This is a genomic window from Methylobacterium sp. A49B (assembly GCF_053346215.1).
Window position 1 is genome coordinate 1 of sequence record NZ_JBKFBO010000071.1, and the last position, 57,671, is coordinate 57,671.

The window sequence follows — 57,671 nt, forward strand, 5'->3', positions numbered from 1 at the left end:
GATGATCCGGTCGAGTTCGCGCGCGACCCGCTGTCCAGACAGCGACGTGTCGACCACCAGGGCCAGACACTCCCGCGTGCAGTCATCGACCACGACGAGGATGCGGAAGCGGCGCCCGTCGTCGAGCGTGTCGGAGACGAAGTCGAGGCTCCAGCGCTGGTTCGGCTCCTGCGGCACCGCGGCCGGCGCTCGCGTGCCCAGTGCTCGCTTGCGACCCCCGCGCTTGCGCACCGACAGCCGTTCCTCTCGGTAGAGCCGGAAGAGCTTCTTGTGGTTGAGCGTGAGGCCCTCCCGCCGCAGCAGAATGAGCAGGCGTCGGTAGCCGAACCGGCGGCGCTCGCCGGCCAGGCCGCGCAGGCGTACCCGCACGGCCGCGTCGTCGTCACGGGTCGAGGCGTAGCGGTACGTCTTCGGCTCCAGGCCGATCAGCCTGCAGGCGCGACGCTGCGAATAGCCCTTCTCCTCGATGGCCCAGCTCACGGCTATTCTCCGTGCGCCGGGCGTCAGAAGTTTTCTCCCAGCGCCTCACGCAGCGTCGCTACGTCGAGCATCGCCTCGGCCAGCAGCTTCTTGAGCTTGCGGTTCTCTTCGTCGAGCGCCTTGAGGCGGCGCGCGTCCGAGACCTCCATGCCGCCGAAGCGCGAACGTCACGTGTCGAACGTCGCATCGCTGATGCCGTGGCGGCGGCAGATCTCAGTGACCGGCAGCCCAGCCTGCTGCTCCTTCAGGATGCCGATGATCTGCTCATCGCTGAACCGGCTCTTCTTCATCGTCCGTCTCCTGATTGACGGACCCTAGCTTCAGAACGAGGGCAGACCAGGGGGCAAGGTCACGAGAGACTCCTTCACTTCGCTCCTTCGAAGGAGCGGCTTCAGGTTCTTCGGAACGCGACGCCTATACCAGTAGACGCCCGACTTCGGGTGCCGCCAGCGGCGGGACAGCGGGAGAACCATGGTGTAGCACCCATGTGTATCACCCGGCACTCCGCAACTATCTCAGACAAATAAGCTTTTTGGGTTCAAGCCACTTCGGGGCGAGTGGCGGAGACGGAGGGATTAGACGACTAAGTGCCGTTAACCCATTCTCGCGTCAGCAAGCCCAGAGAATCGCGCCCGAATCCGGGTCGTGTTACGGTTCAAACCGGTTCATATCACCCCTTTAGGAGTCCCCACCGGTGCCTCGCAAGGCAGACGACAAGGACGGTTATCTGACCTGGCACGACGGGACGTACCGCGTCTCGATGGGCGTGCCCAAGGAGTTGCGCGCCCAGCTTGGATCCCGCTTGGTGAGAAGCACGGGTACGGCCAGCAAGGTCGAGGCGCGGGCCATCCGTGACATGATCGTGCCGCGGTTCAGGAAGCAGATCGAGGAGGCCTGGAAGGCCAGGGGCGGGAAGAAGAACAGTTTGCTGGCGATCGCCCTGGAGACGCGCAAGGCGATGGAGACGGCCGACGAGAACCTGTTCGACTTCCTCGACCAGGGCACGCGCGAGTGGTTCGAAAAGATCCTGCGCGACGGGGCGAAGATCGAGGACGTCATGACGCCGGACGGCCCCGACGAGCGTGTGATCCCGACGCTCGAGGCGGCGGCGACGGTGAAGGAGCTGAAGCGGGTGATCCACCGCGGCGAGACCCCGATCGCGTACCTGCACGACTCGTTCATGAGGACGCTGAAGACGTCGGCGCGCTCGCAGCTCGACGAGCCTCGCGCCCTCGGGATCCTGCTCGACTGGCTGGAGGCCCATGACATCGAGCCGTTCATCGAGAACGTCAGCAAGCCCGTCGCCGTGCGTTTCATGGATTTCATGGACCAGCGTAGCGACCTATCGTGGGCGTCAAAGGCCAAATACTTCGGGCGGATCAAGTTCTACTGGGCGTGGCTAGCCAAGCGTGACCACGCGAAGGAGAACCCTTTCCGCGACCTGACGCTCGATCGGCCGGAGACGAAGAGGTCCGACGACGAGCGGCCCTACACCGACGAAGAGGTCCAAAGGCTCCTCATGGGCAAGCCGATGGAGGGGAACAGGATGCGCGACGTCATGCTGGTCGCGGCCCTCACCGGGGCCAGGCTCGACGCCGTCGTGGACCTGAAGGTCGGCGGCCTGCCCGACCATTTCACGTTCAAGCCGCAGAAGAAGGAGCGGGACCACAGACATGTCCCGGTCCATCCCGATCTCCTAGAAATCGTGGAGCGCAGGATTAAGAACAAGGGCCGCGAAGACGACCTGTTCCCGGAATGGCCCGCGTCTCCGGAAACGTCTACGCGCCCTCGAAGCGCCTATTTCTCAAAGCGATATACGAAGTATACGTCGGACATCAAGGTTAGAGACGAGGAGGAAGGTCGCAGACGCTCGAAGGTCAACTTCCACTCGTGGCGTAGGTGGTTCATCACGAAGCTGGAGCGGGCCCGGGTGAGGGAGCCACTCATCGCCGCGATAGTCGGCCACAAGCGCCCCGGGATGACGCTGGGTCTCTACTCGGGCGGCCCCGAGTTCGAGGAAGCCCGGGAGGCGATCGCCCTGGTCAAGCTGCCCCCCCTCGACGGCTCGCCTGTGCCCGAGGAGCGGTCCCTGTCGCCAAGGATGCGCGCGTGAAACCGGTTGCCCGTTCGAATCCCGAACCCTCCGCCAAACCCTAGTTGACCCCGCCGGCGCGGCCGCGGGGCGAGCAACCCCGCCATGACCCCCTCCTCACCGCCGACACGCAGTTCGGCGACGAGAGCATCATGCGTGCGTGCCGCCGACCGTTCGAGTCTGCGACAGACATGAACCGGACGATGGTCGAGATCTTGAACGCACGCGTGAGGCCGACCGACACGGTCTGGCACCTCGGCGTCTTCTCGATGCGCGCCAAGGCCTCCGAGGTCGCCGGGATCTTCGCAGCGCTCAACGGGCGCAAGTTCCTATGCCGGGGCAACCACGACCGCAGGCGATTCCTCGACCTGCCCTGGGCCGCCCCGCCGGTAGACATCGCCGACGTGTCCGTGGACGGCGCCCGGCTGATCCTCTGTCACTACAACTTCCGGAGCTGGAGGGGCGCGTTCCGGGGGGGCGCTCAAGCTCTACGGGGACACGCACGACCTGCTGCCCCCTAGCCGGCAGTCCTGCGACGTGGGGGCCGACAGCTGGGCCTACGCCCCGGTGGCGCTGGGCGAGATCCGCTACAAGCTGGCCGGCGTCGCGGAGGAACCCGAGGAGATCCGGCTGGGGAGGGCCCAGGCGGCCGAGCGCGGCGAGAGCTAGTGGTCCAAATCCGACGCTTGGTATCCGCCGCCAAGGGCTGCTCCCGACCCACAGCCGCCGCCGGGATAGCGTTCGGCGCATCCCGAAAGCGGCCATTCGTCAGCAATCCGGCAATTTCGGCTCGAGGTGGCGAGCTGCAGTTCGCTAATTGTCAAAAAGCCGGCGTTTATTCGTGAGCTTGCTTCGGGAGTGAAAGTCTCGGGCGGGCCACTTGAAACTTTAATATAGAACACGGAAAGAGGCGATCTGCTGTTTGTCTCCATCTTTTCATATTTTTCTAATCAATTTTTGGGCCTAGTTCCCGTGCTTTGCGCTTCGCAACATCCCTCACGTTTGTGTTTTTGTCAGTGACGGCTTCACGTAGAAACGCCTCATCTAACGACCCGGCCGCTCCGAGCAAATTCAGGAGTTCGGCGCGTACTTCTGTAACAGGAAAACCAAATTTAGCGGCCTCCTCCCTCAAGCGAGAATTGCGGTATGCTGACTTTGCGGAGGCTGTATCTATATGTCCGCCGGTCGCGAGCCAACGGGCGCCGAGCTTTGCAGCGGCTTCCACGACCCGATCATCTTCAGACCGCAATGCCGCGGTGATTGTCTGATCAACGGAACTCACAAGTTCTACGTCGCTTTCGGCCAAAGCAGCTAGGATGTACTCGCTCCCACTGTCTGGCCCACCCTGCAGCCGGCCGAGCAGAAGATCACGCCAAACTAACTTATTGGTATGTAGGCCGGCGATCTGCACGGCATAGAACAAGGCAACCCCGCGTGCCTTCTCTAGCAGACGGGCGCAATCCGCTTCTGTGGAGGGTATCACCGCGAGCAGATTCGCCGCGATAGCCGCCAGCCAGATTGATCCGTGGCTAAACGCACCCTCAAGGTGATCCCGATTGAGTTGCGCCGTGGCCGCATTCCGCCAGTCAGGAGCAGGGATGTCCGGGTGAGTCAACTCTAGGGAGGAAAGGCTTTGGGGTGGCTCGAACTCTGACCTCGTCAGAATCTCACGTGCCTCAATCGCAAGCTGGGAGACATTGATCCGAGACGCAGTCACGAGCCCTGTGATAGCCTCGGCGACGGCCGCCTCATCGTAAGCCTGCTCCCACTTTAAGATATCGGAAGCAACAGTGGAATTGACGTTTGAAAGCTCAACGAGCGCGCTGAACTCAGGATAACCAGCCTTCGCCGAAAGGGTGGCGTCGCTCCTTGGCGCATCTCTAGCGACGGCGATGGCGAGCGCCCGCATCATGCGATTGAAGGATCGACTCCAGCGTCTATCGGGATCAATCACGACTTGCGCTGTTGGTGTCAGATCTCCCCTGAGCGGAAAGTCCAACGGAGATGCAGGCGGTTCTATGCCATTGGCAATCAGTACCACTCGTACACTGGCGAAAAATCCAACGCTCGTGAATGGTCGGTCTGAAAGATTATTTGCGACAAAATTGGCCATTTCGTCTACCGGCTTCGCCTTGAGCGTGGCGAGAGCAACTAATTGTATCAAATCGATGCGTCGGCCAAGCAAATTTGGGCGTATACCCGTGGTCACTGCCGGCTTGTAACCAAGGATTTGCGCGATAAACTCGTTGAGTGCCTGCTCGAGTCTTGAGCCATCGTAATAAATCTCACCCGCTTCGATAGCCGCTGCCCAGGCGACAAGCTTCACATCTTGATTGGGATCGTCAAGACGGTCGCGTGCAAGCGGTCCAACTACAGTAGGGCGTGACTTGGCGAGTGCAGTTAGGTGCTTGCCGATGGAGAAGCGATCGTCAGAGTTCGTTGCTGCAATGTCCAAAGCAATCTGGGCGATTTCGGCGGTTTTGGTGTCGTCGACGTGCGCGTCAAAGTCAGCAGCAAGCGAGAGGGCACGTTCGAGCTGTCCTTCAGCTCCGCGGCCTCGGCGGTCGACGTAGAGCTGCGCGAGTTGGTTGCCCAAGCCGAGAGCCCCCGCAAACGCGACTACTTCCCCGAACGCAGCTAGGTCGACCAGCCGCTCTAATTCGAGCTGCTGGCCCTCGCCTATTTGGCAGAGGAAGCGGGCAGCCGCGAACTCTCCGAAGGTTTTGTGCACGAAGGTGACTAGTTGAGTGCCCGCATGATGCACTCTCTCCACTATCCCGGCCCGCTCCCAGTGCGCGAAGCCGCGAGCGAAGAGTGGCGCGATTGCCAGCGCCGACTGTCGGAGGTCGATGGCGAGGCGCTCACATCCGGCTCTTTCAAGCTGCTGCGATGTGAGCAGCGGGTTGTGAGTTAGTTCCCAGCCGATGATGTCGAGAATGCGCGCACTCTCAGAGGAGGTGAGTTGTGCGGCAGCGGCATCGTAATCGCGACCCTCGAAAAGCGCGATCATCGCCTCATAAAGTTCGGGCTTTGTAGCAGGCAGCCGTTCGCTCTGGATAATGAGTGTCGTCGACATACCAAGTAGCAGCGGGCTACCCACGATCGCATCGCGGACCGGCGTCGCTGCCAGCTCGCGCTTTGCTTCCTCAAGACAACCGGAGTCAGCCAGATCAAGGCTGCGAGTTGCTGCGAGCAGGCGTCCAAGGTTTTTGTGACCCTCTTTCGCGACAGGCGGTTCGAGGCGGTAATGCCGCCACTCGATCAGCCTTGCGGTTTCATACCCGATCGGCCTCGTGGTGACGATGATCGTTGCCTGCGGATGACCGGCGGCGTAGGCGACCAAGCCTTGGGCTACTTGGTCATGGAGCCGTCCGGCCTCGTCAAGGCCATCGGCGACAACCACATGACGCGCGAACTGCGCATAGCGGATCTCTGCTGGTTGGACCCCCGACCCGTCTAACCCGTGTTGCTCAAGTGCCAGCTCAAACGGTGCGCCTGCGTCCATAGCGCCAGCGACGCGTTTCAAGCGGACGGCGAGAACTGGAATACCGTCGCGTGCGAATTCCCACGCGAGTCGGTTGGCGAGGGTCGATTTGCCCATGCCGGGACCGGCGATGATGACATTGTATTGTCTGTACCGACCCGTCCACTGGCCATCGAATACGTTGTCGCTGAGCACCTCTCCTGCTCGGCCGTGATAGCGATCGAGAGCCGCGGATGCACCCGGAGCCTGCGGACCCACTCGCGGGATCGCTACTAATCTTGCCGGTAGCATGACCTCGATCGGTAACGTTGTCGAACCAGCCGGCAGGCTAAACGATCCGCGCGTAGCTTCGGTCCACTTGGTAAGCCTTGTTGCAATCCCTGCGGGTGCATTGTCCTCTCGCAGCCTAATCCCCTGCGAGCGCAGCAACGTTACGAGCGAGGGGAGCGTCCACCGCCCGCGCGCCCGCATAAGCGCGATTGCATCACGGTACATGAGGTTGAGCGCATCCTCGGCCCGCTCAGCATCCGCGCAGATCGTACGGAGCGTATCGATGACGTTCCGGCGGTCACCACCTTGCGACTCAAGAAGGTCAAGCGTTTGAATTCGCAGGTTGGCGCAATGACTCGACGACCGGCCCGTTTCTTTCAGGCGTTTGATCCACTCCGCGCCGATATCCGAAAGAGAATCCTCTGCCCCCTGCCCGATCTTGATGATGTCGGCAGCAAGAAAATTTCTGATCGTGCCACTGCTGTCGGGCGTAATGGCGAGTACGCCGTAGTCGATCGCGCGCTTAGCGATCCCGTCAACCAGCGCGTCTAACGCCTCCCACAGCTCGGCACCTCGTTGCAGGCCTTTTTTGCACTGGATCTCCGCCGAGCCTCTGTCCACTAGATCAAGGGCGATGTCGTCCCCTGGACCGCCGGTTTCGGCGCGTATCGACATAGGGACGTCGCTCACGACCTTCTCAAGCCAGCCAATCCTAGTGCCTCGCATCAGATGGACCGCGGCCGCTACCATCGCCATCGCGTGGAAATCAGTTCCGCCCGCGTTGCCGGTCCCTCCGCCGCGCCGGTCTGGTCCCCCAGCGTCGCTGCCCGGCGTTGTACTGAGGTCAGCTTCATCCCTAGACATACAAACCCAGAAGTTGAATTTTAGCGTTGCCTTGGATCCTCATTCTGGCAGACCGCGCGATGCGACGCCAAGGCTTTGACCGGGGCACACAATAGCAAGTTCTGCCGAGTCTTGCCCATGAGCCGGGAAGTTCCTCTCGACCGAGACGGATCTTGAGCGGCGTCGGTTTTCCTAAAACCGAGCCTATCGAATTCCCGTGTTGGTGCATGATCGGTCCCCCAGCTATGTCCGCTTCGATTCATCCGCCATCTGGAAGCGGATGGGCGAGAAACCACCCAGGGCGGCCATTCAGAGAACCATGCCAGCCGGGCTGGACTTGGCCGTAAGCGGAATGACCGCTTCGGAGAAGTGCGGCCGGAAAAGCGGACGACCTCCTATCGACCCATGTCGGCCGTTCTTAGCGCTCTCGCCAATTCTTGATAGCGGTCAATTATCGGCCTTCAGGTAACTTTGGCTTGGGCCGCGCACTGGCGTACAAACACGCTCGCGTGCCGAACAGTCGCAAATTCGCAGTTAAGAGCTATCGCTCTGCAATGTACACCGGGAGCCAATCAGTTGGTCCAACATTGTCTTCGTTTGGACGTGCACCTTCTTCCCGCATTTTGATGATAGAAGGTTTAATCTGGGTCCATATTAGTTCAATTATTTCCATGAATGCGTCTCTCATAATTTGCGCGGGCCTGCTAACTTCTTCAGGCATATAACGCGTCGAGGCCACTGATATAACGTCGATACGTTCGCGAAACGGAGGATGGCGCTTGCGTGGTGGCGATTGATCAAGACCGGTGCGCAGTAGATTCTTTGCCCTAGCTACAAGATCGATCAAACCCAACATGAGCACAGCGCCCACACCCGTGACCGCGAATGGATTGACTTTTTGAGGATTGCTCCAGATCTTGTAGCTAATCATATGGCCGAAAACATCGGCCTCATGCTCGTCCTGCAGATGGTCCGCCTTATCTTCAGTGCTTTCCGATTGACCATGCCGTAGAACATGGTGGCCATACTCGTGGGCAATAGCGAAAGTCTCCATTGATTTCAGCAAAAGCAGCCTTGTTAGAGCTTGATTGGCATTCGCGAAGCCAAATACGTGATGCTGTGGCGGAAATCCATTCACCGCATAAGACAAAATAAGACTGCTCCAGTCTCCTACCAGGTCCGGCTTACTAGGAAGCCTATCTTTCAGAGATAAAGGGACCTGGCTCCACGCCTCTCCTTCGCTCTCAGCCAGTGTGAGCGTCATCATTCTCGAAACGAGATTGCAGAACGGAAGGAATGGGATGCTGACCTCGACAATGCTGGCCGCTCCACCTGTGAAAGAGACAGAGCGTTGTGAGGCCATTAGACCCGATGTGGGATTGCCGCCGTATACAACGCCTGCTTGCACCTCCAAACCCAGATCCTTGCAAGCATGCTCGATTTCCTCGATCGAATGCGCGAGTATTAATCGCGCATTCGGGTCGTCCTCCAAGGTTTCTGTCGACGCCGAGGATACAGCTTTGCGGTATGCTTCGATTAGTTCCGAAGTATCAACCATACCTTGGCTGTTTGCTTGCGCGATGTCAAGCAAGAGGTCGCTATTTTGATCGAGCCATTCCTGTAAATCATCACCAGATAAAACTTTTAAGCCAGATTTATCCGCTACACCGCGCAAAAGTTGCTGCCTATATTCCTCGGCGATTTGCCTTAATTCGGGAATGCTGTCTGTGCTCATTTAAATATGTCTATCTAGCGTATCTAGATACCGATAATATCAATCGAGCTTAAATTTGCAAACTCGTGCAAGACAAAGCGGTAAGTGGTGCACGCAGGAACGATGGCAAGACGGCGTTCCCCCTCTGCTTCGCTGTCTTCCCAGCCAGGAGCGGACCAGCCGCATCGCACCCTTTGCAGACCCCGCGACTGGGTACCAAGCGTCAGATTTTGACCACTAGGGTGTGAACCGAACCAAGGCGTTGCAGGGTTTGTCGTTTTGTGATTCCAGGCGGCCGTTTTGCGGCCTGGAGGTAGCGATAGCGGACCTGTTCTGGCTTTTGGATGAGCAGTGGGCGGTGATCGAACCGTTCATGCCCAAGGATCAGCCCGGACCCGAGCGGAAGGACGACCGGCAGATCATCTCGGGCATCCTGCACGTGCTGACATCGGGCTGTCGCTGGCGCGATTGCCCGGCCGCCTACGGCCCGCGTACCTCGGTCTACAACCGCTTCAACCGCTGGTCGCGGCGCGGCTTCTGGAAAGCCATGCTCGCCGCGCTGGCCACGGCCGGATGGGCAGGCGATGCAGCTGCCGTCGACAGCAGCTACGTCCGGGCCCAGCGCTCGGCTCATGGCGGCAAAGGGGGGCGACGGCGCAGGCTATCGGCCCGTCGCGCGGCGGCCAAACGACCAAGATCCATGCGCTCACCGATGTCCTCGGTCGCCCTGGCGTCCTGCTACTGACGCCCGGCAACACCAGCGATGTGACCACCGCTCCGGCGATCTTGGCCGAAGCGCCTGGTCGGATTTAGCGTCTGGCCGCCGACAAGGGCTACGATGCCGACTGGCTGCGCGCTGACCTGCGCAAGAGCGGCATCACGCCGGTCATCCCGGGCAAGCGCGGCCGCAAGCGGAAGATCCGCCATGACAGGCCCCGCTATCGGGAGCGCTGGCGGATCGAGGCGACCTTCAACCGCCTCAAAGACTTCCGCCGCATTGCCACCCGCTACGACAAACTCGCCCGCAACTACGCCTCGGCCCTCGCTCTGGCCGCCGTCATCGCCGTCTGGTGCTGATCGAGTCCACACCCTAGCAGCGGACCGGCTGGCGATGCCAGCTGCTGTGGTTCGACCAGACGGCCATCGTCTCGACAGGCGCCGACTCGGACGGGGCGTCCTCACACTCGATCGACCCCGAAAGCCCGGCCTCCATGACACGCTCCACCAAGGCGTCGAGGTCGAAGTCGCCTTCCGGGGCGGCCTCGGCCGCGGGCGGCCCAGATTCCTGCGGCGGCTCGCCCTCCGCCTCGGGCTCGCCTTGGGCCCCGGGCGGGGCCCCTGCGTCATCGGCCACGGCATCGAGGATGTCGGCCCGGGTGCGCAGGTCGGCTGCGGCCGCCCGGGCGATCACCGGCAGCGCGTCGACGACCCACAGCGGGACGGGCTTCGCCGTCTCTGTCTCCAGGAGCCACTGTGCCACCCGCGCCCGGCCGATCTCCCGGCCTGTCGCCTTGCCGATCGCCCGGGCGAAATCGGCGTGCCACGTCCCGCGGGGCTGATCTTTGTCCGCTTCTCCGCCCTGCTCCTGCTTGTGGCCGATCTTGGCGCCGAAGGCCGCGTCCCCGATCCGGCGGACGAGGTCCCGGCGACGACGGCGTTCAGCCTCGTCAGTGAACTCACGCGTTCCCATCGGAAGCTCTTTTGATGTGCGAACCCCGGGAGCGGTGCCCCCGGAGTGAACGGATTATATCACTGATTCTCGCGAGTGAACTAGCGCGTTCACCGAGCCCGAGCGGGCTTCAGTCGTCCCACTGCAGCAGCTCCCGCATGCCGGTGCGGATCTCTGTGACGCTGTCGCGCTTGCCGCGGCTGTACCCCGCCTCCCAGGACGAAAGCATGACCTTGGCGACGTCCCGGCTTGTGCCGGTGGGCAGCGTGAGGATCGCCGGGCTGAAGTCGGGTGAGTCCTCGGCGCGCCACAGCGAGACCTTCGGCTTCCACTCGCCATACCAGTGCTGCGCGCGCGCCTTGTATCCGGGGAACTCGCCGAGCTCCTCCAGGGCAGTGTTCTCACGGTGCCGTTGCTGCATGGCGGCAAGGCGCTTGCGCAGGTTCTCCAAGGAGAGCCAGGGATCGGTCTGCGTGTACGGATTCGCGTGCAGCTCGACGAAGCGCCGGGCGGCGCTCTGCGTCTCCTCGGCGGCCGTCCACGGCTCATCCTCGCTCCATTCGCGCAGCAGCGGCAGCGCGACGACGTGGGGCGCGAGCACCCGCGCGAGCTCGTCGTGCTGCTCATAGTCGTAGGGCTCGATCGACAGGATGGCGGCCAGCGCGGCGTCGGTCTTGGACATGGTGTGTCTTCCCCTGTTGCGTGGTCCCCTTTCGAGGTCATTGCCGTGGCCGGCCCTCGGCGGGTCCGCCCCTTGAGGCGTCCTGCGAAGGGCCGGGGCGCGGAGCCCCGGCGGGTCAGCGGGCGTGGGCAAGCATGTCCAGCGCGGGGATGTCCTCGGCGAGCTCGCGGGCGGCGCGGGCCTCGTCGCGGATGGCCTTCGCGAGCGCCCGCGCCCGGGACTTCTCGGCGCGCTCGATGATCTGGGCCGCGACCTGAGCGGCCGAGCAATCCTTCGCCCGCTTCCCCTCGGCGGCGGTCATGATGACCATCATTGTGATGCCGCGGGCTCCCTTCGTGCGCTCGACGTAGAGGCCGGCGGACTGGAGGCGGGCGATGAGGGACTCCCGGCTCGCGGCGTAGCTGCCGCCGCTGCGGGCCGCGGCACCTTTGAGGTCAGAGCCGGCCCACGACTTGTGCCCCCAGATTAGGCCTTCCTGGTAGTAGCCTCGGGCACAGGCGAGGGCCGTGTCCCGGGCCTTGGGCGTGAGGAGCGTGTACGACATGTCCCGGTCTCCGGATCAGAGGACGGTGAGGAATGGGATAAGCACGGCCGGCTCGGGCAGCTCGGCGGCGACGATCGCTACGAGGGCGTCGAGCATTGCCTCCAGGGCAGTCTGTTCGGTCTTGGGGGTGCTAGGGATCTGGGTCATCGTGGCCTCCGCAAGAAGCGTTCTGCCCTGACAGTGAACACAATAGTTCACTGAAGTTGAGGCAAGGATATGGTGAACAATTCTGTCCACCATATCGCTCAGGCTCGCCCCCCGCCGCCCTCCGTCTTCTCTCTCGCCAAGCGGTTGCGCCGCCGGGTCTCGGCTCCGCGGAGGGCGGCGTCGCGACGTTTCTCGGTCAGGATAATCCTCCCCGCCTCTTCGACGTCGAGCCGAACGATGGCCTCGCGGGCGTCGCCAGCCGCGAGGGCGAGCTCGGGGTACCGCCGCCAGATCCCGCGGCCGTGGTCGAATCCGAACGGGATCTGCCTATCGCTGTCGAGCCACCAGACGCGTTGGGGGGCTCCTGGCACCAGCGGCTGTGGGATCCAAAGGGCTGCACGGCCGCCATCGAACAGGATGACCTCTGCACGGATCACCCCGTGGTCGTCGTGCTCGGTGGCCGTCACGACGACCACGGGGTGATGCGCCTCCGCCGGCACCCAGGGCACCGCCTGACGGACGAGGAACTTGATGAGGGCCTCCTCGTCGGGGGCGACGCGCTCGACGATGATCAGCTCGTCCAGCTCAGGGATGAGGGATTCCTGCGGCATCGTTATTCCCTCCACCGGATGCCGGTGCGGACGCCGGCGAGCCGGGCGAGGACGCTGAGCGCGACGTACGCCCATCCCCATGTCCCGACCCAAACGACTGCCATCAGCTGCGGATTGTTGGGGCCGAACACCGCGACCGCGGCGGGTGTGAGCGTGCCGGCCGTCAAGAGCCTGTCGATTGGCTCGCCGGCTGCGGCGATGCCTTCCCTCAGGGCGGAACAGATGTCGGCGATCATCGGACCGCCCCCCGCTTCGCGGGCGACATGGCGGGGACGTACCGCCCGGTCATTTCCTCCAGACCCAGCGCGGCGAGCACGCGCGAGCTCGGCGCTTGGTCGCTCCGCAGGACCGAGCGCTCCGGGACTTCGTGCAGCCGGGCGATCGACGCATGCGTCTCCCCGCCTTCCAGGAGCCTGCTCAGCACCGCCTTGGGCGGCCTGTACTCCCCATCAATCGCACACGCCACCTGCGCCTCCACACCTCCGCCTCGTCGGGAAATCCAGCAGAGGTCGGTCGCACAGAGAGTCCCTATTCGGACTGTTGGGTCAATCACCGTTACACAATTTGGTACATATTTTTGTTAGACACCTCACTCCAATCGGCGAACATGCTGAATCTGGCAGTCCGGATTTGGACTCCTGCGGGCGGAGGCAGCGATGACCGAGACGGTGGCGGTAGTGCTGAGTGAATGCCGAGAGCCGGGCATCCCAGACTAGCGCAACGGGATGCCCCAGATGTCGCACATTCCAAAGAGCGCCCAGGCGCGCTCGCGCTCGTAGGCGCTCTCCGCCTCGATCCGCTCGATCGCGGCCCGGGCACGCTCCCCCGCCGCGACGAAGGCATCAATGCGCGGGTCCAGCGTCCGCAGGCGCATGGTGAGCCTTAGCCTGCCAGCGACGGGGAGCGCGCGGAGACGGCCGAGCGCAGCGACTGGACGGACGCCGCGACGTCGCCCACTGCCTCCGTCAGGTCGACCAAGGTCTCGATGAGGTCGTCGAATCCCGACCCCGTCCCCTCCGCCTCCTGCGGGGCGAGCATCGCCACGATCGCGTGTAGAACCCGGTCCTGCGTGTCGAGCCGCCGCATGATCTCTGCAGTGTCCATCCTTCACCTCCCTGAGTTGCAACTTATCGATCCTCGCGCGGACCGTCGCAGCCGCGATCCTCGCCCCCTCGAACCTCTTGCCGGCCGCACCAAGCAGGCGTGTCGCGAGATGCGGCGTTCCGCTGCCGTCGACGACGACGGGTCCGGACCTGCCGGCCGCCAGGCTTAGCCCGTGTCTCGCGAGCGCCGCCTCGAAGCCCGGGCCATCCTCGCTCGAACGCCACGCGTCGAGCGCCGCCCGCCGCACGTCGTCGAGGGCGATCCCGGTCCTCTCCTGGATCAGCCTCTCGACCGGAGACAGCGCCGCTACCGGCCGCTCGGCATCCGTCGAGCCCGAGGCGACGAGCCAGTCCGCCACGTCGGACCTGCCGTCGTCCCGCAGGGTACGCTCGATCGCCCGGGCGTGCTTCGACGGCACGGGGGCCAGCCCATGCTCGAACTCCACGATTCGCGAGACCTTCTCCCGGCGAAGATAGTCCCACCGCAGGTCGACGACCGCGCCGGACGGCCGCACAAGGCTGTAGACGCGATGTTCATGCCGGCGTCCGTGCTTGACGTGGACCACGCCACAGTAGGGCTGATTTGCCAGGCGGAACTCCGTCTCGAACATCGCCCACCAGCGCGTCCGCGCCGCGGCGTCGTCGCCGATCCACCCTTCGGGATCGACGTGCACGTGATAGACTGGCTGGTCCGTCCGACCCGCTGAGGACAGCGCGACGAGCTCCCGTAGTTGCCGGACTAGGTCTTCGGAGCCCAAGCCCCGGGCGGGGATGACCTCGACCGAGTCGTTCTCGGATTTGACGAGATGCAGCGCCAGAGCGTCCCCGCCGCGTCCCCGCATCGCCCCGGAGATCATCGCCCAGGGCCCCGGGCGACGAGGGGTAGGATTGCTTCACGCGCCGCTGCCAAGCTCGCCTTCGCCGACGGTAGGTCCCGGAGCGCCAGGGCGTGCCCGATCGAGACGAGCTCGCGCAGGGCCGCGACGAGCGCCACTGTGTCCGGGGCCGGGCGGTGGACCGGGCGCCCACTTCGGTAGTCGACCCGCGACCGCAGAGACAGCCGCTCCATAATGAGGCGGCGCACCCACGCCCCAGCGGTGAGCCCGTCCGCCTTGGCGGCCTCCGCCACGGCCGCCCCGAGGTCGCGGCTCATCCGCGTCACGAAGCGCAGCTCAAGGCCGCCGGCAGGCTCCGGGGGTACACGGGGCGTAGCCCCTGGCAGCACAGCGCTCGAAGAGGGCTGGTGGAGAAGATCGCCGGGAACACCTGGGATTATCTCCATGGCTGGCTTAATCTCCATTATTCTTTCCTCCTTCTACAGTTGTCATCCTTCGACTTGTCATCTCCTCGGCCCGAGGGGCGGGGATACTTCCTCCTCGGGTACGGGCACCGGCGCTCCCTGCGTCTCCACAGTCCCACGGCGCGCACGCTGGCGGACCCGCTCCATGGCGGCCCGGCGGCGGGCCGCGAGGGCGTTGGCGACGTCGACCGGGTGGTGCAGCGGAGCGGGCGGATCCCATCCGAGCCTCGCGGCGATGTCGACCTGGCTGTCGATCGCCTTGAGCGCCGCCTCCCAGCTGTCGAGGTCAGAGGTCCACGTCCGCCGGGCGTGTGCCAAGGCGGCGGTGGCGGTCATGCTGTCGCCCGGGCGCCAAGGGGGGCGACGGGTGAGGTGCAACACACGCTGCCAGGCTGCCAGGTCGGGGCCCATCGCCGCGAGGATCTGCTCGCGGTCCCTGGGGTGCATGTTGTCCCACGTCCTGGCCTCGACGGCCCTTGCGTATCGCACGCACGCGGTGTGGAGGCCGATGTCGCGACGGGGCGCGGGGCAGGCCGGGACGGGTTCCGGGACGCGAACGGGATCCCGGGGTTCGGGGGGCGGCGTCGTGCACCTGGCCGGGGTGTACCCCCCGAACCTAAGCGCCAGCTGGACGATACGGGTGAGCATGCTGTCCTCCACGGCGGCCGCATGACCGCCATGGCTTTCAGTGTCCCACCCCGCGTGGTTACTTGCCGGGACAAGGGTCGAAATCAGGGCTGAGGATGCCAAATTCGGCGCTGGCACTGCCGTGACAGGCGTCTTTGGACGCCTGCGAGCGCCATTTGGATGTGGAATCCCCCGTCCGCGCGCGAATCGGTCGGGTGATCCCCTCGCCTTCAGGGATCACGCGTCGGCACGCCCTGTCCGGACGTGTAAGACGTGGCCCCGGTCTCCCGGGGCCCAGGGGCTCAAGCTGCCTCGGCCATCCGGGACTGGAGGGCGGTGAGGTATCCCGCCGCCCGGGAGGCCGCGGAAGCCGCGGTGAAGATCGCCTCGGGGTCGCTGCGGAGCAGCTTGATCCAGGATCCGATGTAGCTTGCGTGTGTCGGATGCGGCTCGGCCTCCAGCCCGAGCTCGGCCATCAGGAAGGCGCTTCCGAGTTCGGCCACGAGCTCCTCGGCGGCGTAGGCCTGGCTCTTGAACCGGCCGGTGAGATTTCTGTCGAGGCGTCCCTTGGCCCCGCTCCAGTGCGTGAGCTCGTGCGCCATCGTCGAGGCGTAGCCGTGGGCTGTTGGGAACCAGGTTCTGCTCGGGATCCGGATCAGGTCTTGGGCCGGGAGGTAACAGGCCATGTCACCGCCGGGGATCACTATCGCACCTGTGCGCTCGACGAACCCGTCTAACACCTCGGGCAGGTTCCACTCGCTCGCCGGCAGTGGCTCCCCGGTCTCGGGCGCACCCTCGACCTGCGCGGCGTTGAAGGCGTAGCTGGCCCGGGCCACGAAGCGCTTCCGGTCCTCGCCGTTGGCGTCCTCGTACTCCGTGAAGAAGACGACTAGGGTGCTGCGCTCGCCCTTGCGGACCTGGGCCCCGAGCTCGGCCCATTGCCTGTATGTGGCCCAGCGGTCGTCGGAGTACCCGGAGGCCTGCGCGCCGATCCAGAGGCTCAGGACGTTGATCCCGCGGTAGGGGCGACCCGTCAGGGCGTTGCGGGGGAGTCCTCCGCCGGTGCGGTGCCAGGGGCAGGTCCACTGTCCGGCCTCGCCGGCTTCCATGGTGGCGATGATCTTGCCGGTGACTGCCTGGTGGACGTCGAAGGCCATGTCGCTCTCCCTCGGCCACCCGATGCGGCCTCGATGGGAGGCGATGGAGACAGGCGAGGGCGACCCGCACGCGCAGCGCGGGAACGGAGTGGACGACCCCGCAGGGGTTGAGGGGAACAGCTCCGGCTGCCGTATGACCCCAATTCGAGAGGCCGCACGGTGCGCGCCGGGGATGGCTTGGCCCGTCCCGTCACTCTGGACTGAACGACGGGCATGGCTTGGTGAACGGCAGGGATATTAGGAGCTACCCCATGTAGTGCCAGCACAAGTCCAGGCTCACGATCTCACCGCCCGGCGACGGGCCTTTCACCACCGCGTGGCGCATGCACCCCTCGCATTGATCGAGCGGGTCCATCCGACGGCGGCCGACGATCTCGGGCGACGTGGCATGTGGCCAGGTGGCGTTGAGGCTGAAAGGCGCGAAACGGGCAGAGTGGGGCATGGCTGTATCGTCTCCTTGAGGAGATCTTTCGTGCGAGCACCATAGAGTTCGACCTGCCGACAGGGGATGCCAATAGAGGCGATGTCATCCCTCCCGAAGGTCCAGGGATAACAAGTCCGGGTCACGTCGGCTGAGAATTCGCGTCATCGCTGCGAATCGGACGTAATCCCCCGGGGTAAGGGGGATGACACGTGCGCCCGCTGTACGCCTGACGTGCGCCTACGGGCAATCCTGGAAAGTCTTCCCAACCCCGATATAGCGATAGCGCGTATCGTTGAATCGGATCGATCCGTCTGGGGTCACGGTGAGCTGTTCGTTTAGCGTGACGATGCTCCCGCCGTTGGCGTAGCACCTCGCCGCCCGGACCCGACCCTGCGAGAACCTAACCCCGGAGCAATCCAGGCCATCGATCGCGGCGTGCCCCCCGGCACTGACGGTGATTGGCGCCCCATACCCGGCCGGCGCGCAGTACATGCCGAACCGGGGGTAGGGATCGGCTGCTGCCAGGCCGGCCACCGACAGGCACTGAAGCGTGATGGCGCAAGCCGCGGCGGTCCGGACCTGTCTCATGGCACCATCCTCGGTCCTCGAAGGCGTCTGGCTAGCGTCCTGCCAAGAGCGTCCCCGGGCATGCAATCGGAAGTCTCGGAACTGGTTAGGGTTTCATTGAATGGTGGGAAGCCGACCCGTCCCGCTCGCGGTGGACCAGAGTGGTATCTTCGAACCGGGACGTCGAGAGGCGGGTGATGGCGGGACCTGCCGAAGCGCGGGGGGGCGGCCACGATCATCGGGGAAGTCCTCGCGCAAGGACGCGCCGACTGCCTCGCCGACGCGAAGCTGGCCGACTGAATCCTCTCCGCTCTCGAAGGCAACGGGCTTAGGCTGTGTGACGGCCCGTCGACGTGCGACCCGGCCTTCTGGAAGACGCGCTGGCCGATCCCGCACGCAGAGGCCCGCGAGGCCTCGCGTCGCCTGATCAACTCGCACTTCCGCAACCCGGACCAGCGCGCGTGTCGATCTCCGCCAACCCCGACCGTGACGACGACCTAATGCTGTTAAGCTACATCAAGCAGCGCGAGAGTGCGGAGGCTCGGACCTAATGGGCGACCTAACCGTCCTCGTCTGCTCTGCCGGATCGGCTTTGCTAATGCTAGCAGTCCTCGCGACGGGGATCGCCTCGACGCTGGAGCGAACGGATTTCCGCAGCACGCCGAAGGACATCTTTAAGGAACGGCACCTCACACGGTGATGGGCCCTGACGGTGAGCCCAACGCCTTGGCAGAGCGGAGACTCGGGCAGGTGGAGTGCGCCGCGGGTCCGATTCTGGACCGCGTGGTTGTCCACACGCGTACAAGTCACACTCCATTGTCGCTTGGCCGGGAACTGGCGCTTAAGCAGGATCGCAGACCATTAGGGCTCCATATGCTGGTGCCTGTATCCGATGCCCCTCCTGGTCCCTCGCAACCACGTCCCTATTACGTTCGCAACTGTCTTCCTTATCGCGTGCATCCTCTATTATCAGACTAATAAATCGGATGAGGATCCGAGAGACGAGTATTACGAGCGGTATTTCCTACCAACGGCCGGATACACGAGACCCGAGCCATATGAGGCCAACTGTGGATCGCGCGCGACCGGTGTAAGTCCCATCATTCGGCATGAATTAGTGGCGGTAGCCCTTGAGATTACACCAAGTTCGGAGAAGCCCATAAACCCATATGTTTACGACGCGGTACGCATTGCTTTCAGAGATCTGTACGGCGCCCCCTTCAGCAAGCCCATAGACAATACGTCCTCAAGCGGGCCTGATCCTTTTTATCATCTCATCCTGACGCTTCGACCGCCATATAACACATGCCTTTCACCTGAGAACGTGAACCGGTGCTTGAACGGCGGACTGCTACGTGCAGCCTCGCCCCTGCCGGACGGCTTCAGCATGTCCTTCCCCAGCTTCGAAGACGACGCCAAGACCCGCTATCGGCAGGCCCTCGCCGAGGGGCGCCTCGGCGCCGTTGCGCTTGAGGAGAGCGGACACGTCACGCCTATCCCCGACTACTTTTGGCGCTCGGAAGCCGCAGAGGCTGTTTTCCTCGAAGACGCGGCGATCACCTTCCAGGCTGACGGCCGCCATGTCACCGGGCTCCCTCTGGTGGACATCATGGCGCTGCGGGACGGTTGGCGCTCCGCCCTCACGGGTGCGCCTGCGACCATTGGCATGACGGAACGCAGCTACAGCCCGTACATCGACTTCCTCATAGACGTCGTCCGTGACCTTGGAATGGTCGACGGCTACGATGCTCAGGGCAACCGGATACCGGTCAAAGCTCTGAGTGACCGCATCGTGACCATGTGGAAGAAGCGGCACAACGGAAGGGAGCCGATCCCCTACAGGCTCAATATGATGACCACGATGCTCCGGCACTCCGATCACGCGACAGGTGGTGCTCTGTCGAAGGAGGCGCTAGCAGCAGTCAATGTCCTCCGAGAGAAGCAGGCAGCTGAAAGCCCGAACAAGAGGACCCGCGGACGCGCCAAATAACCGATATGGCGCAATGAGTTAAAGCTTTAAGCGTGCGTTTTTAAAGCTATGACGCAACACTTCGGCCCTGCTCTGAGCGATCCTTCGACCATCGTAGCTCCCAAGGCTACTTGGTTCGGAGGACAGCAATGGCCAAGCAAAAGTCGCTCGATCTGCGGGATGAGCCCGCACTCACTACTGGACCTGCGGCTCGGCACATTGGAGTTGGTCACTCAACTCTTAACAGGTGGCGCCGTGAAGGCCGAGCGCCCGCGCATATCACCCTCAGCTGGAGGAAGTTCCTCTGGCCGAAGCGTGACTTGGACGCCTTCATGGCGGCCCGTCGGGTCGAAGCCGCCGCCCCTGCCTCGAACGAGGAGGGTCGGTCGTGAAGTTTGCCAACCCCACACCTACGACGGTCCGGGCCCTGGTCGATGTGCTAGGCGAGCACGTCAGCCCACTCCTCGCGTTCGCGGCGCAACGCCGATGCGTTCTGGGTCTCCACGATCAGAGTCCCGCATCCTTCGTCGTCCCAACTGCGGCGCCGTGGGTCGTCATCATCGGTGATGACCCGTTCCCACAGGGTCGGGCGCGTGGCCCGGGCGCCTTCCACAGCGTATCCGTCGCCACGCTCCTGAGGAGCGCCTTCATCGCGACGCTCGTCGTCAGCGAGGCTGATGCCGACGGCTACGACGCGATGGCAGCTCTCGCGATCTCAGGTCGCTCGTCGGTGATCATCGAAACCAATGCGGCGCACGCGGTCGCTTGGGTAGCGTTCGCCGAAGCCGTCGCCCCGGGGAAGCTCCACGCCTTCCGTGGCTTCGAGCTGATTGGGCGTACACGGTGAGCGCGCCGACGTCCCAAGATCGACGCTCTGCATCTGGGTGGCGGCGGCCGGTCTACCGGCTGCCCCTCCTCAGGGTCGTGTGCGGGCATGGCGTTGACCTGGTGGTCATTCATCCCGCTCCACGCCCGGCGAGGCTCCCCGGCGCCGGCCCGTTCGTCGCCATCGTAGACGACCGACCTCTGTCCCGGGGGCCGGCCGCCTTCGACCTGGGCCCGCTCCGGACCCTGCTCCGGAGGGCGCGTGGTGCGCTCGTGCTGACGGGCGACTGCGCTCCCTCGTACGGCGTGGCGGCCTCCGTCGCCGCCTGCCGCTCTGTCTCGATGTTCCTCGTCGAGACCACGCCCGACCACGGCGAGCAGTGGTGGGCCTCGAAGAACGCCTTCCGCGAAGTCAACACTCCGAGCGATACGCCGCTTCCCCCTCTTCGACAAGCCTTCATCAACGCCTGCTTCCACCAGCCGTCGGCCACCGAGGCCCTGCTGGCGGAGCTGGCTTTCCCCGCCGTCGCCGACTGGAGGACGCGCTCGTGAGCAGCCGCTACGTCGAAACAAAGGCGGCCCGACAGGCCGTCGCCGGCCGCGAGGCTGAGATCGTCGAGGCACTCGGCGTCGCCTGGACCCCGGGTCGTCGCGGGCACATCGACTGCCCTTACCCGGATCACGGGGGGAAGGACGATTGGCGCCTTACCGAGAGGGGGCGGGCGATCTGCACCTGTACGGGCAGCAAGAGCGACGACGTGTTCGCCATCGCCGGCAAGATCGAGCGCCTCAATTTCACTGATGCCAAGATTCGCTGCGTCGAGATCGTCGGCCGCGCCGACCTAATTCGCGAGCGCTTGAAGGGGGACGCGTTCCAGGCGACCGATCCCGATAGCCTGATGCAGGCTCCGGCGGGACGACGCCGGGATGCCCTGGTGCGCACCTATCTGGCGCATCGCCTCGGGATCGAGCCCGAGGCGGTCCCGATGCCGGCGACCCCGGTCATCGGCCTGCGCGCCCTGACCTACTTCGATGCGCCCGAAGGCAGGGCCAAGCCGATCAAGGTCGGCGCGTACCCGTGCGCCGTATTCATCCAGGTCGACGCCCAAGGTCGGCGGCATGCCCATCGGATCTACCTCGCGCCCGCCGGCGCCGGAAAGGCCGACCTCGGCTTGCGCGCCGACGGCGAGCGGCGCGACCCGAAGAAGTCGGCGCGCAACCTCGGCTCGGAAAGCACCGCCGGCCGGGTGGTCGTGTGGGGTGAGGCCGAGTCCGCACCCTGGTGCATCCTCGCGGAGGGGGTCGAGACGGCGACGGCGGTGGCCTTCGCGTTCCGGCCCGAGATCGAGCGCGGTGAGCTGTACGTGGCCGCCGGCGTCACCGCGAGCGGTGTCGAAGCGTTCCTGCCGTGGGCGGCGACGGAACGCGTCATCGTCGCGGCCGACCGGGATGAGGCGGTCGACGGTGACCGTCCCGGGCCCTCGCGGCGCGGTGAGCGCGCCGCCCGGGTGTTCTGCACTCGCCAGGCGGGACGGCTGGCGCTCGCCATCGCGCTGCCGGGCGAGCCCGACACCAAGGCCGACTGGCTCGACATTCACGGGACCGGGGGACCCGAGGCGGTGCGCACCGGGATCCTCGCGGCCGTGGACTACGTCCCGACCGCCGCGGACGGCGCCGTGGAACGCCGCCGCGGCGAGGACCGCGAGGCGCTGGCGCAGGTCGCCCGCGACTACCCCGTGCCCGACCTCGCCGGTCTCACCCTGGCCTACCAGCGCACACGGGATGGCACAGTCTGGCTGCACCAAGAAATTACGACGCGCGAAGGCGTCGTGATGGTGCCGGTCGCGACACCGTTCGGGGTGCTCGCCCGCCTCAGGTTCGCCGATCAGGGGAACGCCTACGGCCTTCGCGTCGCCGTCCAGGATATGGGCGGTCACCGCCGCGAGATCGACATCGGCCGCGAGACCCTGGGCAAACAGGCCGCCGCCGAGACGCGCGCCCTGCTGTTCGGCGAGGGGCTGCGCACGGACGACGAGGGCGAGACTATCGCCGTGCGCTGTCTCAAGGCGGCCAACCCGGGGACCGAGATCTCCATCGTTGGTTCACCCGGCTGGCACAGCCTAGCTGACGCAGATGCCCGCTTCTTCGTTTGCCCGTCGGGCCGGATCGCGGGGGCCCCGGCGGAGGGCGCACTCGAACTCTCGGCCCAGTCCCGCATCGGCGAAACGGTCGCGACGGGCGGGACGCTGGAGGGCTGGAAGGCCGCCATCACCGTGGCCGCGAGCGTCTCGGGCTGCCCGCATTGGACGATCGGGGCGCTAGCGGGGTTTGCCGGGCCGCTGATCGCGCTCCTCGGACTGGACACATGCGGGCTCAACCTCTCGGGGCGCAACAGCGGCGGCAAGACCACGGCCCTGCGCCTAGCGGTCTCCGCCTGGTCGCGCGCGACCACGCATCGGCGCGACAGTCTGCTCCAGACGGCGCGTGCGACGGCCAACGGCGTCGAGGCGATGGCGTCGCGTGCCAACGCCACCATCCTCGCCCTAGACGAGCTCGGCCATGTCGACGGCACAGAGCTGGGCAAGATCATCTACAGCCTCGCCAGCGGAGTGGGAAAGTCGCGCATGAGCGCCGCCGGGGCCCTGAGGCCGAGCCACACCTGGTCGACCTTCGTGTTCCTGTCGTCCGAGAAATCGCTGGAGGAGAAGATCCGCGGTGATGGCGGCGAGTGGTACGGCGGGATGGCGGCGCGCATCCCCGACGTCGACATCACAGGCGTCGACCGGGCGGTCGATGCGGCCGTGCGCGCCAGGATCCAGGCCGTGGACGAGCACTTCGGCCATGCCGGTCCCACCTTCGTCGCCGCCCTAATCGAACACGGTGGGGTCCGGCAGGTTCAGAAGATCCGCGACGGCATCGACGAGAACGTCGCCGTCCTCGCAGGCCTCGATGCGGACGCGTCCCTGAAGCGGGCGGCGCTGCCTTTCGCCATCCTGACGGCGGCCGGCACTCTGGCCCAGCGGTTCGGGATCCTGCCCGACGGCCTCGACATCCACGGTGCAATCCACTGGGCCTGGGGCCGGTTCCGGGCCTCGACCGACGCCATGGCGCTGGACCCCGAGACCCAGGCGACCGCCCTTCTGCGCAGCTACATAGCGCAGCACTGGGACTCCAGCATCTACTCGACCGAGCCCATGGAAGGGGGCCGTGCGCCCGGGCAGAAGGCCCGCGGCTGGTATGATGCCGAGACCGTCTACATACCTCGCGAGGACCTTGTGGCGGCTGCCGGCGGCACGCTCAAGGAGGTGGAGGTCGCCCGGGCGTTGGACCGGCAGGGGTTCATCGCCAAGCGCAAGAGCGAGCGGCATCTCTGCGTCGCCTACGTACCGAAGCTCGGGAAGGTAGCGGCCTACGCGCTCTGCCGGAAAGAATTTGGGCGCGAGGCGCGTAGGGCGGCGTTCTCTGGCCATGACGGGGCGTGGGGCTGATGGATTTTGCAGCCTTCGCCCGAGACGTCGCCGCCGATCTGGCCGCGGCGCGGGAGGTCGTTCGTCCCACATTTTCCACTCCGGGGCCGAGTGGTGGGAACGACAATCCCTCGCAAGATCAATGCTTTACCCGCACTTCCCACGTTTCCCCCTCCGCAGGGATGGACGGTGCCGTCAATCATGCGCGACGCGCCGCGCCCACGCCTGGGGCTGCGAGCGAGCGCGCGCGCGACGGTGCCGCTCTCTCTGAAATGGTGGGAAACGTGGGAAGTGTGGGAAGTGCTAGCAGAAGCAGAGACTTAGTTTGTCCATCCCGCGACGTTGAGGTGGGAAAGACCAGGGTGAGTGGGAAACCTGCGCCAGTGCGGGCTCCTCCTACGTCGACCAAGTCAGGTATCGACGCCCCCACCTTCGACGAGCGTGCCGCCTTCCTTGAGTACGAATGTGGGCTGACACGGGACCGGGCCGAATCCCAGGCCCGTGCCGAACAAGCGGCCGGCGTGCTCAGCGCCGATGAAGCGCCGTCGGAAGGTGTCGGCCTGTGGCGGGCGGGCCTTGTGGGTCTCAGTCCGCATCGGCCCCCCTGCCCGGACTACCGACCCGGGGAATGGGCGGTCGTCCATGCACGTGCCCTCGCCTTCCTCGACGCGTTCGGAGCTCAGGCCGAGGCGCTCGAATGGACTGCATCGCGCCTGTTCGGTGTCCACCCCGAGATCGGCACCGCCCGCGTCGATTGCTGCGGCGGCCTGGCGCTGGGCATAGGGGGGCCGGTGCTGGCGATCACCAGGACCGAGATCCGCTTCCGGTTCCTGACTCACCGCATCAAGCCGGGGCAGCCCACAGGCGTGTCGATCTGGAACTTCGGACGGTAGACAGTTTTGCGCGCTTGGGCTGTCGATGCCAGCCTTCGCGGACAGCTGGATACGATGGCTCAGGTGGGCTTGCTTTGGGATCAAGAGCTACTCGACCAACGCTGTTTGAGCCCCCCTGCCTGCACGAGCTGCCTTGCCATCTCGCAACCCTCGTTTTCGGACCTGTTGGGACGAGCAGCCGAATGACCGAGTTGGGAGGATTGCCGCTATTCCGCTTTCGAGTAAGATTCGCTGAAATGGGACACCATCGTTGCGCCCGCCGTCAACTCGCGACTGGTATTGGGGTTTCTGCCTAAAGTCCGATTAGTGAGAATTAAATTTCATATATATCTCCCAATATAAATGTATCATATGAAGTTACTGCCACCTCATGTCATCGATGATAATGCAAGGAGGTTATTTTGCTTGACCAAGAGTCCACCAGCAATTTATTGAAAAAAATTGAAAGAGTCGCCGCAGACAGATCAATAGTTATTCCAAAGCTCACAACCTATCCTAACCAGCAGATAATCTATGAGCGTTATTTGAAAAGCGTCGGCCGAAGCGCCAAAGATGTAGATAAAATGATCGATTTTAGCAAATACCCAGATGATGAAAAAGATTTATATATTAGCAGTCTTCAACAGGTTTTAGATAATCATGAAAAAGTAAGCGACGAAGACCTTGCACTGATACTGCAAAAATTTCGGTCTGTGTTCTCAGAGGAAAGTTCGTCTCTACTCCTAAGACTAATTTGTAAGCCTTTTATTGAAGATCCACACAATAACCTTATCGGCATGAAAGACAATTTGGCAATTGGCGTCTTTCCATTTCGATGGTTTAATGGGCAATCTACCCGAATTGATAACTCAGCTATATGTCTCGCAGCTACTGGTGCAATAGACTTAATTGAAATATTTTGTATCTTATTTTTTACATCACAGACCGATATGAAATACGCCTTAGAAAATATGAGGAGAGCAATCAAATTCTATGTAGAGAATGAAGCGGTAGACCCGGTGAGGCATGATCTTGCAAAAGGAAAATATGATTTTTCTAAAAAGCCACGCCTCGATATACCCCTAACCACTGCAGGCGAGCAATTCTTATTAGCACACGAACTTGGTCATGCCGCCTTGGGGCATATCAAATCATCTAAAATGCACGCGCTTCCTACACTGAAAAATTCTGGAAACGGTGCGCACGATGAGAGTAATACATTTGTTATCTCACCTTCGCATTATATGGAATATGCTGCCGATATGTGGGCGCTTGATGCGATGCTGCGTGTTGGCAAGCAGGCGAAAAATTACGAACTAGGCCCGTTTTACTGTGCTGGAGCATCGGTTTTTCTCGGCCTAGCTTTGTTAATTGAATCGGCCGCTCGGTCCGTTGGTGCCGAGTTTGACGATTCACACCCTCCGGCTTTGAACAGGTTGTACATAATCGAACGGGGGCTCGAACTAACAGGGAACCACAAGGACGCATTTTTGGCGAGACGCGTCCTTGAGTTTATCGAGAAGGTCGGTGCCGGCTTCGATAAATTTTTCATGCCCCCGCTAATGTCTGGCTCACTTAATTCTATTGCTTTAGAGGTAGTCGAAAATTTAAAAATTGACTGCTCAAGAGCGCCCTATGACTTAAGGAAATATCTTTTCTGAGCGAAAATCATCCCCATTCATTTTTGCAAATACGCCTGAACCCAATTCTCGAAATCAAGATTGCTATTATAGATGAAGCGGCAGTCGTGGGCGAAAAACTAAGCAGCGGAGTAATTGCAGCTAAAAAGGCCGTAGTGTCTTCGCTTGTTGATAGGTCTTCAAGTAGCGAATTTCCACACATTATCTTTTTTAATTCTGACAAATGACCTTTGAGCCAGCTTTTACCCAATTCACTTTTCTGTTTTTTCGAGACTTTTCTACCCATCTTTGTCTCAGAAAGTATCTCGCCGCCAAGCGCGGCAAATAACTCTTCTTCTTCAGTTAGATGCAAATCATAAGTCATTTTTGGTTCCATAGAACGGCAGGTGGATTCTTAAATCATTTTGCAATAAATCATACCATGAAGACAAGCACTCTAATGTCCGTATGGACAACTGCTCACCTGCCGTGATCGAAGCCAAAGGCGCACCCCTAACCCGCGGCCTGAACGATAAAGTGGGATCTAAGTTCACGACTTTGAGCCATGAATCTGACGTAGGATCAAGCCCCCGTCATCAATGCGCGGTCGGCTCTCCAAGTCGCATGCCCTCTAGATGACGATACTAAAAGTAGACAGAAAAAGAATTGACTCGTCGCGAGCGCTCAATTCTCTGGAAGCAAGCCGCACTCTGATTGCTACTCCAAGCTTAAATTGTCGACTGACGGGTGGGACGCGTCGCGCTTATCACGACGCCGGCCTCCCCCAATCACGGGGGAACGTCTGAGGTCGTCGGTCAAACACTCTCCGTGCTGTACGTGCCGCCAGCGAGATACACACTCCGACGTATCGCGCCCATCCTGCCATCGACCGTTGGCAGACAGTGCGTAAAACCCTACATGGGCCATCCCGAAGCAGGTGCATGCGGAACGACGTGAGGCTCCCGCCCGACCCGACGTTAGGAGCTGCCAGGATCAAGAGCCTGGCGCCTGACGAGATCTACCTCGATCACCATGCGACGACGCCTATCGACGCGCGCGTTCTCGCCAGGATGCTTCCGTTCTTTGGCGAGAGCTTCGGCAACCCGCATTCCGTCGTTTACGGACGCGCCGAGGCCGCGCGCGCCGCGGTGGCAGAGGCCCGCTCGCACGTCGCCGCACTCATCAAGGCAAAACCGGAAGAGATCGTTTTCACCTCCGGCGCTACCGAAGCGACCAACATCGCTCTGAGGGGACTGGCACCGCGCAAGGCCGGCCACCTAGTCGTTAGCGCGATCGAACATGCCTGCGTTCGGGAGACGGCGCACGCGTTGAGGGAAGCCGGTTGGGCGCTCACGACAGTCTCGGTCGACGGCGACGGGCTCGTGGATCCCGACGAGGTCGCGAATGCGCTACGTGACGATACCGCGGTCGTGTCGGTCATGATGGCAAACAACGAGATCGGGACGCTGCAGCCGATCGCCGAGATCGGGGCGGCCTGTCGGATGGGAGAGGTCCCGTTACATGTCGACGCGGCGCAAGCAGTCGGGAAAGTAACGGTCGACGTGGAGCAGATGGCCATCAGTGCAATGAGCATCTCCTCGCACAAGCTCTATGGTCCTCAAGGCGTCGGAGCTCTCTTCTGCCGAGCTGCGTTGCGGGACCGGCTACGGCCGATCCAGAGCGGAGGCGGACAGGAGCACGGCCTGCGCCCAGGGACATTGCCGCTTCCGCTCGTGGTCGGCTTTGGGGAGGCCTGCCGGATTGCCGCCGAGGAAATGGCGGCGGAGGCGGAGAGGCTGACCCGGTTGAGAAGCCGCCTTCTCGCCCGCCTGCGCGAGAAGGCTCCGCCATTCGTGCTCAACGGTAGCCTGGAACGCCGTCTCCCCGGCAATCTCAACGTGTCCTTCGCCGGGGTCGAGGGCGATGCGATCGTCGGGGCTGTCCGGGGAGTGGCGCTGTCCACCGGATCGGCCTGCTCGTCCGGAGCCATCGAACCGTCTCACGTCCTTCTCGCGATGGACCTAGCCCGTGACGTCGTGGACGGAGCGGTGCGCATCGGCCTCGGCCGCGGCACTAGCGAAGAGGATGTGGATCTCGCCGCCGACCGCATATCGGCGGCGGCCAATGCGCTCATCGAATCCTGAGACGGCCAGTTTGCGGGGGAAATTCGCGCCCTGTGGTCCCGCGGCGCTTGCGCCTTTCCCGCCGGTGACGATCATGATTTCATGGCTCCATCCAATCTACCGCCAGTCGACGTGCCCCGTGAGGTCTACTCGGGTCACGAGTCGTTTCCGTTCCGCTACGGATGGCTGCCCAAGCTGTACGATGCGGTGACCGAGGACGCGGCGCTGTTCTCGGACGACGATGCTGCGATTGCGCGCTTGGGCATCGGGAAAAACATGGTCCGGTCTCTGCGGTTCTGGGGTGACGCCCTCGGCTTACTAGAGGCGGACGGCCGTATCGTGCGTCTTACGCCGTTCGCACATTCGATCTTCGACCCGACTCAGGGACGGGACCGCTATCTTGAGAGGACCGACACGCTGTGGCGGCTCCATTGGCGCCTGACCACGCACACCCGCCTCGGAGCTTGGCAAGTAGCCTTCGCCGAGTTGTCCGAATCGGAGGTGACACGCCGCCATCTCCTCACCATGGTGCGTCAGCGCGCGGCGCGGACGCGCGGCGAGGTCAGCACGAACACGCTGCAGACCCACGTTTCCGTTCTCCTGCAGACCTACGCCGGGCCGGAAGAGGGCGAGACCGTCCTCGAAGATACTTTGGGCTGTCCGCTTCAGGAATTGCGGCTCCTCCGCGTAGGGGACGCCGGCGGCGAACCGACTGTTCGGATCGAACGTGGAGCCAAGGCCGGCCTGGAGGTCGGCGCCTTCGCCGAGGCGCTGGCCGACCGCTGGCGGCGCGCCGCGCCCGGAAGCCAAGTTGTCAGCCTGCGTTCGCTGTTGTTGGACCGGGGCGGGCCAGGTCGCGTGTTCAAGCTCGACGAGGCGGCGCTCCACGAGCGCGTCCTCACCGTCTGCCGGTCGGTGTCGGGGTTGGAAATCCGCGAGGACGGCGTCGGCCGGCTTGACCTCGTGGCCACGCGCAAGAGTGCCTTGCGTGAGTTGGAGCAGGTGGCGGCATGACCTCTCAAACCGCCGTCATCGCCGACCGGGTCAGCCTCACCCGGCGCTACGTGCGTTCAATCGAACTGGAACGTGATCTCTCCGATCCCGCCGCCCTTGTGGGTTACGTCGCCACGCCGACCGTTCTCGACACCTTACAGCGCATCCTTCAGGGCTTGGCCGAGGGATCGACGCACCGAGCGTTCCGCATCACTGGGCCGTACGGTTCCGGCAAATCCGCTTTCCTTCTCCTGCTCGCCCGCCTCTTCGCCGAGCAGGCCGGGCAACCGAGTTCCGCGAGAGACCTGCTCGCCCGACGGAGCCCGGACCAGCTCGCTCTCGTCCGCCAGGCTCGGTGCTACGAGCCACTCGTGGTGGTGGGCAGGAGGGAAAGCCTCGGCGAGCTTCTCCTTTCGGCGGTCGAGAAGAAGTTCTCGCGCCTGCGCGGCCGCGGGCGGCGCACGGCGGTGGAGCAACAGGCCGCACGACTCCGCGAGCAGCGTATGGCCGGGCGCGTCGACGACGATGCGGTGCTTGAGCTCGTGAGAGACTACGCCCGCTCGCTCGACAAGGCGCAGGGCGGCCGTGGCGGTGTCCTGATCCTGATGGACGAGATGGGTCTTTGCCTGGAGCATGCCACCCTAAACCGCGGGTCGGTCGATCCATCTCTCTTCCAGCGCTTGGGCGAGATGGCCGCCGGATCCGGGGACGCTCCGATCGCCGTTGTTGGCGTCCTTCATCAACGCTTCGCGGAATATGCGTCGTCGCTTGGCGACCGGGCCCAGGAAGAATGGACGCGCTCCGCTGAACGGTTCGAGGACCTACCGTTCCAGGAAGGCGTGGAACAGACCGCCTTTCTCCTCGCCGAGGCGCTCAAGCCCGTAAAGCACGACCCGGAGGTGGCCCGGGTGGGTCGGACGCTCTACGCCGAGGCGTCGCGCCGCGGCATCCTCCCGGGGAAGAGCGACGGCATCGCTGACCTCGGCGTGCGGCTCTACCCACTCCATCCCGCCTCCGTGGCCGCGCTCGCTGCAGTCGCACGCCGTCTCGGGCAGAACGAGCGTTCCGCATTCGGTTTTCTCCAGGGCAACGAGCCCTACGGTTTCAGGAACTTCGTCGAGACGGCGCCCTACGGCGCCGGGCGCTGGTACCGCCTACCGGATCTCCTTGACCACCTGCTCTCCCGAGGGGTCGCCGGACCGCGCGACGGCGTCCTGGCCCGGCGCTGGGCGCTCCTGTCTGACTCCCTGATCGGCCACCCCGACCTGCCGCCGTCCGAGACCCGCGTCTTGAAGTGCGTCGGCCTGCTCAATATTCTGGAACCGCTTCCCGGGCTAGGCCCCGACGAGGAGACGGTCGCGTACTGCCTTTCCGGATCTGACGACCGGGAGACCGTCTCAAAGGCGCTCGCAGCTCTCGTCGAGCGCCGGCTCCTCTACAGACGCCCCCACCGGGGCGACTACGGCTTATGGGCCAGCACCAGCGTCGACCTCGATGGGTGGCTGGAGCGGGCGCGGGCGCAGGTGCCGGCACCGACTCGGCTCGACGCCGCCTTCGAGACGCTCGCCCCACCCAGACCTATCGTCGCCCACAAGCACTATCACGAGACCGGGACTCTGAGGGCATTCGGGGTTCGTTTCGCTAAGGACGACGGCGTGCCGGCGCCGATCGTGCCGGGGATCGATGGGTGGATCACGGTAGCGCTGATCTATCCGGGCGACGATCGGGCGCAGGTCATCGAGCGCCTGAAGGCGGTCGCCCGAAACACACCTGAACTCGTCAACGTACGGATCGTGCTGCCTTCGCTGCTCTCGGCGGCCCATGAACTGCTCGTCTGGCGCTGGGTCGATACAAATTGCCAGGAGCTGGCTCTCGACGACCTGGCACGCCGCGAGGTGCGCGAGCGCGTCAAGACGACGGGGGACCGCCTCGCCGAGGCGCTTACGCCGTTCACCAGGCCGGTCACCGCCGAGGAGGCAGAAGGTGTCTGGTTGGTGGGGGGAGCTTCCGTCGACCTTCCGGACCGGGCTGCTCTTCATCGGCTCCTCAGCCGGATTTGCGACGAGAGGTACCCAGCTGCCCCCGTGGTCCACAACGAGCTCCTCAACCGCTCGAAGCTGTCGTCCGCCGCCGCCACCGCTCGCATGCGGCTCCTGGAGCGTATGGTTACCCATGGGCACGTGCCGGGCCTCGGGATCGAGGGAACCCCGCCCGAGAAGGCAGTCTACCTTTCGGTGCTTTTATCGACGGGACTTCATCGGGAGGACGCGTCTGGGAACTGGCGCTTCAACGCTCCGGACCCGGAGCACCCTCGGCGTTGGCACCATGCCTGGGCGGGGATCGAGACCATACTAGCCGGCGGCGAGGCGGTCTCAGTCGACGCCATCCTGACCCGCTTGCAAGAAGCACCGTACGGCATCCGACCCGGCGTCTCGTTGGTCCTTCTGACCGCGTACCTGATGGCGCGCCGGGACGAGATCGCCCTGTTAGAACGCAACACCTTCGTCCCGGACGTCGGCGGCGCACACATGATGCGGCTCGCCCGGAACCCAAAAAACTTCGGGTTCCGGCTCGTGGTGGCGGCCAACGGCTCAGATAGTCTGCTTCGAGCTCTGGTGGCCGGCGTCCGAATCTGGAAGCCGGGCGCTGAACCGACCCCCCAGCCCGCACCGCTCGCCGAGGCGATCTTCACTTGGTATCTGGGTCTTCCGGCCTTCGCCCGCGAGACCCGGCAGGTCTCCTCAATCGCGCGGGCTGTAAGGCTCGCCCTCGACAAGGCGACAGACCCCGTCGAAATGCTGTTCGAGCGACTGCCCAAAGCTTGTGGCCTGACGCCGGACAACGGCGCGCTCGACATCGCGCAATATGCCGCGATCCTGGGCGAGAGCCTGCAGGAAATCGGTGCCGCTCCGGCCCGCCTGCGTGCCTCCACGAGCGACGTCATGCTGGCCTCCTTCGGCGTGAGCACGCTGGCGGCCCTCCGTCGGCAGGTCGCCGCGGATTACGGACCGGTGGAAGGTAAGCTGACGGAGCCGCGCATGCGCTCCTTCGTCACTCGCACTTTGGATCGGGAATTGAGCGATGATGCCTGGTTGGATTCGCTTGCGAGCCTCCTGACGACGCGCCGCCTCGACACTTGGCGCGACGACACGCTGGACCGCTTCTCGTTCGAGATCCGGGCCCTTGCGATCCGCCTAACCCGCTGGCTCGCGGCGGCCCGTGCGCAGGATGCTCGCCGGGTCCCGGTCCTGAGCGTGCACGTGGTGGACCCCTCCGGCCACGAGTCCGCCGCCATCGTCCACCCCAGGCAGCAGAAAGTTGACAAGGCGCTGGTGGGCAAGCTCCGCACTCTGCTCGCCGGACGGTCGGACGCGGCCTTCGTGCTGGGCCAACTCTTAGCTGAGGAGATCACGCGAGCAACTGAGGAGACCGCCGATGCCGAAGACTGAACCCCGCCATATCCTCAGCCTGTCGGGCGGGAAGGACAGCGCCGCGCTCGCCATCCATATGCGCGGCCGGGTCCCGGGTATGGAATACATCTTCAACGACACCGGCAAGGAGCTGCCAGAGACGTACGACTACCTCGATCGCATCCAAGACTACCTGGGCTGCGCGGTCGTCCGCCTGAACGCCGACCAGAGCTTCGACCACTGGTACGACGTTTACGGCGGCATGATCCCGTCGAACCATCGGCGGTGGTGCACGAAGATGCTGAAGCTCAAACCTTTTGAAACTTACGTCGGTGACGAGCCGGTGATGAACTATGTCGGCCTGCGGGCCGATGAGGACCGGTCGGGCTACATCAGCCACAAGCCGAACATCACGCCAGTCTACCCGTTTCGCGAGGAAGGCCTCCGCCTGGCCGACATCGAGCGCATCCTTCGCGACTCTGGCGTTGGCATGCCGCCCTACACTTCATGGGGTAGGACCCGGTCCGGGTGCTACTTCTGTTTCTACCAGCAGAAGATCGAGTGGTTGAACCTGAAGGAGCGTCACCCCGACCTGTACGAGAAGGCCAAGGAGTACGAGCGTCCTTACGAGGGGAGCGGGAACACCTTCACGTGGAGCGATGGCGAGAGTCTGGCGGAACTGGAGCGGCCCGAGCGTGCCAAGGCGATCCGGAAGGAGACCGCGCGACGCAAGGCCGCAAAAGCGGAGGCGCGCGCCGATCTTACTCTGGCACAGGTCTACGCGGACCGGTTGACGGCGGCCGACGAGGACGCCGAGGCCTGCTTGATTTGCACCGTCTGAGGACGCGCCGCCCCCCTGGCGTTTGCCGGAAGGTCTTTGAGCCGTAGCCGCGGCCAGCTGAACAACCACTCGCGGATTCGCGCCCGATAATGGCCGCTTCGACTTCGAGGAAGGAAGTGGGTTGCTCGTGCCAATATCAAACAGCACAACCGGTCAGGTGCTGGCAAATCAGTCTTCCGGTTAAGTCATTCAGTCGGCGGAGGTGAAGTCGTGTCTGCATAGCGACCGAGGCTTCACCACCTTGCCGCGCGCAATGGCTAACGCGCCAGTCCGGCGTCTCAGATTAATCTCGGTTCACGTGTCAGAACCGGTCACTGTCGATGCCCGAGTTTGGAACTGACCAATTCTAAGCCGGTCGACACTCGACCGATCAGGATCACCGGTGTGTGGTAAAGCGGCCAAGCTAGGCAACCGTCGGTCTGCCAGATAGTGAGGCTCCGCATCCGTAGCCCGTCGTCTTCCGCCCAGCTCCGACTTTAACGGGACAGGGCTATGCCGAGGCGTTGACGACTGCGCTCTCCCGCTTCGGAACTTCGCCGGCGGCGTCCGTGCTCGCCGCCGCAGGCGCATGCCTGCCGAGATAGACGACGAAAAGCTGCTCGCACTCCTTCCCGGTCTGTCCGTCCAAATGGTCGACGATGCGGATGCGCACGCTCGCCGCGCCAAACTCGTGCGTGTCGCGCCTGATCATCACGGCTTCCTGTAGGGCGGATACGAAGGCGCTGGTCTCCACCTTCGACGCGAGCTTCCCTTGATGCTCGTCCGGAAAGGTTTCTCGGTTGGCCTTGACCCAGTCGCGAACCAGCCACGCAACGTCTTCACGGAGGTGGTAGACGCGCTCCCCCTTCGTCGTCTGGAATGACCAAGCGCAGCGTTCCTCCGCCCTCCGCTCCAGGGCCACGCGGTAAGCGCGGTCCGGGCCGCGGACCATGATCCTGACGCCGAGCGACTGAGGCATGGTCGGCACGACCGGCAGCCCGATCCGTCCGACTTGGCGGACCAGGGTCTGTTGCAAGTCAGCGTGATAGGGTTCGCGGATCCGTCCGACCCACAAATAGCGCCCCTCGAATGCGCTCTCTCCGTTCAGCTGCTCGACGGGAATTGTGACCGGCCACTTAGCGTTCCATTCGATGTGGAAGGGTTGCTTGTTGATCACGATGAAGTGGACGGTCGGCGACTTCACCTCCGACAGTGGCACGAGCGTGCCACCGAGCGCGGTGACGGTCTTCAAGCTGTCGGAGCTCGACCGCCCCGGCACAAGATCGCACGCCGGGGTGATGATCCCGAGCACGTCCGGCATAGGGTAGGGCAGCGGTGGCGGCTTGGGCCCGTGCGCGCGGCCGAAGATGATGTCGTAGCGCTCCACGCCCAAGAAGATGTCGCCGGCCCACGCAATCGGCTTGAACGCATCGCTTCCGGCTTGAACGGCCGAGGCAGTTACTGCGCCATAGAGTGAGGCGATTGCGGGCGTTGGCGCGACCCGTCCGGAGGAAGTCGCCTTCGAAGCGATCTTCTCCACCAGCTTGCTCGCCACGTTGTCGCGGAACCGTTCCTCGACCCGGTCGGCGAGATAACCGTTGAACAGCCAGATTAGATACGCGGACAGGGGAATGCGCTCGTTGTTCAAGCGGTATTCCTGGAGGTAGCTGTAGTCGGTGAGGTCGAGCTGTCGGACCAAGTCCAGAAGTTCGCTGGAGGCGGCTCTGACACTGGTCTTCCAATGGTCGAGCAACTCCCAGAGCGCCTCCACTTCCCGGCGTCTCGCGACGAGGCCCAGCAGGACGCCCTGAGCGCGGAAAGGATCGAGTTCTACCTGTTTCTTGGGAAGGAACTGTATGGCGCTAGCGAGGACCTCGGCCTCCTCACGGAAGGTCTCAAGGTCGTCGGCCTTCGCCTCGGACGAGATTAGCATGACGAGCGGCGTCCGGTTCGCTGAGGCCTTGATGAGCTCCTTCAGAAACACGATCGACCGCTCGCGGCCCGCACCGCCGAGCTCGCCCAGGCCCCCCGGGGGCTCAAGGTAGAAATCTAGGAAGACGAGCTCGTAAGTGACGAGGTCCGTCGCCTGGGCCTGTGAGTCGAACCGTTCGGGGACGATCCCGCTCGCGTCCTCGATCAAGGCTTCCAAGCTCTCCAGCTGCCGTCGCTTGTCCCTCCTGTCGACGTCGAACTCGACGAAAAGCGGACGCAGAAGCTTTGAGACAGGCGTCTCGCGTTCCGCGCCTCGGTAAAGTTCCCAGAGCTTTCCAAGGGCCTCGTCGTCGCTGCGCACCTTGTCGGGGATGGCGTCGGGAGCCAAGGCCAGCGCAGCGCAGACAGCGGTGACCGAGGCGGCCTCACTATCCTCGTCGACGGCGTCCTCGAAGCCCGCTTCGAATTCTCCCAACCGTTCTGGCTTTATGGTCGCATGGCGAGGCAGGTCGTAGGCGTCGTCGACGATCGCGATTCGCTTAATTTGGCTCGTTTCGAACGCAGCACGGAGCGCTTCTTGATAGCTCATCGGACGCTCTTGCCAGCTAGTTCCAGGACAAAGGTGTTGTAGCGGTCGGGACGGACCGTGGGCTCGCGCACTAGGTCCAAGCGCCAGCCCTGGTTCGTCGCGACCTCACGGGAGATGTAGAGCCCGAGCCCACGACCTTCGCCGGCGGGCTTTCGGGTCACGAACGGCTCGAAGATGCTTTCGGCCATCGTCGGGTCGATGCCTGGACCGTTGTCCGTCACCGTCACCGTGCCTCCAGCTGGATCGGTGTCGATGGTCAGGCGTGGGATAAAGCCATTTTCGACCTCCACCTGCCGGGCCAACCAGTAGAACGAGTTCGCCGCCAGGTTCTCGATGATCTGCAGGAACATCCCCGGGACGCCCCGGATCGTCCAAGAACCGGGATCTGCGTAACTGCCGCCGACCTGCATCCCTCTCCGTCGCGCCTCTCCGGCCCGTCCGTCGACGATGCGGGCGATTGTCTGCTTGACGTCGAAGTTCGTCTTCACTTGGCGGCGGGTCGTGCCCAGCACATCGAGGTTGGCCACGCGCTTGTTCAGGGTTTCGAGTTGGTCCTTCAGCACGCTCAAGGAAGCCGTTGTTTCCCGATCCAGCTTCCCCGCGCTCACGCCTTTGAGCGTCGCGAGGGTACCGGACGTAGCGCGGTCGAGCTCGTGGAGGATGAACTCTACCATCAGGCCGATCCCGGCCAGGTAGACGAGCTGGGCGCGGTCCCGGACATACTCCTCACCGAGCTCCTTCGCCTCGTCGACGTAGACACTCAGCTCCTTCACGACGCTGGAGGTTTGCTTCGCGAGCGCGCGATGCTCCTTCGGCAAGACTTCTTCGATGCGACGGAGCTTGTCCGCGACCTCGTCCTGGGCGGACTCGATCCGTTCGGCGACCGTCTCAAGCGTCGTGCGTTCCTGGACGCGGGCCGCCTTGTCCTCGGCCTCGATGAACGTCTTGAACTCGCCTAGAAGGATGTGGCGCAGCAACGCCGTGAGGACGTGCTTCTCGGGCGTGGAGACGAGCCCCTCCCGGTTAGTCTGGTCCTGCAGCCCCCTGTTCTCCCATGAGATCCGGACGCGGCCGACGACCTGCTGGCGATTCAGCTTGTAACCCTTCGAAGCGAACGCGCGCCTGTCGAGCTCTAACCAGTCGTCTTCTCCGCTGCCGTAGGGGTTCACCCGAAACCCGTCCCTAAACAGCATGAGGCCGCCCGACCACTGGCCAATCTTTTCTAGAATCTCCTTCTTGGTCCCGAGACCTTCCTGCCCCGCGATCAGGATACGGTTGAACCACCACATCTCCATGTCGAACGGGCCGACCGACCTCAGGGCGGCCAGCGACGCTCCACCCGCCGAGGAGAGGATCTCCGCCGCGCCGAGCCTGAATGTTTTCTCTTTCTTTCTGAGTCTGTACTCGACCCTTCCACGCAGGACCGGCATGCCCTCCTGGAACTCTAGCGCGGCCTCGCAGTGGCCATGGGCGAGCTCAAGGTACTGACGCTCGATCTCCGGAATGGCGACGTGCTCACCATTGAACGTCAGGCGGATAATCCGGTTGGCGGTGTCGCCGGCCCACGGGTCGACGAGCTTCGCGAACTCCTCGCGAGCGATCGTCTCCAGCTTGCGGCGATCCCAGTCCGAGCGGAGGCCGCGCACGGTCACCACGGTCCCCGACTTCGATGCGTCTGGCTTGGGCTTGCCTCGGCGTGGCTCGACGTGGACATCCTCCAGCATGGCATCGGAGGCGTGGCTGAAGGCGTTCCAGTCGATGAACAGCTCGCTCGTGTCTTTCTCCCCCGCCTTAGATGTCTCGACGAGCAGGCTCTCGCCCAGCCGCATAGTAGAGAGGCGCCCGACGCCTTTCTCTCCGAGGGGCGGTCGGCTTCCGGCCGCGCGCGGTAGCGCCTTGTCCCGCAGCCGTGATCGCGTGCCGACCGTGAGGTAGACCTCGTTCAGGTCGTCCAGGTTCATACCGTGTCCGGTGTCCCGCACGGCGATGAAGTTGTGCTCGGCGTACCAAGCGGCCAGGGCTGCAGCGATGTCCCCGCCCGTCTGCAGCGCCTCAAGAGAGGCCGCGAGCGCATCGCGCCGTGAAGGCTCGACCTCTTCGAGCGACTGCAGCAAGGTCGCCTTCAGCGTAGACGACGGCCCGGGATGGGTATCGATCTCTTCCACCAGCGTGTTGTAGAGGCTCCTCGGAATCGCGACTTGCACGTCGATGCGGACGCGCCGGGATCCTGCGTCGATTGCGTTCTTGATCAACTCGTAGATCGCGATCCCGTCGGAGCTGATGAGCTCGGCTCCGAGTTCCAGGATTGTGCGTGCGGCGATGCGAAAGGCCACGGGGTCCTCAGGATCGCGCAGGCATGGCGGCGTCGGGCGTTGGTCGCGACGCTTGGCCCGGACGGTCGGTTGGAGCCATTATGCGGGCTGCCAGCCAAGCGGCAGGGCCGCCAGCCATTACGGGGTCAGGCCGCACGGTTGGCTCTCGTCGCGACCAGGCCGGAGAGGAAGGCGTCATCCACGAACGGCACCTGCGCGTAGCAAAGGTCACGTTCCCCCTCCAGCTTGGCCAGCACGTGCCCCTTTCCGAGGAGGCGCTCGGCCCCCTTCTCGCCGAGCGCGATTTCTGAGGTCCCTTCCGAGTCCACGCGCAGGATCAGCCGGTTCCCTAGGTTGGCGCGCAACTGCATCGGCATGACGTTCGCGTCCGGCCTCTGTGCCGCGAAGATCAGGTGGATGCCGGCGGCCCTCGCCTTCACCCCCAACCGTCCGACCGAGGACGAGACTTCCCGCTTGTAGTCTTCGACCAGCATCCATTCCGCGAACTCGTCGTGGATGAGCCAGATCACGGGGAGCCGTTCGGTCGACGCGACCTTGGCGTTGTAGGCGGCGAGATTGTTCACCCGTGCCGCCTTGAAGCGCGCGTAGCGGGCGTCCATCTCGGCGACGAGCGCCTGCAGCCGTCCGCACGCCGCGTCCTGGTCATCGATTACGCCTCCGTCGAGATGCGGGAGGTTGTCGAATGCGAAGTAGTCCACCCCTTGCTTCGGATCGATGAGTACGATTCGCGCTTGCTCCGGCGTATTCGTGGCCGCGATCCCGAGGATCAGGTTTTGCATGAGTACCGACTTTCCGCTGCCCGTGCTGCCGGCGATGAGCGTGTGCGGCGCATGAGCACGTCCTGGTGACAGCACCAGGAGCTCGTTGTCGTCCTCGCGCACGCCAACTAGAAGATCCTGGTTTCCCCAACTTCCAGTCGGTGGCTGCCAGCGCGACCAAAGGGCTCGAATCCCCACCTGTTGCCGGCGGGGCCGCTCGACCGCGAGCGCCACGGCTCCGGGCTCCGCGCGCACGGAGACGACGTTCAGGCCGTAGGTCGTCAGTAGTTCCGAGCGGCGCCGGACGACCTGCTCGACCGTCAGGGATGAGGTCCCGGCGAACTTGAGGAGGGCGCTGTTCGGCGTGAGCGTGGACGACACCGACTTCGCCTGGAACCTGAGCTGCTGGAGTGCGCTGCGTGTCGCGATCGACACTTCTTTGAGCCAGCGCTCGTCCTCTTCCGAGGACGCGCCTGCTTCTGGCTCGGCGAGGAGGCTGGCGACCTCTGGGTCGGCCCATGTCCCGTTCGCGGCCGACCGGTCTTTCGGTGCCGCAGAGTGGACTGGCTTCGCGCCGGCTTGGGCCTGCACGGCACTAGGATCGATGGGGTCCGTCGTGTCCTCCGGACTTGGCCATGCAACCGGACTGGCACCAGCGTCTGGCGTATAGGTCGTCGAGCCGGCGCCATCCTCCATCCCGATCGCACGCCGTATGTCAGAGGGGTCGCGGTCGAGGCCGTAGCTCGCCACCAGCTCGCGTACCCGGGCCCGGCCGTAGGTCTCCTGGTACGATGAGCTCAGACCCGGCACCTCGACGGCAGCGGATAAGTCCGGGCCGTCCGCCGGGTCCGGAACGAACACGTGCGAGTAGCCCCTCACGGCGATCTCGCATCGGCCTTCTCGGACCGCCCGGGCGATCGAGGCCAGGTCGATACCGCTCGCCGCGGGCACGCGGATGCCGTCGATCAATAGGTCCGCCAGGCGGCCGAGCCAAGCATCTCTGTCCATTCGCGCGGGCGAGGCGTGCAGCGCTTCCGTCATCCGGAGGAGGGTTTCTCGTAGCTGCTTCTGCGAGTCGCGCCGGGCCTTCGCAGTCGCGTCGGCGTGGACGTACTTCGCCTCGGACACGATCAGGTCGAGCCGGTAGCCTCCCTCCGTGACTCGCGGCGCAAGCGCGAGCAAGTCGGCGAGATGTTCCTCGCGTTGTCCGAGCCATGCCGCGTAGTCGTCGAGGAAGTACCAGCCGACCATCCGGTCGCCTAGTTCCTTCCTCACGAGGTAGCGGCTCAGGACGAGGCCGATCAGTTCGCTCGCGCTGCGCCCCCGGCGCGCCGCGCGCAGGACGATGTCGCCGGACACCTCGTTGGCGTCGTCGATCATCCTGTCGACCAGCTTCGCGCGCGCCGAGTCGTCGAGGTCGAGGTTTAGAGCCCGAAGCCTCGCGCCGACCATCGAGCGCAGAAGGGCGAGCGAGGCACTCGACGACACGACGAGGTTCCGCCCGTACGTGTCCGTCTGCCGGAACCGGATGATGCGGACTCGCTGGTTCAGCAGCTGCCTCCGGTCCAAGAGCTCGTCGTAGTTGGCGACCCAGTTCGCGAGGTTGTGGGTCTCCTCGAAAATGCGCGCCGTGCGCTCGTCGCGGAAGTCGAGTTGCCGCGCGGGCACCAGCCGCCTTCCGTCGACCGCTGCGTCCCCAAGCGTCATGCGGGCGACGGCGTCGAGGTAGGCCCATCCCTCCTCGCCCTGCACCGGGCAGCAGAGATAGCTGGCGGACTTGAGGTCGTCGTCGGCCGCCGGTCGGCGTCGGGACCATCGCGAGGGCAGCAGGACCTCGGTCGCGGCGGGCGTGCCGTCGACGGGCAGCCACTCAAGCCTGGCGTGGCGGGAGACCACGTCTTGCGAGAAGACGATGTCGTACGGACGCCCGTCCCGTGGGTCGGGCGGGGGCGCCTCGTCGGCGGCGACGGAGATGCGGAGCCGGGACATGAAGTCCTGTGCCGCCTCGCTGGCCCCCGCCGTGGCGGCCTCCGTGGTCGTGCTCTCCTGGAGGGAGCGGTACAGGTCGCGAAGACGGACTGGATCGACGTGGCGCAGCAGCAGTTGGCAACGCGTGTCCTCACCGTCCTCGTCCATCGATCCGAGGCGGTCGATCACGGCCTGCGGGAGACGGGCCGAGTCGCAGTTGAACAGGACGACCGCCATGTTGGCGCGCTCGTGGGGATGAAGCGCCAGGTAGCGTCGGACCAGGTCGATCACGGTCGCGGCCCCGTCGGCCGGGCTCTCGTTGGTGTCGACGTCCGGGCCCGCGACCGGCGACTCGTGCAGGCTGTATTCCTGGACGAAGTCAGTCGCGGCGAGCACGGCGGGTTGGTCGCCCGACCAACCCAGGACGACCTCCGGGTAGAATGGATGCCCCAGGTCGCGCCTCACGTCCTTGAAGAACAGGCGCGTGTCGCCAAAGAGGAGCTCGCCGGGTTCGACGAGCCGGCGGACCAGACCTCCTATGAGCTGAGCCTTTCGCCACGCGGCGGCCAGGCGCAGGGGGTGCCAAGGAAGCACGACTGAAGCCGGCGAACCGCCGTCGACAACGGCCGTGCCGATCTGGAGGAGGGGTCTCAGCAGCCCTTCGCGGTTCCTGTCGCCCGGCGCGCGGTCGACGACCTCCTGGAGCAGGTCCGCGTAGGCCCGCGCCTGGGCGAGATTGCCGGCTGACCCGGCCCCTGCGGTTCGGAAATCCCGTATGGCGGAACCGTAGGCGGTCTCGAAAGCCTCAAAAGCCTGCAGCATCGCGGCCGAATCCGCCTCGGTCAGCTTGCCCTCCGCCCGCCTCGCCGCGAGGTTCGTGCGCCAGGTCGCGCCGAGGTCCCGCTCGCGCTTGTAGACCGGGATGAACGAGCCGCGGTCGCGGTCGAAAGCCGGCACGAGGGTGCGCACGTCGGATAGGTCGATAGTGGAGGCTCGGGCTCGCGCGCCCGACTGTTCTCGGCTCGCGCGGCAGGTGGTGAGGGGGCGCGCCTCCAGCCGTTCCCAATCGGACGCGAATTGGCTCACGACCGCGTCCGACTCGTACACCCAGACGAGCTGGGCCGAATGCGTGTCCGTTCCGCCTGAGCCGAGGTCCGTTTCCAGTTCAAGGTTGAACCGAAGCTGGAGCGCCGCCTTGGACTGCGAACGGTTCAGGTTTGACGAACCCGCGGCACGCCATTCGGCCAGCAGGTTCGGGAACTCGAAGAGCTGGCCGACGTCCCACGTCACCCGTTCGCCCAGAAGAGCGCGGAGGCCCGCGTAGCGAAGCGCGAAGTAGGTGCCGGCCTCGACGTTCAGGTCCCTCAGCTCGCGCTTGGTCGCCCGATCGCAGCGGACCCGCAGCCGGCGTCCGGTGCCCGGCGGGGAGCGATTGATCAAAGGTTCGAGCGAGGAGGCCAGCCCCACGAGGAAATCGGCGCATTCGAAGGGCCGGCCGTAGACGAAGCGGTCCCAAGCGGACTTGAGCTTGCGGTCTTCCTTAAACTCGGTCCGGCGGCTCTCGTAGAACGTTATGTCGTCCGGGGACGCCTCGGTCGTGCGGCGCGAGGAGAGCCGCTCCAGGTACTGCCTGTCATCCTCCGACAGCACGCCCGGCTCGCCCTCCTCGTAGAACTCCAGGGTGCGGCGGCCGAGGTTGAACTTCTCGCGCTGGAGCCCGTCGAACAGCGGCTTGACGTCCTCCCACTCGCATTCGGCGAGCGCGGCCGCGGCCTCATTCCAGCCGGCTGGGGCGGCGATGAACGTCTCCACGGCCCCGTGATGGACAGCGGGAATGACGTCCCGCACCCGGTCGAACGCCTTCCTGAGCTCGTCCTCGCCGAGCGCGAGCTGCGCGCTCGTCTGCTTGACGAGCAGCCCCTCGCGCCGGGTCCGGGCGGAGGAGAACTGCGCCTTCCAGGCGGAGGCCCGGCCGCGGACGCCTTCCTTGACCGCGAGGAAGTAGCACTGGTCGCGGGGAAGCCGTAGCGCCGGCATTGCCGCGCCGAGCGCGTGGACGAGCGGCAATCCCTCGACCTCGACGGCCGCCCGGGTCCGCAGCACGTAGCCGGCGAAGCGCTCTAGGGACGCCACCCGAAGGTCACGCAAGCCAGCCAGGGCCTTCTCCCACCAGCGCGCGTCCGCCTCGGACAGGGCGAGGTCGTCCGCGGCGGCGCGCACCCAGAGGTCCGGTCGGTCCAGGAGCTCCGCTGACCCCACCCTTGCCGCTTCCTGCAAGGATTGCTGCTCCTCGTCGCCGACGTTCGCGAGGAGGAAGGCCGACTTCGTGCAGGTTGCGTTCCGGAAGTGCGTCGCTGGGAGGTCGGTGAGTGCATCCGGCGGCAGCTGCGAGCCTCCGACGAGCTTCCCGGGCAGCTTCACCTCGATCCGGGGAGAGAGAAACGGATCGGCGAGCACCGCGAGACCGATGGCCGCGGTGATCTGGGCGCCGAGGCAGTCGAGGGCGTACCGCGCAGTCCCCGCCTCGGTGTCCATCTCGGTCGGCAGCTGCTCGCGCAGGTACAGGACGGCGAGGCGCCCCAGCAGTTCTAGGACGGTCATCGGGCAGCCCTGCGGAAGGGATTTTCGACATAGGCGCAGGCGTCGGACAGCCGCCGCAGGAGACCCAGCGCCTTCAACCGCCTCTCAAGGCGGTCCGCGTTTGCCTGGAACGCCTTGAAGTCGACGTCCCCGGCCTCCAGGACTGCAGCGGCCTCACGGTCGCCGAAAACGAGTCCGTAGCGCTCGTGCAGGAGGGCGAGGAACGCCGAGAATTCCATACGCACCTCGACGTTCGCGAGGATGACAGCCTTCAGGAACGCGTCCGTCGGAGCGTAGCGGAAGCGGTTCGTTCCGCGGCGCGAGACGAGCCCCACGCCCGCCCCGTAGCTGCGGTGGACCTGGGCAACGTGCTGCCGATGCCGCGCTAGCGCGGTGCGCCGTAGGTCGGCGAGCAGGCGTTCCGGCTCTGGGGGACCGACGTAGTCATCGGGTTTCTGCGGCCAGCGAACGCGGCCGCTCATCAGCGCCTTGCAGAGCGCGAAGCCGTCGGGCTCGACGGCGGCGCGAAGCCATTCCCCGCTCTCGCCGATCGATGCGACGTAGCGTTCGACCGCACGCGCGGGAAGCCCATCGTTGCGGGCGTAGCTGGCCACCGAGAGCTCGCGCACCAGGGTCTTGCGGGGTGCGACCACCTCGCAGACCAGCGACGGACGGTCCTCGCCGAGCACCTCCGCGGCGACGCGTAGCTGATAGAGCAGGATGTGCAGGGCCCCCAGCGTGGCGAGGTGGGGGTAGGCGTCGAAGCGCGGCAAGCCCTGGCCAAGGATGGCGGCCCAATCCTCGGCGAGCGCATCGAAACACGGGTGGCGCTCGAATGGGAGATAGCTGTTCCCGCGCACGTGGACATCCTCGGGGATGTCTGGCTGCATCTTGCCGAGCAGGCGGTCCGACGGATCGCCGCCCTCGAAGGCCCGCCCGAAATGCGTCGCGAGCTCGCCTGCGCGATCCGAGCGAGCGAGCATCTGGTAGAGCAATTCGCCCGGGAGCCCGAAGTAGATGTATTCGCGGCTCGCGTTGCCGGACGCGACGTTGAGGTCCTCGTATAGCGCGTGCGGCCCGAACGGGAACACGAAGCGCGAGCTCCAGCGCTTGTTGGAGCCGGCCTCGATGGTTGACGAGCGCAGCATCCCGACCAGCGCCACGAACTCGCGGAATGACGGGAAACGGGCGCGGAGGTACGAGAAGTCCCGCGAGGGTACCGCCTGAGCGTTCTCGCCCATCCACTCCAGCCACTTCGCCCAGGCGGTGCCGTCGTCAGCGTATCGTTCGGCGATCCTGACGAGGCTCTCGTTGTTGTACAGGATGTTGCGCAGGTACATGCGCTTACGCGGACGATACTGGAGGCGGTACGGGCTGCCGTCCGCCAGGAGGGCCCCGGCCCGGTGCTGGGCCTCGGCGACGACGAGGAACTCCATTAGGATCAGCCACGGGCTCTGAGAGTCCCAGAGCCGGTGGCCCCAGATCTGCTCGTCTATCCAGAGCTTGTTGTCGGGGTGGTCCTGTGCGGGAGGCGGCGGTGCCGCGACGGCGGGAGCGACGCTCATGCCGGCACCTCGATCACCTCGTCCCGGGGATTGCCGGTATGGTCCAGGCTGAGCAGGCGGAACGTTATGCCGTCGGCCTGTTCGGTCGGGCGCGAGGCTTGCATGGCTGAAAGGAGCGAGCTCTTGAACGCCAGGATGTCCTCAAGGCACTCCCGCGAGAAGTTGCCTGGCAGGGCGCCCTCGCCGACCCGCACGAGGAACTCGTAGCGGGTCAGGTTCAGCGCGAGGGATCGGCTGACCTCCTGGTCGAAGTGCACCTCCAGGGTCGGGAGGCCTCCAGCGAAACCGACGTCCACCCGCTCGCGCCGGCGCGGCGCGACGGAGATGCGGTCCTCCAGGAGCTGGCTTGTGCCGCCCCCCGACGTCGCGAGATTGCTGGCGAGGAGCAGCTCCCGGTCGGTTGAGACCAGCAACCCAGTGAAGACGCGGTTGAGCCCATTAGCCAGCTTGGCGACGATGCGGCGCTGGACGCGTCCCCCCGCCTTGGCCACCGCAGCGACGTCCCTGAGGTACTCGCCCGCGCGGGTGAAGACGGTGAGGTTCCAGAGCGAAAGGTCGTCCGCTTGCTCGTCCGGAATCTTGAAGAAGAGGGCGCGCCTCTGGTCGGCCAGCATCTCCAGAAACTCGCCGCCCTCGCCCTCAGAGGGTTCTTCCAGGTACTCGCGTTGTGCGGCGCGGAACCGGTCGGTCGCTCCGTAGAGGTCGTCGGCGGCCAGGAGGACGTCGTGGTATGGACGCAGGACGTCGTCCTCGCTCCCGAACACGATGATGTTGTCGATCCTGTTCGTCGTCTCCTGCCCGATGCCGAAACGCGCGAGGTAGTCGAAGATCTCAAGACCTTGGCGCTTGGTCGCGCCGAGGTTGGAGCCGAAAAGGTTTGCGTATAGGCTTGCCTGTCCCTCCGTACCCGCCGCGACCACCTCGCGCACGTCCGCCGCCTGGAGCAGGCGGTCCCGGGCGAGCGGGTGACCCAGGATCGCGTTCGCGAGCAGCATCAGGACGCGCCTGATCGGGGTGTGGAGCTCGGCGTACTCGCAAAGCTCGAACAGCGCGCGCAGCCGCGAACGGACCTGCTCGGTCCGCAGGAGCTCGTAGTTGCGGCGGATCGGGCATCTGGGGCCGAAGAAGCCGTCGGGAACGGCTTCCTCCTGGCACGCCGCCCAGCCCTCGTGCAAGACGATTGCGTCCAGCGCGAGGTCGAGGATCTCCGGGCAAGGCGTGTCGCTGAGGTTGAAGAAGCGCAGGGCGGGCGCGTCTTCCGGATCGGGCTCGCCGACCAGTCGCGCCTCGATCAGCTGATGCACGCGCAGCCCCGCCGGGTCGTCGCTCAGCCGGCGCCACGACTCGACGAGCTGCCCGTCGTTGGCGGCCAGGACGAACCAGCCGCCCCCGCCTTCGCCGAGCGCCGCGCGGCTGGCCTCCAGCAAGAGGTCGCGCTTGGACGCGTAACCACCGACGCCGCCGGAGGCGAGCGCGGTCAGGTCACGGATGACCGACACGTTTACGACAAGCCCTCCGACTGTCGCCGAGGTCTCATGGAACGTCTCGTCGGAAGCCCAGGCCGCGGGGTCGCCGCCGAACGCTTCCCAGAGCTTTCCGCAAAGATGCGTCTTGCCGTCGCCCGCCGTCCCGGTGAGGACGATCAGCCCGCCTTCCTTACCCGCGTCGCGGACGGTGTCGAGCACCGCCCGTTCGAGGGGATGAGGAAACGCCGGCGGCCGAATGCCTAGGCGCCGTGACGAGCGGCGGATGTGCTCGTCGAACATGTTGTCGTTGCGGGGTATAGGGCCGTACTGCCGGAGAAACCGGATCCAACGCTCGCCTCCGGTCATCCACTCTACCTGATCGCGATTAACGGCCTCTCGGTCGAGGATAACGCATTCTGACCTTTCGCCAAGGCGCGTTCTTCCAGCCGGAGGTTTAGGCCCGCGACAGAGAGAGCCAGCTGCGCTCCGCCCCTATCTTGGCCGTCTCCACGCTCCCGAATGCCCGCCGGTCCCTCCAAGCAGGGCGCTCAACTCGGCCGAGATACTTTCGGGCGGAGCGCAAGCAAACAGCAGCAGCGTCCCTGATTCCATCGCATTTGGCCGAGACCGACCCACGGCGCAGGCAAAAACGTGCGGAGGAACTTCATCTTGAAAGATGACATCATCTGCGAGCTTGACCGCGCCGAGGAGGCAGGCCGCATCGACCCGCTCGTTCGCCTGGTCCGTTACAACCCCGAGCTCCGCGAGGAACTGGTCGACCACTACGTCGAGATCCTACTGATGGAGTGGCGCGCCGCCCACGACCGGGAGCCGCCGTGCCCGCCGATTGATGAAGCCGAGGCGGTGCGGTCGCTGGCCCGCTTCCAGCGAGATCGCGGCCCAAGCCGCCGCCCTTTGCGAACCCTCGGCGCGGTGGGAAAATCTTTCCCAAGCCCCAGCAGCTGAACCGGTGAAAGCGCTGGACTGAAAATCCAGAGAGTGATGTTCGACTCGTCACCGAGGCACCACCATCCATGGCTGTGATCGCCCCGCGGGACGATCATAACGGCTGCCCTCTGAGAGAACGGACCGTCGATCCTGTGGATGACCACTCCGACGGTTACAAACGAACTCAAGGGCGGCGGTTACAAATCGGATCAAACGGCGGTGTAGATGATCCTGCACTTCGCTAAATTACAACGACTTAGCAAGGGTCGCGCATAGGTGGCGGAGACGGAGGGATTCGAACCCTCGATACCCATTTCTGGGTATGCTCATTTAGCAAACGAGTGCCTTCAGCCGCTCGGCCACGTCTCCGGCGCTCTGGCTCTAGAAGGTCGGATCGGGCGGGTCAACCCGATCCCGGCGGGCGGCGGCGAGGCGGCGGCGTTCCACGTGCTTGGCGACGCGCAGGTGACGCGAGATCGCGTAGTTCATCGCCGTCAGAAAGCCGTAAGTGCCGCGCACGAAATGGCGGCGGCCGAGATAGGCCTTGAGGAAGTTGCCCGGTAACTCGACGAAGACGCGCCAGTCCGGGATCACGACGCCCCGCGCCTCGAGATCGTCCGCCTGCTGGTCCGAGTAGCGGTTGAGCTTGTCCAGCTGGTCGCCCAGCGAGCGCACCGAGAAATGGTGGATCACGCCCTTGAGCCGCCCCGGCGTCACGCCGGGCTCCAGGGCGACGCGGTCGTGGACTGGAGAGGCGGAGTAGCGGCCCCGATCCTTCCGATAGAGCCGCACCGGGGTCAGCGTGTAGGCGAGCGGGTGCGGGCGGCCCTCACCCGGGAAGATCTCGGCGATCCCGACCCGCCAGGCCGGCCGCCGCGGCTCGCCCGAGACGAACAGGGTACGGATTTCCCGGGCGAGCGTCTCCGGCACCACCTCGTCGGCGTCGAGGTTCAGGAGCCAGGTATGCCGGCACTGATCCTCGGCAAACCGCTTCTGCGGGCCGTAGCCCGGCCAGGGATTGTGGATCACCCGCGCGCCGAGCGAGGCCGCGAGCGCCTGCGTCCCGTCCGTGGAACCGGAATCGATCACCACGAGGTCGTCGGTCAGGTCGCGCACCGCCTGGATCGTCGCGCCGAGCCGATCCACCTCGTTGTGGGCGATGATGAACACCGACACGGGTAGGGGACTGGCCGGACCCGCCGACATCGCGGAGGCGGGTCCGGCGAACCCGCCGCCCGTCCGAGCCCCCCTCACTCCAGCCAGTCCGGCAGGCGGTCGAGGGCGACGAGGGCCGCGACGTCGACGCGCGGCCGCACGATCGCGGCACGGTCTCCCCGGACCAGGACCTCCGGCACGAGCGGCCGGGTGTTGTAGGTGCCGGACTGGACCGCCCCGTAGGCGCCAGCGCTCATCACGGCGATCAGGTCACCGGCCTTCACGGCGGGCATCTCGCGGTTCAGCGCGAGATAGTCGCCGCTCTCGCAGACCGGGCCGACCACGTCGACCACGTGATGCGCGGTTTCCGGGCCGGGTTCGATGACCGGGCGCAGCCCGTGATAGGCCTCGTACAGGGTCGGGCGAATCAGGTCGTTCATCGCCGCGTCGACGATCACGAACGTGCGCCCCTCGCTGTGCTTCACGTACAGCACCTGGGTCACCAGGATCCCGGCGTTGCCGGCGATCATCCGGCCGATCTCGAAGACCGGCCGCAAACCCAGCGGCGCGAAGTGGGGCCGCAGGGTCGCCGCCAGGGCGGCCGGATCCGGCGGCGGGGCGTTGTCGTCGCGGTAGGGGATCCCGAGGCCGCCGCCGAAATCGATGTGGCGCAGGGGATGGCCAGCGGCCATCAGCTGCCGGGCAAGGTCGGCGAGCAAGTGCGCCGCGTCGGCGAAGGGAGCGAGGTCGGTGATCTGGCTGCCGATATGCATGTCGACGCCGTGCACCGCGAGGCCCGGCAGCGACGCGGCCGCGGCGTAGACCGCCGGGGCCCGGGTGATCGGGATGCCGAACTTGTTCTCGTACTTGCCGGTGGAGATCTTGGCGTGCGTGCCGGCATCCACATCCGGATTCACCCGGATCGAGACCGGTGCCTTGAGGCCGAGGCCCACGGCGACCTCGGAGAGTTGTGCCAGCTCCGGCTCGCTCTCGACATTGAAGCAGAAGATGCCGGCAGTGAGCGCCGCCTCCATCTCGGCGCGGGTCTTGCCGACGCCCGAGAAGACGATCTTGCCGGGATCGACCCCGGCCGCCAGGGCCCGGTGCAGTTCGCCTCCCGAGACGATGTCCATGCCGGCGCCCTGGCCCGCGAGGGTACGCAGGACAGCCTGGTTCGAGTTCGCCTTCATGGCGAAGCAGACCAGCGCATCGTCGCCCGCGAAGGCCTCCGCGAAGACGCGGTAGTGCCGCTCCAGGGTGGCGGTGCTGTAGCAGTAGAACGGGGTGCCGACCTCCGCGGCGAGGTTCGTCAGGGCGACATCCTCGGCGTGCAGGTGCCCGTCGCGGTACTGGAAGTGGTGCATCTCGGCCGTGTTCTCGTCTGGCGCCGGGGCGCTGGGCTGTTTCCCGTGAAACATCCGGCCGCGGGCCGACGCGCGTTCCGGGTTCCCGGCGGCACGGCACGACGGCGCGGAGCGGCGCTCCGGCCCCCGCCCTCTACAGCAGCGGGTCCAGAATGAAAGGCTCCTTCGGGACGCGGTAGCGGCGGCGTGCCCCGCGGCTGGTCTCCACCGGCGCGTCGGTGCCGCCCGGCGGCACGGCCGCCACGGACAGCTCGTCGCCCGCGCGGACCGCGGCCGGGTCCGGCTCGGGCGCGCCGCCGCCGAGACCCACCGAGACCGGCAGCGTCCTGCGGCCGCTCACCGTGTCCGTGCCCGCCTGCGCGGCGGCTTTGGCGGGAGCGGATGTCTGGGGCGGTTCGAGGGCTCCGCGCCGCCCGCAGGCGGAGACCGCGAGGGCGACGAGGCCGGACACGGCCAGACGTTTCAGGGCAGGGGTCGACAACATCGCGCGAGGGTCCGGCGGGCTCGGCGCCGGCCCGCGAGGGCCGGCGGAAGCGCTACCTTAGCCGTTGCCACGCCCCGGCGCGAGCGCGCAGCCGCCACAGGGCGGCCACGACCCTCAGCCCCGGCGTTCCTTGCCGCCCTGCGACCCCTGCCGACCCTTGGGCGGCGCGCTCTGCTCCTGCTCGGCCTCGTAGGCGTCGATGGCGCGGCGGCAATTCTCGCTAAGCTTCTTCCAGTTCTTCTGGAAGCACGCATCTGTGGCCGGATCGTCGGGAGCCAGGTTGCCGCAGTAGGTCAGGTAATCGCCGGTGCAGTACTTCTTGAGGGTCTCGTTCCCCCGCTTCGACTGCTGTGCCGCCACCGGCAGCGTCAGGGCGAAGGCCGCCGCGATGGCGAGGACGATCGGCTTCAGGCGCATGGGTATCCGTACCGTTTGTCGAAGGTGAAACATGGGGGCAAGTCCGGGCTGCGATGATGCCTTTGCGTGGTCGAAACAAGGCCGTCGTCGCGCGCCACCGTACCGGACCGTCCCGAATGGGCTCGATCCCGGATGCGGAAGCGGTCAGACGCGCTCGGGTTGCGGAACCGGGTAGGCGGCCCGCGGCATCCGGCCGGGGCTCGTGAGCGCGTCGGCGACTTCCGCGATTCGCCGCCGCAGATCCGCGTTCTCCCGCTCGATGCCGGCGTGATGGCCCGCGGACCGCTCCTCAGTCCGATCCGCCTGCCTATCCGCCTGCCGGTCCGCCAAGGTCAGGGCCAGGGCTTCCTCCGCTGCCTTCAGGCTGGCGCGCAGGTCGTCGCGCTCGGCCGCCAGGGCCAAGGCGTCCGCACCGGCCTCCGCACCGGCGGCCGGGGCATGCACCCCCCGACGCATCGCCAGGAGGCTGTCGAGCAGGTCCGCGTGCGCCTCTTCGAGGGCCTGGAGGGTGGCGAGGCTCGCCGTCCCGTCCTCACGGGCGACGGCGAGTTCGGTCTCGAGTTCCCGGGACTTGGCCTGGGCCAGGGCGATGTCGGAGTCGCGGGCCGCGACGTCGCGGGTGAGGGCGGCGACGCGCATCGTCCCGGCACCGATCGCCGCCATGTCGGCTTGCCGCTTGGCCTCTGCGGTCTCGACACGACGCTCCAGTCGGCGCTGCTGGACGGCGAACTGCGCCCGCAGGAAGTCGCGCTCGGCGGCGATCTCAGCCGGCGACAGGGGCAGGCGCGCCTCGGCCCGCCGCCGCTCCAGGCGTGTGGCGCGCGCGTTGAGGGCCGGCAGCAGCAGCAAGCCGCACAGGCTCGCCGCCAGGAAGCCCAGCGCGAAGATCATCACCGTTTCGATCACGAGGGAACAGCCCGCGCATCCGGCCGGAAGGCCCGGCCCGCCACCACTCTAGCCCAGGTCGGCCGCGAGGGTGAAATCGAAACCCGCCGGACAATCAGAACGGGTTCCAAGTCGGCTCCCGGGTGAACTTGAGATACCCGACATTGATGCCCAGCCGCGCGCCGACGCCGCTGCGGATCGGCACTACGATGATCCGGTCGTTCACCACCGCGGTCATGCCGAAGCCGCCCACCAGATAGGCCGAACCGTCGACGCCGGCGAAGCGACGGTACAGCTCCCGGACGTTCGGCAGGTTGTAGACCAGCATCATGGTGCGCGCCCCGTCGCCGCCGACGTCGAAGCCGAGGGAGGGGCCCTGCCAGTAGATACGCCGCTGGCCGGCATTGCGCGTGTAGAGCGTGCCCTCGCCGTAACGGACGCCGGCCACCACCGCGCCGCCGCCCTCCTGGCCGAGGATGTAGCCGTTCGGCTCGCCCCAGCGCCGGCCCGCCTCCTCGACGGTGAGCGCGAGGCCGCGGGACACCGAGCCGAAGAAGCGGTGGCCCGATTCGACGATCTCACCGGGGCGGAAGGTCTCGGGCGTGTCGAGATCCTCGCCGCGTGCCAGCGCCGCGCCCGCGGCGCCGAGGCCGGCGAGGGGAGAGCCGAGCGCCAGGGCGAGGCCCGCGCGCAGCAGGTGGCGGCGGTGGGTGCTGCGATCGTCTCGTGCCGTCATCGTTGTCTCCTCGCCCGGTTCGATTAACGGTTCGTGCGATGGACCTGTGCCGCTCCCGCCCCGTCGGTCGGCAGCGGTCGCACCCGCGGCCCGGAGCGGCCTGGGCGCCGTCATCCATTCGGGCCCGCGTCCAGCGAGGCCCGGGCGAATGAGTCGGACCAGCTTCTGAGGGAATTCGCAAGATGTGGTTAACGCGTCCCGACCCCGCACCCGGCCGGCCAAGCGGGCCGCGGCGAGCCTGCATGCTTGCTGGCACGCTTGCCTGCGCTGGTGCCCTTGCCGCCGGACTCGGAACGGCCTTGCCGATCCGGGCCGAGCCGACCGGGACGCGGATCGCGCTCCTGACGCTCAACGGCTTCGACCCCGTCAGCTACTTTCTGGAGGGCGGACCTGCGGCGGGCTCGGCGCGGTTCGAACTGTCCTGGGGCGGGCAGGTCTGGCGCTTCGCCAACGGCGCCAACCGCGAGGCCTTCCGGGACGATCCGCGGGCCTACGCGCCGCGCCTCGGCGGCTACGACGCCGCCGGCATCCTGGACGGGCGGCTCGTGGACGCGGATCCCCTGGTCTTCGCGGTGATCGGTGCGCGCCTCTACCTGTTCCGGGATGCTGGGCGCCGGGCGCGGTTCCTGGCGGATCCGGGCCTGGCCGAGCAGGCGGAGGCGGCCTGGCCCGGCCTGCGGGGCCTGCAGGATGTCCCGGTCACGGATGCCCTGCGCTGAGCTGTGCCGACCGGCTTCCGCACGACGGGAGGGCGAGCCGGGACGCCAGTGCCGGATCCCCCAGCGCCGCGAAGGGGCCGTTGCGGTGGTCGGGCCCGTTCTCGCCGTAGCGGATCGGGCCACCGCCCGGCACCACCACGCAGCCCCCGGCCGCCGCCACGATGTGGTCGCCCGCCGCCGTGTCCCACTCCATGGTGGGGCCGCAGCGCACGTAGATGTCCGCCTCGCCGGCCGCGATCAGGCCGAACTTGAGGGCGGAACCGACCTGGCGCGTCTCCAGGACGGGGAGGGCGGCGAGGCAGGTGGCGGTCTCGGCATCGCCGTGCCGCCGGCTGCCCAGGGCGACGAGACCGGTTTCCGAAACGGCGCGCGCGTGCACCGGCCGGCCGGTGCCCGGCCGGCCCGCGATCACCGCGGCCTCGACCGTCGCCGGACCCGCCCACCAGACCCGGCCGAGGCCGGGGGCGGCCAGCGCCGCCGCCACGGGGCGCGCGCCGGCCACCAGGGCGATGTTGACCGAGTAATCCGGCGTTCCGGCCAGGAAGTCGCGGGTGCCGTCCAGGGGATCGACCAGGAAGAAGGTGTCCCCGGGGCGCGCCGTGGCGTCCTGGGCGCGCTCCTCGGCGACCACGGCGATGCCGGGAAACCGCTCCGTCAGGGCGGCGACGATCAGGTCCTCGGCCTCGACGTCGGCGGCGCTCGACGGAGAGCCGTCCGGCTTCAGGGCGTGCGGGCAGGGGCCCCGGTGATAGCGGCGCAGGATCTCGCCCGCCGCGCAGGCGATCTCGGCGAGCACCGCGGCGATCCGCTCGCGCTCAGGCCCCGAGATCGTCGTCGCGCCCGTCATGGTTCCTCCCAAGACCGCTCTGAATGCCCGAGCGCGGAGGCGATGTCGACGGGTTTCGATACCGGTCGGGACGGGCTGCTCGGTCGACGCACCGAGCCCGGCGGGTTCTGGACCCGCACTTCTAGGATTCAGAATGCGATCGCACCGTCCTGCGGATCCGCGCCAGCAGGGCCTGGCTCCGGCGCCGGTGGCGGCGCAGTTCCGCCGCGAGGCTGCGTGCGTCCGGCAGGCTCACGGCCTTGGCGATCTGCCGGGCCGCGGTTTCGGACGGTTCCGCGGTGGGATCGGCCATCACCAGCCGCTGCCACTGATAGACCGCGTCGAGGAACCCGTAGGTCTCGGCGAGGGGCGCCGCGGCGCCGTCCGGCAGGAGACCGCGTGCCCCGGCCTCGCGGAAGACGACCTCGGCGCCGAGGCCGATGCAGCCCGGCCATTCACCGGCATGGCTCAGCACGATGGCCTGGGCCAGGAAGTCGAGGTCGAACAGCGCCCCCGGCGCGAGCTTCAGGTCGTAGGAGCCGCCATGGCCGCGCTCGCGGGCGACGAGCGCGCGCATCGCCCCCGCCTCGGCGCAGACCGCGGCCGGGTCGCGCGGACGCCCGAGGATCCCGGCGATCTCGGCCGTGACCGCTTCGCCCAGGGTCGCGTCGCCGGCCACGACGCGCGCCCGGGCGAGCGCCATGTGCTCCCAGAGTTCCGCTTCACCTCCGTGATAGGCTGCGAAGCCGCTGAGCTGGACGGCGGGCGGGCTGTGGCTTCCGTAGGGCCGCAGCCGCAGGTCGACCGCATAGAGCCGCCCGCGCCGCGTCGCGGTGGTCAGCGCCGCGAACAGGCGCTGCGCCAGCCGGTTGTAGGCCACCACGGCGTCGAGGGGCCGCCGTCCGTCGCTGGTGCGGTCCTCGGGGTCGAAATCGTACAGGAACACGAGGTCGAGGTCGGATTCGGCGCTGAGCTGCCGCGATCCGAGCCGGCCGAGGGCGAGGACGCAGCATCGCCCCTTCGGCACGGCGCCGTGGTCCAGCCGGAAGCGGCGCTCCTCCGCCTCTAGGCTCAGCGCCACCGTCGCCTCGGCGACCGCCGTGTAGGCCTCGCCGGCCTGGCGCGGCGTGAGGATGCCCGACAGGAGGCGCGCCCCCGTAACGAAGGTCATCTGCCGCGTGGCGTCCCGGCAGCGGTCGAGGAACTCCTCGTGGCTCGCCGGCTCTCCCACCAGGGCGCGGTACTGGGCGCGCACCGTGTCGGGATCGGTGGCCGGCGTCACGAAGTCCGCGTCGAGGACGGTGTCGAGGACGTGCGGGCTCAGGCCCACCGTGTCGGCGAGGCGCGGCGCGGTCCCGAGGATGTCGGCGAACAGGAGCCGCAGGCGCTCGTGCGAGCGCAGGATGGCGAGGAGTTCGGTCACCGCGGGCATCCGCGCGAAGGCCCGGTCGAGGGCTAGCAGCGCCGCGTCCGGGTCGGCCGTGCCGCCGAGCGCCCGCAGGAGGCCCGGGAGCGTCTCGGCCAGGATCTCGCGCGCGCGGCCGGCCCGCAGGGCCGGGCGGCGCCCGAGATGCCAGCCCTGCACGGTCTCCCAGGCGAGCGCCGGGTCGCGGAACCCGAAGGCGCCGAGCCTTGCCAGGGTTGCGGGGTCGGGCTCGGTCTCGCCGAAGACGAGGGTGTCGTCCTCGGGCTCCGCGGATTCGAACAGCAGGGCGTAATGCGCCTGCACCCGGCCGCAATGGTGCAGCAGGGCCGTCTCGAAGGCCTCCAGATCGGGAAACCCCGAGAATAGCGCCAGCCCGGTCAGCGCCTCGGTGCCGGTGGGCAGGCGCTGGGTCTGCTCGTCCCGGACCATCTGGACCCGGTGCTCCAGGGTGCGCAGGAAGTCGTAGGCCGCGCGCAACTCGTCCCGGGCCTGCCCGTCGATCCAGCCCTCGGCGACGAGGCAGCCCAGCATCGCGACGGTGCGCCGGCCCCGCAGGGCTGGCTTGCGGCCGCCGAAGACGAGCTGCTGCGTCTGAACGAAGAACTCGATCTCCCGGATGCCGCCACGGCCGATCTTGATGTCGTGGCCGGCCACCGCGATGGTCTCGTGGCCGCGGACCATGTGGATCTGCCGCTTCAGGGCGTGGATCTCGGCGATGGCCGGGAAGTCGAAGTGCCGCCGCCAGATGAACGGCGCGAGTTCGGCGAGGAACGCCTCGCCGGCCGGGATGTCGCCGGCGATGGGCCGGGCCTTGATGAAGGCGGCGCGCTCCCAGTTCTGGCCCAGCGTCTGGTAGTAGTCGAAGGCGAAGCCGGTGGAGAGCGCCACCGCGGTGGAGCCCGGGTCCGGCCGCAGCCGGTAATCGATGCGGTGGACGTAGCCGTCCGCAGTCCGGTCGGCCAGGAGCTTCACCAGCCCCTGCGCGAGCTTGACGTAGAACGCCTTCGGATCCCCGCCCGTCGCCGCCGCGGCGGGCTCGGCCTCGTAGAAGACGACGAGGTCGATGTCGCTCGAATAGTTCAGCTCGCAGCCGCCGAGCTTGCCGAGCCCGAGGACGATCAGGCCGGACCCGTCCTGCGGCCTGTCCGGGTCCGCCGCCGTGAAGCGCCCGGCCGCCATCCCCTGCCGGAGCAGCGCCTCGGTGGCGGCGCTCACCGAGGCGTCGGCGAAGGCCGACAGGGCCTGGACCACCGCGTCGAGATCCCAGCAACCGCCGAGATCGGCGAGCGCGACCAGCAGCGCGTGCGCCTGCCGGTTGCGCCGCAGCCGGCGGCCGACCTCGGCGAGATCGGGATTCGCCCCGCAGGCCCCCCCGACCGCCCGTTGCCGGGCGATGATGTCCCGGCTGGCGGCGACCGGCGGCTGGTTTAGCAGGGCGACGAGTTGGTCCGGCGCGCGCGTGGCGGCCTGCCAGAGGAACGGCGAATGGTCGGCGAGGCCGAGCAGCAGGTCGCGGCAGGCGGGGGTCAGGAAACCCGGCGGGAAGGCGCCCTCGATCTCGGCGAGCCGGGCCCGCGCGGCGTCCGGGTCGGCGAGCCTCAGGCGGGGGCTCAGGCTCTCGCGCAGGGTCGGGGCGGGCTGCATCGGGCGAACCTCCGCGTCAGAGGGCAGGGCGCACGCACATGGGCACGATCGCGCCGCCGGTCCA

44 protein-coding genes, 1 tRNA gene and 2 pseudogenes are annotated in these 57,671 nt (G+C 65.9%); 17 read left to right on the forward strand and 30 right to left on the reverse strand.

Annotated elements, in window-relative coordinates; translation table 11 throughout:
• Nucleotides 1-770, reverse strand: a pseudogene (locus ACLBX9_RS07010) (IS3 family transposase); the annotation flags it as partial.
• Between the two features lie 30 nt (nt 771-800).
• Nucleotides 801-953 (reverse strand): DUF6538 domain-containing protein, encoded by a 153-nt coding sequence (locus tag ACLBX9_RS07015; RefSeq protein WP_447718406.1) that lies wholly within the window; start codon nt 951-953, stop codon nt 801-803.
• A 287-nt stretch (nt 954-1,240) separates the two neighbouring features.
• Between ACLBX9_RS07015 and ACLBX9_RS07020 the strand changes: the two genes are divergently transcribed.
• The 3 genes from ACLBX9_RS07020 (at nt 1,241) to ACLBX9_RS07030 (ending at nt 3,241) form a co-directional block, all read left to right on the forward strand.
• A complete protein-coding gene (locus ACLBX9_RS07020) occupies nt 1,241-2,593 on the forward strand; it encodes a tyrosine-type recombinase/integrase (protein ID WP_447718407.1) in 1,353 nt (450 codons plus the stop codon).
• Nucleotides 2,594-2,775: 182 nt separating this feature from the next.
• Complete coding sequence (locus ACLBX9_RS07025; protein WP_447718408.1) at nt 2,776-3,093, forward strand: hypothetical protein; 318 nt, start codon at nt 2,776-2,778, stop codon at nt 3,091-3,093.
• A 16-nt stretch (nt 3,094-3,109) separates the two neighbouring features.
• Nucleotides 3,110-3,241, forward strand: a complete 132-nt coding sequence (locus ACLBX9_RS07030; protein ID WP_447718409.1) for a hypothetical protein — start codon at nt 3,110-3,112, stop codon at nt 3,239-3,241.
• A gap of 277 nt (nt 3,242-3,518) precedes the next feature.
• On the opposite strand, the gene ACLBX9_RS07035 is transcribed toward ACLBX9_RS07030, so the two are convergent.
• Both ACLBX9_RS07035 and ACLBX9_RS07040 read right to left on the reverse strand, forming a co-directional pair.
• Complete coding sequence (locus ACLBX9_RS07035) at nt 3,519-7,016, reverse strand: NACHT domain-containing protein (RefSeq protein WP_447718410.1); 3,498 nt, start codon at nt 7,014-7,016, stop codon at nt 3,519-3,521.
• A gap of 694 nt (nt 7,017-7,710) precedes the next feature.
• Nucleotides 7,711-8,904, reverse strand: coding sequence for an ImmA/IrrE family metallo-endopeptidase (locus tag ACLBX9_RS07040; RefSeq protein WP_447718411.1), 1,194 nt, complete (start codon nt 8,902-8,904; stop codon nt 7,711-7,713).
• A gap of 298 nt (nt 8,905-9,202) precedes the next feature.
• Here ACLBX9_RS07040 and ACLBX9_RS07045 point away from each other — a divergent pair.
• Nucleotides 9,203-9,960 (forward strand): annotated as a pseudogene (locus tag ACLBX9_RS07045) (IS5 family transposase).
• Between the two features lie 13 nt (nt 9,961-9,973).
• Here ACLBX9_RS07045 and ACLBX9_RS07050 read toward each other — a convergent pair.
• The 11 genes from ACLBX9_RS07050 to ACLBX9_RS07100 all read right to left on the reverse strand — a co-directional run bounded on the left by ACLBX9_RS07050 (nt 9,974) and on the right by ACLBX9_RS07100 (nt 17,165).
• Entirely contained in the window at nt 9,974-10,573 is a 600-nt protein-coding gene (locus ACLBX9_RS07050) for a hypothetical protein (protein WP_447718412.1), read from the reverse strand.
• 109 nt (nt 10,574-10,682) lie between these two features.
• The gene (locus tag ACLBX9_RS07055; protein WP_447718413.1) at nt 10,683-11,234 is read right to left on the reverse strand and encodes a hypothetical protein; all 552 of its coding nucleotides are present in this window, start codon (nt 11,232-11,234) and stop codon (nt 10,683-10,685) included.
• 115 nt (nt 11,235-11,349) lie between these two features.
• Nucleotides 11,350-11,778 (reverse strand): hypothetical protein, encoded by a 429-nt coding sequence (locus ACLBX9_RS07060; protein WP_447718414.1) that lies wholly within the window; start codon nt 11,776-11,778, stop codon nt 11,350-11,352.
• A gap of 15 nt (nt 11,779-11,793) precedes the next feature.
• Nucleotides 11,794-11,925, reverse strand: coding sequence for a hypothetical protein (locus tag ACLBX9_RS07065; protein WP_447718415.1), 132 nt, complete (start codon nt 11,923-11,925; stop codon nt 11,794-11,796).
• A 98-nt stretch (nt 11,926-12,023) separates the two neighbouring features.
• Nucleotides 12,024-12,536, reverse strand: coding sequence for a hypothetical protein (locus ACLBX9_RS07070; RefSeq protein ID WP_447718416.1), 513 nt, complete (start codon nt 12,534-12,536; stop codon nt 12,024-12,026).
• Nucleotides 12,537-12,538: 2 nt separating this feature from the next.
• The gene (locus ACLBX9_RS07075; protein ID WP_447718417.1) at nt 12,539-12,772 is read right to left on the reverse strand and encodes a hypothetical protein; all 234 of its coding nucleotides are present in this window, start codon (nt 12,770-12,772) and stop codon (nt 12,539-12,541) included.
• Between the two features lie 476 nt (nt 12,773-13,248).
• Nucleotides 13,249-14,496: a relaxase/mobilization nuclease domain-containing protein gene (locus ACLBX9_RS07080; RefSeq protein ID WP_447718418.1), complete on the reverse strand. Its 1,248-nt coding sequence runs from the start codon at nt 14,494-14,496 to the stop codon at nt 13,249-13,251.
• Nucleotides 14,493-14,792 (reverse strand): hypothetical protein, encoded by a 300-nt coding sequence (locus ACLBX9_RS07085; RefSeq protein ID WP_447718419.1) that lies wholly within the window; start codon nt 14,790-14,792, stop codon nt 14,493-14,495. The genes ACLBX9_RS07080 and ACLBX9_RS07085 overlap by 4 nt, the downstream gene beginning before the upstream one ends.
• Nucleotides 14,793-14,978: 186 nt before the next feature.
• Nucleotides 14,979-15,386 (reverse strand): hypothetical protein, encoded by a 408-nt coding sequence (locus ACLBX9_RS07090; protein WP_447718420.1) that lies wholly within the window; start codon nt 15,384-15,386, stop codon nt 14,979-14,981.
• Between the two features lie 482 nt (nt 15,387-15,868).
• A complete protein-coding gene (locus tag ACLBX9_RS07095; RefSeq protein WP_447718421.1) occupies nt 15,869-16,723 on the reverse strand; it encodes an ArdC family protein in 855 nt (284 codons plus the stop codon).
• A 244-nt stretch (nt 16,724-16,967) separates the two neighbouring features.
• Nucleotides 16,968-17,165, reverse strand: a complete 198-nt coding sequence (locus ACLBX9_RS07100; RefSeq protein WP_447718422.1) for a hypothetical protein — start codon at nt 17,163-17,165, stop codon at nt 16,968-16,970.
• A gap of 1,441 nt (nt 17,166-18,606) precedes the next feature.
• Here ACLBX9_RS07100 and ACLBX9_RS07105 point away from each other — a divergent pair.
• From ACLBX9_RS07105 to ACLBX9_RS07135, 7 genes are all read left to right on the forward strand, one after another.
• Nucleotides 18,607-19,704, forward strand: a complete 1,098-nt coding sequence (locus ACLBX9_RS07105) for a hypothetical protein (protein WP_447718423.1) — start codon at nt 18,607-18,609, stop codon at nt 19,702-19,704.
• A 128-nt stretch (nt 19,705-19,832) separates the two neighbouring features.
• A complete protein-coding gene (locus ACLBX9_RS07110) occupies nt 19,833-20,075 on the forward strand; it encodes a helix-turn-helix transcriptional regulator (protein WP_447718424.1) in 243 nt (80 codons plus the stop codon).
• Nucleotides 20,072-20,530, forward strand: a complete 459-nt coding sequence (locus ACLBX9_RS07115) for a hypothetical protein (protein ID WP_447718425.1) — start codon at nt 20,072-20,074, stop codon at nt 20,528-20,530. The genes ACLBX9_RS07110 and ACLBX9_RS07115 overlap by 4 nt, the downstream gene beginning before the upstream one ends.
• Before the next feature lie 251 nt (nt 20,531-20,781).
• On the forward strand, nt 20,782-21,060 hold the full coding sequence (locus tag ACLBX9_RS07120) for a hypothetical protein (protein WP_447718426.1): 279 nt from the start codon (nt 20,782-20,784) through the stop codon (nt 21,058-21,060).
• Nucleotides 21,057-23,996 (forward strand): DUF927 domain-containing protein, encoded by a 2,940-nt coding sequence (locus tag ACLBX9_RS07125; RefSeq protein ID WP_447718427.1) that lies wholly within the window; start codon nt 21,057-21,059, stop codon nt 23,994-23,996. Before ACLBX9_RS07120 ends, ACLBX9_RS07125 begins: the two co-directional genes overlap by 4 nt.
• 500 nt (nt 23,997-24,496) lie before the next feature.
• Nucleotides 24,497-24,868 carry a hypothetical protein gene (locus tag ACLBX9_RS07130; RefSeq protein ID WP_447718428.1) on the forward strand — a complete coding sequence of 124 codons (372 nt, stop codon included), beginning with the start codon at nt 24,497-24,499 and terminating at the stop codon, nt 24,866-24,868.
• Between the two features lie 401 nt (nt 24,869-25,269).
• Nucleotides 25,270-26,508, forward strand: a complete 1,239-nt coding sequence (locus ACLBX9_RS07135) for a hypothetical protein (protein ID WP_447718429.1) — start codon at nt 25,270-25,272, stop codon at nt 26,506-26,508.
• 7 nt (nt 26,509-26,515) lie between these two features.
• Here ACLBX9_RS07135 and ACLBX9_RS07140 read toward each other — a convergent pair whose 3' ends face one another.
• Nucleotides 26,516-26,851, reverse strand: coding sequence for a hypothetical protein (locus tag ACLBX9_RS07140; RefSeq protein ID WP_447718430.1), 336 nt, complete (start codon nt 26,849-26,851; stop codon nt 26,516-26,518).
• 556 nt (nt 26,852-27,407) lie between these two features.
• Here ACLBX9_RS07140 and ACLBX9_RS07145 point away from each other — a divergent pair.
• The 4 genes from ACLBX9_RS07145 (at nt 27,408) to ACLBX9_RS07160 (ending at nt 33,833) form a co-directional block, all read left to right on the forward strand.
• The gene (locus tag ACLBX9_RS07145; RefSeq protein WP_447718431.1) at nt 27,408-28,610 is read left to right on the forward strand and encodes a cysteine desulfurase family protein; all 1,203 of its coding nucleotides are present in this window, start codon (nt 27,408-27,410) and stop codon (nt 28,608-28,610) included.
• A gap of 81 nt (nt 28,611-28,691) precedes the next feature.
• Entirely contained in the window at nt 28,692-29,603 is a 912-nt protein-coding gene (locus ACLBX9_RS07150) for a DUF4007 family protein (protein WP_447718432.1), read from the forward strand.
• On the forward strand, nt 29,600-33,031 hold the full coding sequence (locus ACLBX9_RS07155; protein ID WP_447718433.1) for a hypothetical protein: 3,432 nt from the start codon (nt 29,600-29,602) through the stop codon (nt 33,029-33,031). The genes ACLBX9_RS07150 and ACLBX9_RS07155 overlap by 4 nt, the downstream gene beginning before the upstream one ends.
• Nucleotides 33,018-33,833, forward strand: coding sequence for a phosphoadenosine phosphosulfate reductase family protein (locus ACLBX9_RS07160; protein ID WP_447718434.1), 816 nt, complete (start codon nt 33,018-33,020; stop codon nt 33,831-33,833). Before ACLBX9_RS07155 ends, ACLBX9_RS07160 begins: the two co-directional genes overlap by 14 nt.
• A 490-nt stretch (nt 33,834-34,323) precedes the next feature.
• On the opposite strand, the gene ACLBX9_RS07165 is transcribed toward ACLBX9_RS07160, so the two are convergent.
• The 5 genes from ACLBX9_RS07165 to ACLBX9_RS07185 form a co-directional block, all read right to left on the reverse strand.
• The gene (locus ACLBX9_RS07165; RefSeq protein WP_447718435.1) at nt 34,324-36,333 is read right to left on the reverse strand and encodes a hypothetical protein; all 2,010 of its coding nucleotides are present in this window, start codon (nt 36,331-36,333) and stop codon (nt 34,324-34,326) included.
• On the reverse strand, nt 36,330-38,666 hold the full coding sequence (locus tag ACLBX9_RS07170) for a sensor histidine kinase (protein ID WP_447718436.1): 2,337 nt from the start codon (nt 38,664-38,666) through the stop codon (nt 36,330-36,332). Before ACLBX9_RS07170 ends, ACLBX9_RS07165 begins: the two co-directional genes overlap by 4 nt.
• A 125-nt stretch (nt 38,667-38,791) precedes the next feature.
• Nucleotides 38,792-43,993 carry an FtsK/SpoIIIE domain-containing protein gene (locus ACLBX9_RS07175; RefSeq protein WP_447718437.1) on the reverse strand — a complete coding sequence of 1,734 codons (5,202 nt, stop codon included), beginning with the start codon at nt 43,991-43,993 and terminating at the stop codon, nt 38,792-38,794.
• A complete protein-coding gene (locus ACLBX9_RS07180; RefSeq protein WP_447718438.1) occupies nt 43,990-45,537 on the reverse strand; it encodes a hypothetical protein in 1,548 nt (515 codons plus the stop codon). The genes ACLBX9_RS07175 and ACLBX9_RS07180 overlap by 4 nt, the downstream gene beginning before the upstream one ends.
• Nucleotides 45,534-47,222: a hypothetical protein gene (locus tag ACLBX9_RS07185; RefSeq protein ID WP_447718439.1), complete on the reverse strand. Its 1,689-nt coding sequence runs from the start codon at nt 47,220-47,222 to the stop codon at nt 45,534-45,536. Before ACLBX9_RS07185 ends, ACLBX9_RS07180 begins: the two co-directional genes overlap by 4 nt.
• A gap of 450 nt (nt 47,223-47,672) precedes the next feature.
• On the opposite strand from ACLBX9_RS07185, the gene ACLBX9_RS07190 reads away from it, so the two are divergent.
• Nucleotides 47,673-47,969, forward strand: coding sequence for a hypothetical protein (locus ACLBX9_RS07190; RefSeq protein ID WP_447718440.1), 297 nt, complete (start codon nt 47,673-47,675; stop codon nt 47,967-47,969).
• Between the two features lie 259 nt (nt 47,970-48,228).
• Here ACLBX9_RS07190 and ACLBX9_RS07195 read toward each other — a convergent pair.
• The 7 genes from ACLBX9_RS07195 to ACLBX9_RS07225 form a co-directional block, all read right to left on the reverse strand.
• A tRNA-Ser gene (locus ACLBX9_RS07195) sits at nt 48,229-48,320 on the reverse strand.
• Nucleotides 48,321-48,332: 12 nt separating this feature from the next.
• Nucleotides 48,333-49,157 carry a glycosyltransferase family 2 protein gene (locus tag ACLBX9_RS07200; RefSeq protein ID WP_447718441.1) on the reverse strand — a complete coding sequence of 275 codons (825 nt, stop codon included), beginning with the start codon at nt 49,155-49,157 and terminating at the stop codon, nt 48,333-48,335.
• A gap of 44 nt (nt 49,158-49,201) precedes the next feature.
• Entirely contained in the window at nt 49,202-50,470 is a 1,269-nt protein-coding gene (lysA, locus tag ACLBX9_RS07205) for a diaminopimelate decarboxylase (RefSeq protein WP_447718442.1), read from the reverse strand.
• 133 nt (nt 50,471-50,603) lie between these two features.
• Nucleotides 50,604-50,954 carry an LPS translocon maturation chaperone LptM gene (lptM, locus tag ACLBX9_RS07210; RefSeq protein ID WP_010684763.1) on the reverse strand — a complete coding sequence of 117 codons (351 nt, stop codon included), beginning with the start codon at nt 50,952-50,954 and terminating at the stop codon, nt 50,604-50,606.
• Nucleotides 50,955-51,068: 114 nt separating this feature from the next.
• A complete protein-coding gene (locus ACLBX9_RS07215; protein ID WP_447718443.1) occupies nt 51,069-51,371 on the reverse strand; it encodes a 3',5'-cyclic-nucleotide phosphodiesterase in 303 nt (100 codons plus the stop codon).
• A 144-nt stretch (nt 51,372-51,515) separates the two neighbouring features.
• Nucleotides 51,516-52,262, reverse strand: a complete 747-nt coding sequence (locus ACLBX9_RS07220) for a hypothetical protein (protein ID WP_447718444.1) — start codon at nt 52,260-52,262, stop codon at nt 51,516-51,518.
• Between the two features lie 109 nt (nt 52,263-52,371).
• Complete coding sequence (locus tag ACLBX9_RS07225) at nt 52,372-52,992, reverse strand: DUF1134 domain-containing protein (protein ID WP_447718445.1); 621 nt, start codon at nt 52,990-52,992, stop codon at nt 52,372-52,374.
• Nucleotides 52,993-53,234: 242 nt separating this feature from the next.
• Between ACLBX9_RS07225 and ACLBX9_RS07230 the strand changes: the two genes are divergently transcribed.
• Nucleotides 53,235-53,711 (forward strand): YHS domain-containing (seleno)protein, encoded by a 477-nt coding sequence (locus tag ACLBX9_RS07230; RefSeq protein WP_447718446.1) that lies wholly within the window; start codon nt 53,235-53,237, stop codon nt 53,709-53,711.
• Here the strand turns inward: ACLBX9_RS07230 and ACLBX9_RS07235 are convergent.
• Nucleotides 53,692-54,558 (reverse strand): 3'(2'),5'-bisphosphate nucleotidase CysQ family protein, encoded by an 867-nt coding sequence (locus tag ACLBX9_RS07235; protein ID WP_447718447.1) that lies wholly within the window; start codon nt 54,556-54,558, stop codon nt 53,692-53,694. The two genes, ACLBX9_RS07230 and ACLBX9_RS07235, sit on opposite strands and share 20 nt — an antisense overlap.
• A gap of 121 nt (nt 54,559-54,679) precedes the next feature.
• Entirely contained in the window at nt 54,680-57,607 is a 2,928-nt protein-coding gene (locus tag ACLBX9_RS07240) for a bifunctional [glutamine synthetase] adenylyltransferase/[glutamine synthetase]-adenylyl-L-tyrosine phosphorylase (RefSeq protein ID WP_447718448.1), read from the reverse strand.
• Nucleotides 57,608-57,671: the final 64 nt, after the last annotated feature.

Coding starts and splice junctions, on each gene's coding strand:
- ACLBX9_RS07015 (WP_447718406.1), bottom strand. CDS start 953: ATGGTTCTCCCGCTGTCCCGCCGCTGGCGGCACCCGAAGTCGGGCGTC.
- ACLBX9_RS07020 (WP_447718407.1), top strand. CDS start 1,241: ATGGGCGTGCCCAAGGAGTTGCGCGCCCAGCTTGGATCCCGCTTGGTG.
- ACLBX9_RS07025 (WP_447718408.1), top strand. CDS start 2,776: ATGGTCGAGATCTTGAACGCACGCGTGAGGCCGACCGACACGGTCTGG.
- ACLBX9_RS07040 (WP_447718411.1), bottom strand. CDS start 8,904: ATGAGCACAGACAGCATTCCCGAATTAAGGCAAATCGCCGAGGAATAT.
- ACLBX9_RS07050 (WP_447718412.1), bottom strand. CDS start 10,573: ATGGGAACGCGTGAGTTCACTGACGAGGCTGAACGCCGTCGTCGCCGG.
- ACLBX9_RS07055 (WP_447718413.1), bottom strand. CDS start 11,234: ATGTCCAAGACCGACGCCGCGCTGGCCGCCATCCTGTCGATCGAGCCC.
- ACLBX9_RS07060 (WP_447718414.1), bottom strand. CDS start 11,778: ATGTCGTACACGCTCCTCACGCCCAAGGCCCGGGACACGGCCCTCGCC.
- ACLBX9_RS07065 (WP_447718415.1), bottom strand. CDS start 11,925: ATGACCCAGATCCCTAGCACCCCCAAGACCGAACAGACTGCCCTGGAG.
- ACLBX9_RS07070 (WP_447718416.1), bottom strand. CDS start 12,536: ATGCCGCAGGAATCCCTCATCCCTGAGCTGGACGAGCTGATCATCGTC.
- ACLBX9_RS07075 (WP_447718417.1), bottom strand. CDS start 12,772: ATGATCGCCGACATCTGTTCCGCCCTGAGGGAAGGCATCGCCGCAGCC.
- ACLBX9_RS07080 (WP_447718418.1), bottom strand. CDS start 14,496: ATGATCTCCGGGGCGATGCGGGGACGCGGCGGGGACGCTCTGGCGCTG.
- ACLBX9_RS07085 (WP_447718419.1), bottom strand. CDS start 14,792: ATGAGCCGCGACCTCGGGGCGGCCGTGGCGGAGGCCGCCAAGGCGGAC.
- ACLBX9_RS07090 (WP_447718420.1), bottom strand. CDS start 15,386: ATGCACCCCAGGGACCGCGAGCAGATCCTCGCGGCGATGGGCCCCGAC.
- ACLBX9_RS07095 (WP_447718421.1), bottom strand. CDS start 16,723: ATGGCCTTCGACGTCCACCAGGCAGTCACCGGCAAGATCATCGCCACC.
- ACLBX9_RS07100 (WP_447718422.1), bottom strand. CDS start 17,165: ATGCCCCACTCTGCCCGTTTCGCGCCTTTCAGCCTCAACGCCACCTGG.
- ACLBX9_RS07105 (WP_447718423.1), top strand. CDS start 18,607: ATGCCCCTCCTGGTCCCTCGCAACCACGTCCCTATTACGTTCGCAACT.
- ACLBX9_RS07110 (WP_447718424.1), top strand. CDS start 19,833: ATGGCCAAGCAAAAGTCGCTCGATCTGCGGGATGAGCCCGCACTCACT.
- ACLBX9_RS07140 (WP_447718430.1), bottom strand. CDS start 26,851: ATGACTTATGATTTGCATCTAACTGAAGAAGAAGAGTTATTTGCCGCG.
- ACLBX9_RS07145 (WP_447718431.1), top strand. CDS start 27,408: ATGCGGAACGACGTGAGGCTCCCGCCCGACCCGACGTTAGGAGCTGCC.
- ACLBX9_RS07150 (WP_447718432.1), top strand. CDS start 28,692: ATGGCTCCATCCAATCTACCGCCAGTCGACGTGCCCCGTGAGGTCTAC.
- ACLBX9_RS07155 (WP_447718433.1), top strand. CDS start 29,600: ATGACCTCTCAAACCGCCGTCATCGCCGACCGGGTCAGCCTCACCCGG.
- ACLBX9_RS07160 (WP_447718434.1), top strand. CDS start 33,018: ATGCCGAAGACTGAACCCCGCCATATCCTCAGCCTGTCGGGCGGGAAG.
- ACLBX9_RS07165 (WP_447718435.1), bottom strand. CDS start 36,333: ATGAGCTATCAAGAAGCGCTCCGTGCTGCGTTCGAAACGAGCCAAATT.
- ACLBX9_RS07175 (WP_447718437.1), bottom strand. CDS start 43,993: ATGACCGTCCTAGAACTGCTGGGGCGCCTCGCCGTCCTGTACCTGCGC.
- ACLBX9_RS07180 (WP_447718438.1), bottom strand. CDS start 45,537: ATGAGCGTCGCTCCCGCCGTCGCGGCACCGCCGCCTCCCGCACAGGAC.
- ACLBX9_RS07200 (WP_447718441.1), bottom strand. CDS start 49,157: ATGTCGGCGGGTCCGGCCAGTCCCCTACCCGTGTCGGTGTTCATCATC.
- lysA (WP_447718442.1), bottom strand. CDS start 50,470: ATGCACCACTTCCAGTACCGCGACGGGCACCTGCACGCCGAGGATGTC.
- lptM (WP_010684763.1), bottom strand. CDS start 50,954: ATGTTGTCGACCCCTGCCCTGAAACGTCTGGCCGTGTCCGGCCTCGTC.
- ACLBX9_RS07215 (WP_447718443.1), bottom strand. CDS start 51,371: ATGCGCCTGAAGCCGATCGTCCTCGCCATCGCGGCGGCCTTCGCCCTG.
- ACLBX9_RS07220 (WP_447718444.1), bottom strand. CDS start 52,262: ATGATCTTCGCGCTGGGCTTCCTGGCGGCGAGCCTGTGCGGCTTGCTG.
- ACLBX9_RS07225 (WP_447718445.1), bottom strand. CDS start 52,992: ATGACGGCACGAGACGATCGCAGCACCCACCGCCGCCACCTGCTGCGC.
- ACLBX9_RS07230 (WP_447718446.1), top strand. CDS start 53,235: ATGCTTGCTGGCACGCTTGCCTGCGCTGGTGCCCTTGCCGCCGGACTC.
- ACLBX9_RS07235 (WP_447718447.1), bottom strand. CDS start 54,558: ATGACGGGCGCGACGACGATCTCGGGGCCTGAGCGCGAGCGGATCGCC.
- ACLBX9_RS07240 (WP_447718448.1), bottom strand. CDS start 57,607: ATGCAGCCCGCCCCGACCCTGCGCGAGAGCCTGAGCCCCCGCCTGAGG.